A 40,826-nucleotide genomic window follows, 5' to 3' on the forward strand; every position below is an offset into this window, starting at 1 on the left:
TTAAGATTAAAAGCCTTTTTTTTTTCAAAGCTACAATTCAAAAAATACGTAGAACTACGTATTTCATATATCAATTATGAGCCATACCTTTATACTGCTATTAAATACTGATGTGGAATTGCCTCTTTATAAGGACATTCTACTTTAAAACAAATAAAATGGAAACGTCAAATCTACCTAAAAACCTTGAAATAATGCAGGATTCAAACACAAACAAGTTTTTCGTTTACGGAATTATTCTAATCGTTGTTATTGTTGTTTCTTTGAATATTGTGGTCTGTTTCTTTTAGGAATTAGTTCGAGAAATCAGAAACAAAAAGCGCGACTTCTATTAGAAGTCGCGCTTTTTTATTTCAAAATAGTTTCGTACTTCCTAAAGTTCTAAAGCCCTCTTAATGTCATTATCCATTAATAGTTCTGTTGGGTTTTCTAAAGCTTCTTTAACAGCAACCAAAAAACCTACTGATTCTTTACCATCAATAATTCTATGATCGTACGATAAAGCCACATACATAATAGGTCTGATTTCCACATGACCATCAATAGCAACTGGACGTTCCACTATATTGTGCATTCCTAAAATACCACTTTGAGGTGGATTGATGATAGGTGTTGAAAGCATACTTCCAAAAACACCACCATTTGTTATGGTAAATGTTCCGCCTGTCATTTCATCAACAGTAATTTGTCCATCTCTAGCACGCATCGCCAAACGTTTTACCTCATTTTCAACACCTCTAAAACTTAAGTTTTCGGCATTTCGAATAACCGGAACCATTAAACCTTTTGGTCCTGAAACAGCGATGGAAACATCTACAAAATCGAAAGTCATCATTTCTTTTCCATCAATCATAGAATTTACGGCTGGATACATTTTTAATGCACGAACCACTGCTAAAGTAAAGAAGGACATAAACCCTAAACTAACACCATGTTTGTTTTTAAAGGTTTCTTTGTATTCATTACGCAATGTAAATATAGGTGACATATCTACTTCGTTAAACGTAGTAAGCATGGCAGTTGTATTCTTGACTTCCACCAAACGTTCTGCAACCTTACGCCTTAACATAGACATTTTTGTATTGGTACTTGAACGATTTCCTCCTGTTGGTGTACCCATAGAAGGTACTGCATTTACAGCATCCTCTTTAGTTACGCGACCATCTTTTCCAGTTCCTGAAATTTGTGATGCGTCCATATCTTTTTCTGCCAAAATCTTTTTAGCTGCAGGACTTGCAAGACCAGACGCATATGATTTTTTAGCAGGATTTGGAGCTTTATCATGATTAGATTTCTTCTTATCTGAATCCAAATCTTTAACTAATTCTTTGGTTTCTTCTTTTGTAGCGCCACCTTCATCGCCACCACCTTTATAGGATTCTGGCGCACCCTCTTCTGATCCTCCTGGCTTTTCAGCATCTGTATCAATTAAGCAAACCACAGCTCCAACGGCAACAGCGTCACCTTCTTCAGCTTTTAGGGTTATGGTTCCACTAGCTTCTGCTGGAAGTTCCAAAGTTGCTTTGTCACTATCCACTTCTGCAATAGCTTGGTCTTTTTTCTACGTAATCACCATCAGCAACTAACCATGTTGCAATTTCTACTTCTGTAATAGATTCTCCTGGCGAAGGAACTTTCATTTCTAAAATCATCGTGATACTGTTTTAGTTTTTAATATGTTGTTAATGTTGATTGTTTTTTGTTTTGTCAAATACGAAGTCTATAACTTCTTTATGACGTTTTTTAGAACGTACCGAACTACCAGCTGCTGGCGCTCCATACGGTCTTCGTGATGCCGCTCTAAATGTTTTCACTTCATCTAAATGCATAAGCATATGGCTGTAAGCTCCCATGTTTCTTGGTTCTTCTTGAGCCCAAACAATTTCTTCGGCATTTTTATACTTTTTAATTACAGCTCTAATTGCGTCTGTAGGCAAAGGGAATAATTGTTCAATTCGCACCAATGCAACATCTTTACGATTTAAATTTTCGCGTTCTTCTTGTAAATCATAATAGAATTTACCCGTTACAAACACTAGTGATTTAACATCAGCTGTTTTGATTTCAGAATCATCAATTAACTCTTGGAATCCACCGTTCGCAAATTCGTCAACGGTTGAAACTACTTTCGGGTTTCGTAATAAACTTTTAGGTGTAAATATAATTAACGGTTTGCGGTAATTGGCTTTTACTTGTCTGCGTAAAATATGAAACATATTGGCAGGCGTTGTACAGTCAGCAACAAACATATTATCCTTGGCACATAATTGTAAATAACGCTCCATACGTGCCGATGAATGTTCAGCTCCTTGCCCTTCATAACCATGTGGTAATAACATGACCAATCCGTTTTGTAACTTCCATTTATCTTCGGCTGCTGAAATATACTGATCCAACATAATTTGCGCACCATTACTAAAGTCACCAAATTGTGCTTCCCAAATCGTTAATGTTTTTGGACTCGCCATGGCATAACCATAATCAAAACCTACCACACCATATTCAGATAATAATGAGTTATAAATGAAGAATTTACCTTGATCATCACTTAATTGATTGTGAAGAATAATTTCCTCTTCACTATCTTCTACTTTTACAACTGCATGTCTGTGTGAAAACGTACCACGCTCGACATCTTGACCGGAAATTCGAACATCGTTTCCGTCTAGTAATAAGGTTCCGTATGCTAAATGTTCACCCATTGCCCAATCCAGTTTATCTTCATCAAACATGTTTTGTCTGGATTCGATTAAACGTTCAATTTTACGAATGAATTTTTTATTCTTTGGAAGGTTTGAAATAACCTTTGTTACTTTTTCTAAATCCGATTTACTACAGGTTGTATCAACCGGTTTCATCATTTTATCCTCTTCAACTGAAACGTAATTTTCCCATTCATTTTGCATGAATGGTGTGATTTCAGTTTTATCTTCTTTTCTAGAATCTTCTAAATTTTCTTCTAGCTTATTTTTGTAATCTTCTTCTAATTTTTGAACATATGCATCATCAATAATCCCTTCAGATATGAGTTTTTCGGCATAAATATCTCTTGGGTTTTGATGTTTCGAAATCGCTTTATATAATTTTGGTTGTGTAAAACGCGGCTCATCACCTTCGTTATGTCCGTATTTTCTATAACCTAATAAATCAATAAATACATCGCGTTTAAACTTCATTCTAAAATGTAACGCGAATAACATAGCATGAACGACGGCTTCAGCATCATCAGCATTTACATGCAATACGGGCGAAAGCGTTACTTTTGCAATATCTGTACAATAGGTACTTGAACGTGCATCTAAATAATTGGTTGTAAATCCTATTTGATTATTGACCACTATATGAATGGTTCCATTGGTTTTATAACCATCTAATTGCGCCATCTGAACAATTTCATAAACGACGCCTTGAGCTGCAATAGCTGCATCACCATGAACAACTATAGGTAATACTTGTGATGGATTATCAGGATATTTATCATCCTGTTTAGCGCGTACAATTCCTTCTACGACGGCACCTACGGTCTCTAAATGCGATGGATTTGGCGCTATATTTAAATTTATTTTTTGCCATTTTCAGTTACACGATCACTAGTCCAGCCTAAATGGTATTTCACGTCACCATCAAAAACTTCTTGTTCGTAATCTTTACCATCAAATTCGCTAAAAATATCTTTTGCCGATTTTCCAAAAATATTTGTCAACGTACTTAAACGACCACGATGAGCCATCCCCATAACAAATTCCTTAACATCATATTCTGACGCTTTTTCAATTAAAGCATCTAAAGCAGGAATTAATGATTCACCACCTTCCAAAGAAAAACGTTTTTGACCTACATATTTGGTGTGTAAAAAGGTTTCAAATGAAACCGCTTCATTTAGCTTTTTAAGAATATGTTTTTTCTCATCTGATGAGAAATTAGGCTGATTATCATTAATATTCAGTTTTTCCTGAATCCATTTAATTTCTTCAGGTTTTCTGATGTACATATACTCTACACCTATAGAGTGACAATATATTTTTTCTAAATGCGCGATAATATCACGTAATGTCTGCGAACCTAAACCTAATGTATTTCCTGCACTGAAAGTAGTATCCAAATCAGATTCAGATAGGCCAAAATTTTCAATTGCTAACGTTGGACTGTATGTTCTTCTATCACGAACAGGATTCGTTTTAGTGAACAAATGACCTCTGGTACGGTAGCCATCTATTAATTGTACGACTTGGAACTCTTTTGTTACATTTTCAGAAACATGTTCGCAAGATTCAAATGTTTCCACATTACTATCTGACAAACCACTGTTTTCACTTCCAAAATCGTAACCTTGAAAAAAGGCTCTCCAACTTGGTTCAACGGAATCTGGGTTTTGTAAGTATTGGTCGTATAAATCAGCAAAATATGCTGTGTGCGCTGCGTTTAAAAAAGAATATTTATCCATAAATGAATTAAAACTGAATCGTTCAGACTAAATTTACACAAAAGTACAACTTTTAGTAAAATTAGATATGGTTTTCTTACATTTATAACATGTAATTAACTAAAATTTTGAAAATGAAAGAGGATTCAATATTTGCAAAATCAAATAGTATATTAATAGGTTTATTCTTGCTAATTATAACTAGTGTTTCCGCGCAAAATACAACCAATGATTTTTGGAGTCACGTGCGTTTTGGAGGAACTGTTGGTTTAAGTTTTTCTGGTGATTATTTTAGTGGCACCTTAGCGCCAAGTGCTATTTATCGATTTAATCCACAATTTGGGATGGGTGTTTCACTGAATGGTACGTATGCCAGTAGAAAAGATTTTTATAAATCTACTATTTTAGGCGGTAGCGTTATAGGGCTTTTTAATCCTATTCCCCAATTGCAACTTTCCGCTGAATTTGAGGAATTAAATGTCAGCCGAAAATGGGAAAACAGACTCTTAATTCCAGATGAAAACTATTGGTATCCTGCACTATTTGTAGGTGCTGGTTACACAATTAGCACTGGACGCGTTTCCACAGCTATTGGTATAAGATATGATGTACTTTATGATAGAGATAAGAGTATCTATGGCACGTCTTGGATGCCATTTTTTAGAGTTTATTTTTAGGCAAAACATTGATCAATACTTATTCTTAAACCACACTTTCTGCCACTCACGTTGTAATACTAAAAAAGCCACTTGCTCTGCCATGATAATCGTATCGGAACCATCTAATTCGCGGACTTTAATTTCGGACACATCAATTATATAGAGTAGATTTAAATAGTCCATAAATCTTTCTTGAATTAATTTATAAACCGTTTCATGAAGCATAAATTTTAAACTGGTTGGTAAAACATCCACATCAAATTCCAAGTCTACATTGGCTAAAGCTAAATCTTTGTTCAGTTGAAGGATTAGTTTTTTATAGAGTTTCAACTGATTGGCTTCATCAATTAAATCCGAAAAAGTAGTTGGTAATTGCATTACACATTTCTATTCATTAATTGTTCACCAAACGTTTTTAAGTAATGTTTTTTTTATCTTCAGAAATTTGTAGTTTCTCCAAAACCACAAATGCTTTATTGGTATACTCTTCAATTACCTGTTTAGTTGCTAATTTAGAACCAGAGGTAACAAAAATATCTTTTATGGTTTCAATTTTATGGGTTTGGTCTGATGGTTTTAAACTATATAAATGTACTAATTGCTGTTTATCATCATCACTTGAAAATTCTAAAGCCTTTAAATACAAATAGGTTTTTTTGTTTTCAATGATATCACCACCAACTTGTTTTCCAAAAGTTTCAGGATTGCCAAAGGCATCTAAATAATCATCTTGTAATTGAAATGCAATACCTAAATTTTTTCCAAATTCATAGATATTGGTTTTATCTTCCTCTGAAGCATTGGCAACAATTGCTCCCATTTCCATAGCAGCACCAACTAAAACGGCTGTTTTATATTCAATCATTTTTAAATATTCAGAAATCGAAACATCGTCTCGACTTTCAAAATCCACATCGTATTGCTGCCCTTCACAAACCTGTAAAGCGGTTTTACTAAATAACCTTGCTAATGCTTGAAAAGTTGTTGGTTCATAATTCTCAAACAATTGATACGCCATAATTAACATGGCATCACCCGATAAAATTCCGGTATTCACATCCCATTTTTCATGAACAGTTTCCTGACCTCTGCGCAAAGGTGCATCGTCCATAATATCATCATGCACTAATGAAAAATTATGAAAAACCTCAATACTTAAAGCAGCATTTAACGCTTTGGTGTAATCACACTCAAAAATTTCAGCGGCCATTAAAGTTAAAACAGGACGTAAACGCTTGCCTCCTAGTTGCAAAATATAGTTAATAGGATCGTATAATGACTTCGGTTCCTTAACCTGAACAAATTCATTTAGGTATTCTACAAAGGCTTGCTGATAAAAAGGTGTGTTTTGCATGCCGCAAAAATAAGGCAATTCAATTAATAATTACAACAACCTTTCTCAATATTAAAAAAAGGTTAATACTTCGGAAACTTTTTAGGTTTTTAAAGTTTCCTTTGGTACATTTGCAGCTATTATGAAAGATAAAATACTAAAAAGCGCAGCAGATATGTTCATAACCTATGGGTTTAAGAGCGTAACTATGGACGATATTGCTAACGAAATTGGTGTTTCAAAGAAAACCATTTATCAGCATTTTGATAATAAAACCAAGCTAGTTGAAGCTACAACCATGCAACTATTTGAAGTAATTAGACATGGTATTGATTGTATTTGTGCTTTAGACAAAAACCCTATTGAAGAGCTGTACGACATTAAGAGTTTTGTTATGCAGCATTTGAAAGATGAAAAATCATCACCACAGTATCAGCTTCAAAAATATTATCCTAAAATAGCTGCCACCTTAAAAACGAAACAATTTGACGTGATGCAGGATTGTGTTAAAGAAAATCTGGAAAAAGGCGTTAAAAACAACCTATTCCGATCTGATATTAATATTGATTTTATTTCAAGAATATATTTCAATAGCATGATATCATTAAAGGATCAAGATTTATTTCCACTTAACAATTTTTCTATGAACATGCTCATGGAAAATTATTTAGAATATCACTTAAGAGGTATATGCACACCTCAAGGTTTAAATGTATTAATTAAATTATTAAAAACAAATCAATTAATTAACGAATGAAAAACAAGTTAATTTTATTAGTATTTTTAGCAACATATAGTTTGTTTTCGCAAGAAAACATTCAACAATTCACCTTACAAGAAGCCATTGATTATGCTTTAATAAATAATCGAAACGCAAAAAATGCCGTCAGAGATATTGAAGCTGCTGAAAAGCAAAAATGGGAAACGACTGCTACTGGTTTACCACAAATTAATGGTGTAGTAGATTACACAAATTGGATAAAACAGCAAGTATCTTTATTACCAGCTGAAATTGCAGGTGGCACTCCAGGCACATTTGTTCCTGTTACATTTAGCCCAAAACAAAGTTTAAATGCTACTGCAACTTTAAATCAATTATTATTTGATGGTTCTTATTTAGTAGGCTTGCAATCCGCTAAAGTGTTTCTAGAAATTACCCAAAACGCAAAAATTAAAACCGATTTAGAAGTTAGAAACGCTGTAATCAATGCTTATGGCAATGTACTTTTAGCTGAAGAAAATTTAGACATCGTTAACAAAAATATTGATGTGCTTCAAAAGAACCTCAACGAAACAACTAAAATTTATGAAAACGGTTTAGCCGAAGAAGAAAGTGTTGAGCAACTTCAAATAACATTAACCGGTTTAGAAAACTATTTGAATAATGTAGAGCGCTCAAAAAATATTGCCTACCAATTATTCAATATTACGTTGGGAATTGATTTAAATAAAACCATTTCATTAACCGATAATTTAGAAATATTGACACTTCAAAATATTTCATTAGAGATTTTGGAAGCGGATGATAATGTGGAAAATAGTATCGATTATCAAATTGCTAAAAACCAAGAACAATCTAAAGAATTGCTGCTAAAATTAGAAAAAAGTACATTTTTACCAACTTTAAGTGGTTTTATAAATGGTGGATATAGTGGCTTTGGTGAAACTTTCGGTTTTGTAAATAATAATCAAGAATGGTATGGTTCTTCACTCTTTGGCGTCAGTATGAACATACCCATTTTTAGTTCAGGCATGCGAAGTGCAAAAACACAACGCGCTCAAATAGATCTAGAAATTGCTAAAGAAGAGCTAACGGAAACGGAACAACAATTAAAATTTCAAATTTCGGCAGCTAAGAGCGATTATCAATTTGCTATTGAAGAATATGAAAATAAACGTCAAAATTTAAATTTAGCAGAACGCATCGAACAAAAAAATCAAACTAAATTCTTTGAAGGTATTGCTTCTAGTTTCGATTTAAGACAAGCACAAACACAATTATACACAGCACAACAGGAATATTTACAGTCCATGTTTAATGTTATTACCAGAAAATCAGAATTAGAAACCATACTCAACACCGTAAACTATTAAGTCAATCAATCATTTTAGAATCATGAAAAATATAAAAATACTTATTATACTCGCCGTAATCATTTCGTCTTGTGGTAATGAAAAAGAGAAATCGCTTGATGCTGTTTTAGAATCAAACAATTTATCTGAATTAAAAGAAAGACGCAGCGAAATTGATGCCAAGCAGCAAGAATTAAATGACCAGATGGGTTTACTTAATGAAAAAATTGCCAAACTGGACACCATTAAAAAGGTGCCTTTAATCACCACGTTTAAAGCGAAACAGGAAGTTTTTAATCACCAATTAGAAATACAAGGTAACGTTACTACCAAAAATTTATTGGTGATTACTCCAGAATTCAATGGTATTTTAACCAAGGTTTATGTTAAGGAAGGTGAGGCCGTAAAAAAAGGACAATTACTGGCTAAAATTGATGATGGCGGATTAAGTCAGCAGTTAGCACAATTAGAAATTCAATCCAATTTAGCTAAAACGACGTTTGAACGCCAAAAACGTTTATGGGATCAGAATATTGGAAGTGAAATTCAATACTTACAAGCCAAATCGTCTTATGAATCGCAAGCAGAAGCCGTAAATCAATTGAACCAACAAATTGCCAAAACAAATGTTAGAGCACCATTTTCTGGAACCATAGACGATGTCATTACTGAACAAGGAAGTGTTGTTATGGCTGGACAAAGCCAACTCATGCGAATTGTAAATCTAGAGGATATGTATATTGAAACGGATATACCAGAAAGCTACATTGGCAATGTTACCAAAGGGAAAAATGTAACAGTTGAATTTCCAATTTTAGGTAAAACTATTGATACCAAAATTCGTCAAGCTGGCGATTTTATAAATCCAGCCAACCGAACGTTTAAAGTAGAAGTTAGCGTACCTAATACCGAAAAAAATATCAAGCCTAATTTAACTGCGCGACTTAAAATTAACGATTATACAAACGAAAACGCCTTACTAATTCCACAAAGTATTATTTCAGAAAATGCGGATGGCGAACAATATATATACGTTATTTCTAATAAAAATAGTCAAGGTGAAGGCGATGCCAAACGAATTATAATTAAAACTGGAAGAACACAAGGTGATGTAATTGAAGTTTTAGAAGGTATTGAAGATGGTGCCGAAATTGTTAGAGAAGGCGCCAGAAGCGTGAAAGATGGACAAACTGTGAAAGTAGTGGACATGCCATCCGAAAAAACCAACGAATAAAAAGAAACTAATGACTAAAAAGAAAAAACAAGTCGATAAGGAATTTGGTTTATCATCATGGGCAATCAATAACAAGACCACCATGTATGTTCTGATTCTGGTTATATTTTATTTAGGTGTAGCCGCATTTTTTGACATGCCTCGTGAAAATTTTCCAGAAGTAAACGAAACTAAAATTTATGTTAGTTCTATTTATCCAGGAAATACAGCTGAAGATATTGAGAAACTCATCACAGATCCACTTGAAGATGAACTGAAAACGGTTAGTAATGTCGTGGAAATTACCTCCACATCACAGGAAGATTTTTCTATGATTATTGTGGAATTTGATGAGAACCTAACTGTAGAGCAAGCCAAGCAAAAGGTAAAAGATGAAATAGACACTAAAACAGCTGGCGAAGATTGGCCAATGTCCAATGGTGCGAAAGTAAAACCAGATGTTTTTGAATTGAGCATGTCTGAAGAAATGCCCATTCTAAACATTAATATCTCTGGTGATTATCCGGTTGAAAAACTGAAAGAATATGGCGAATATCTTCAGGATGAAATAGAAGATTTACTCGAAATTAAAAAAAGTGGATATTCGTGGCGCTCAAGATAAAGAAGTAGAAGTTGCCGTTGATATTTTTAAAATGATGGCTGCTGATGTGACATTTAATGACATTATTGGCGCTATTAATAATGGAAACATGACCATGTCTGCTGGAAATTTAAAAGCGAGTGGTCAACGTAGAACAATTCGTATTTTAGGTGAAATTGAATCGCCTGACGAACTGGAAAATTTCGTTGTAAAAGCTGAAAAAGGCAAAGCTATTTATTTAAAAGATGTGGCAACAGTTACCTTTCACGAAGAAGATAAAACAACCTTCGCTAGAGAATTTGGTGAGCCTGTTGTGATGCTGGATGTTAAAAAACGTGCTGGTAAAAACATGGTTGCTGCTGCAGAACAAATTAAAGTGATTGTTCAAAATGCTATCGATAATAAATTTCCACAGGATTTACAAGTGACTATTGCCAACGATCAATCGCCTGTAACTATTGGTCAAGTAGATGATTTGGTGAACAACATTATTTTTGGTGTGATTCTGGTCGTTATGGTTTTAATGTTCTTTTTAGGTTTCAAAAATGCCATTTTTGTCGGTTTTGCCATACCAATGTCCATGTTTATGTCGCTTATGATATTAAATCTTTTAGGACAGAGTTTAAATACCATGGTGCTTTTCGGCCTTATTATGGGTCTAGGAATGCTCGTAGATAACGGAATTGTGGTCGTTGAAAACGTGTATCGTTTGATGGACGAAGAAGGTATGAGCCGCATTGAAGCCGCTAAAAAAGGTATTGGCGAAATTGCATTTCCTATTATTATATCAACAGCTACAACCGTTGCGGCATTTATTCCACTAGGTTTATGGCCAGGAATTATGGGACAATTTATGATGATTCTACCTATAACACTTTCGGTGGTATTGGGTTCTTCTTTATTTGTTGCAATTTTCTTTAATTCGGTTTTAGTATCGCAATTTATGAGTACCGAAGATAAGGATATGCCTTTGAAAAAAATTATCCGTAATACCGCAATTATGGCTGGTATTGGATTGTTAATAGTCATTTTTGGTGGAGACTATCGTGCATTAGGAACCTTAATGATTTTTACAGCCATTATGCAATGGGCTTACCGCATATTTTTGCGTAAATGGGCAAATAATTTCCAAACAAAAACGTTGGTAAGATTAGAACGCTGGTATGAAAACAAACTACGTTGGGCTTTATCTGGTTGGCGTTCTTACGGATTGGCAATTGGTACATTTGTGCTTTTAATATTATCATTTGTAACTTTCGGGATTTCATTATCAACCGAACGTACCAAAGTAGAATTTTTCCCAGATAACAAACCCAATCAGATTATTGTCTATATAGAATATCCACAGGGAACCGCTATTGAAAAAACCGATGCTATTACGCGTGAAATTGAGAAACGTGTTTATAAAGTAGTAAATGACGAACAATATCGTGATGGCGACTATAATTATATGGTAGAAAGTGCCGTTTCGCAAGTTGGTGAAGGCGCTGGAAATCCGCAAACTGACAGTGGCTCATCGGCAGAAATGCCACACAAAGCCAAGATTACGGCTTCTATGCGCGAATATAAATACCGTCGTGGTGAAGATAGTGAGTTGCTTCGTCAAAAAGTTCAAGAAGCTTTAGTTGGCATTTATCCAGGTGTTTTGATTTCCGTTGAAAAAGATGCCAATGGACCACCTGCAGGATCACCAATTAATATTGAAATTGAAGGTGATGATTATGACGAGCTGATTAATACAGCTGAAAATATGCGTGAATTTATCAATACCAAAAATATTCAAGGTATTGACGAATTGAAAATTGATGTGAATAAGGACAAGCCTTCCATGCGTGTTATTATTGATAGAGAAAAAGCAGGAGAATTAGGCGTAAGTGCAGCGCAAGTTGGTCAGCAATTACGAAATTCTATTTTCGGAACTAAAGCTGGAATCTATAAAGAAGATGGCGACGATTTTGATATTTACGTTCGTTTTAATGAAGAAAATCGATACAACACAAGTGCGTTGTTTAATCAAAACATCACGTTCCGAGACAATACAGGTCAACTGAAAAGTATACCAGTTTCTGCGGTTACCAAACATGAAAACAATTCTAGTTTTAGTGCCATTAAACACAAGGCTACGAAACGTGTGGTAACGGTATATTCAGCTTTATCTCCTGGATTTACAGATGCTCAAGCTATTGTAACACAGATTCAAAATGAAATGAAGAGTTACAAAAATTTACCTAGTAATATTCATATTGATTATACAGGTCAAATTGAAGAACAGAATAAACAAATGGTCTTTTTAATGGGTGCTTTTTTTACAGGATTAGGGCTCATCTTCTTTATTTTAATATTTCAATTTAACTCCATTTCTAAACCAACTATTATCATGCTCGCCATATTTTTGAGTCTTATTGGTGTGTTTGGTGGTATGGTTATTACTGGAAGTGCTTTTGTAATTATGATGACCATGGTTGGTATTATTTCACTGGCAGGAATTGTAGTTAATAATGGTGTAGTGTTACTAGATTATGCCCAATTATTAATAGATAGAAAAAAACATGACCTGAATTTAGAGGATAATGAATACTTGAGTAAAGAGGATTTATTTGAAAGTATCGTTCGAGCAGGAAAAGCGCGTTTACGTCCTGTATTACTAACAGCCATAACCACTATTCTGGGTTTAGTGCCTTTAGCCATTGGGTTAAACATAAACTTCTTTACCTTATTTGGAGAATTAGATCCAAATATTTATATGGGTGGCGATAACGTGGTATTTTGGGGACCTTTAGCCTGGACGGTTATTTATGGTTTACTAATAGCAACCTTCTTAACACTAATTGTTGTTCCTATATTATTCTATTTATCCATGCAATTAAAAATGTGGATTCGTGAAAAATCGACAACATAACAATAGCATTTAGTGCCAATTCTTATATCCCTTAAATAAAAGATTGGCTAATAGCGGGAAGCCTCAACAAATGTTGAGGCTTTTTTTATTTGATAATCCGTTAACTTCCTTAAATTTGCAACCGCATATAGCTATGCCTTATAAAAATAACATATCATGTACAGAAGTCACAATTGTGGTGAATTACGAGCATCACACATCAATACCGAAGTAACCCTTTCTGGTTGGGTACAAAAATCACGCGACAAAGGTTTTATTGTTTGGGTAGATTTACGCGACCGTTACGGCATTACTCAATTGGTTTTTGATGAAGAACGTACGCCTAAAGCCATGATGGAAAAGGCACAAAAATTAGGTCGTGAATTTGTGATTCAGGTAACTGGAACCGTTATTGAACGTGCTTCTAAAAATGCCAATATTCCAACAGGAGATATTGAAATTTTGGTGTCCAAAATGAATATATTAAACGAATCACTTTTACCGCCTTTTACTATTGAAGATAAAACCGATGGTGGCGAAGATATTCGTATGAAATATCGCTACTTAGATATTCGAAGAATCCGGTAAAAAATAGCTTGATTTTTCGTCATAAAGTCACACAAGAAGTTAGAAACTACTTATCAAAAGAAGGTTTTATTGAAGTTGAAACACCTTACTTAATTAAATCGACTCCTGAAGGTGCTCGCGATTTTGTGGTGCCTTCTCGTATGAATGAAGGTCAGTTTTATGCGCTTCCTCAAAGTCCACAAACTTTCAAGCAATTGCTTATGGTTGGTGGTATGGATAAGTATTTTCAAATTGTAAAATGCTTCCGTGATGAAGATTTACGTGCAGACAGACAACCAGAATTCACACAAATTGACTGCGAAATGGCATTTGTGGAACAAGAAGATATTTTAAATGCTTTTGAAGGTTTAACCAGACATCTTTTAAAAGAAGTGAATGGTGTTGAAATTTCAGAATTCCCACGCATGCTCTATGATGATGCCATGCGTTTATACGGAAATGATAAACCCGATATTCGTTTCGGAATGGAATTTGGCGAGCTTAACGATGTAGCACAACACAAAGATTTTGGCGTATTTAATGATGCCGAATTAGTCGTTGGCATTGCCGTTCCTGGAGGAAATTCATATACAAGAAAAGAAATTGACAAGCTAATTGATTGGGTAAAACGTCCGCAAGTTGGCGCTTTAGGCATGATTTATAGCCGTTGTAATGATGATGGTTCTTACAAATCATCGGTCGACAAATTTTTCGATCAAGACGACTTAGCCAAATGGGCAGAAAAAACAGGTGCCAAAGCTGGCGACTTAGTTTGTGTGCTTTCTGGCCCTAAAAATAAAGTTCGTGCACAATTAAGTGCCTTACGTATGGAATTAGCAGAGCAGTTAGGTTTGCGTAAACCAAACGAATTTGCACCACTTTGGGTTATGGATTTTCCATTATTGGAATGGGATGAAGAAACCGAACGCTTCCATGCCATGCACCATCCATTTACATCGCCAAAGCCAGGACAATTGGAATTGTTAGAAACCAATCCTGCGGATGTGAAGGCCAATGCTTACGATTTGGTGTTGAATGGTAACGAAATTGGTGGTGGTTCTATTCGTATTCACGATAAAAAAACACAGGCTTTAATGTTCGATTATTTAGGCTTTTCTAAAGAAGAAGCTAAAGCACAATTCGGATTTTTAATGGATGCTTTTCAATATGGAGCGCCTCCACATGGTGGTTTAGCTTTTGGTTTGGATAGATTGGTAGCCATTTTAGGTGGACAAGAAACCATTCGTGATTTTATTGCCTTCCCAAAAAACAATTCAGGACGTGACGTTATGATTGACGCACCTGCTCCACTAGATAATAAGCAATTGGAAGAGTTAAGTTTAAAACTCAACTTAAAAGCATAAAAACTTATAATGTGTCCCGATAGTTTATCGGGACATTTTTTTTAGTAGTTTTAACTTATGAATTGGAAACGGATTTTTAAAATTTTTCTATACATCGTTTTGGGCTTCGCAATTGTCCTTTTTGCCTTATACGGTTACGCCTATTATATGTTTAACTACAAGTTTGTGCCTCAAGAAAAATACACGCAAGACGTTGAATATATAGATCCCGAAACTGCTTTGTTAAGCGAAGGTTTTGAAGTTTGTAATGAAAATTATATTCTTCAGTATTATAATCCGGAACGTGCAACATACAGCAAAGGTAAAAATGGGTTACGAAAATTTATTCTTTCAAATTACAAAAGCAAAAACTATACAGATTCGGGTTATTTAAACATCCGATTTGTTATTAATTGTAAAGGTGAAGCTGGACGTTATGTGATTCATGAAAACGACTTGGATTTAAAACCAAAAGCTTTTGATAAAGATTTAGTTGATCAGTTATTTCAACTAACAACAGAACTTAAAACGTGGAATCCAAATTATGTACATGACGACTTTAGAGATTCCTACATGTATATATCTTATAGAATAGAAAATGGCGAGATTACTGAAATTATCCCTTAGCATCTGTTTGATCCTTTGTGTTTTCTCATGCCAAAACAAGCGAGAAAAGGCTGAAGCATCGTACAAGTTTGGCGTTTCCAATTTTGGACAAGGTTCAGCTGGAAGCATCAACGGTATTGCACGTGCTATTGAAATAGATTCTACTTATGAACAAGCAGTTTATGAATTATCTGTTGGTTATTTAAAACGCGGTATGCCACATATGTGGAAAGAACAATATGATAAAGCCGTTCTTCTAGATTCGGTTACGCGTGTTCCTTGGCGTGGCTATTTATATTTATGGTTTTACAGAGATTATAAAAAAGCCATCACCGATTTTGATGCATCTGATACCTTAACCCCTAATTTTACTGATCAGCCACAAGGTCATAGCGTTGATTATTGGCGAGGTGTTGCCTATTTAGGTTTGAATGATTATGATAATTCTATTTCATATTTTGATACCTATATTAATCAAGAAATAGACGAATCGGGTGAAGATTGGGTGGAACTTACTGCTTTTTTATACAGAGGTATTGCCTATTACGAATCTGGCAATTACGAAAAAGCATTTTATAATTTTGAAAAACGATTAGAGCACGGAAGAAATATAAGTGCTGATGCCAAATATTACATGGCTATTATAGCCAAAGAGCAAGGGCAAATAGAATTAGCCGAAGAATTAATAAATGCAGCAATTGAAGATTTCAAACAAGGTTATTTTAATAATAGACCATATGTAGAAACCTTACGTCAAATTTATTTAGAAGATTTGTTAATTATAAAATCCGACTTAACACTATAAATGAATTTAAAAACGATAATAAAGCACATCATGCTTTGGAGGTACAAACATATCTCCCAAAAAAACTTTGTTTTATTATTGAGCGTTTTTGTCGGTTTATCTACAGGTATTGCTGCTTTAACGCTTAAAAACATCACCTATTCCATTCAACTATTTCTAGAAAAAGGAATCGTTTTTTCTGAAAATCAATTATACTTTATTTTACCTTTTATAGGTTTGCTCTTTGTTTATTTATTGAGGAAATATGTATTTAAAAAAGGCATGACACCAACCGTTCCACCATTTATTAAGCGTGCTGTTCCATCTCTATTATATTCTTTGCTGCGTCAAAAAGGATTGTTATCATACAAGTTAATTTATCATCCCATAGTTTTGGCTCCATTAACTGTTGGTTTTGGTGGATCTGTTGGATTATTAGGGCCAGCCATTACGTCTGGTTCGGCAATTAGTTCTAACATGAGCCGATTGTTGCATATTGATAAAAAAACAAGAACACTATTGATTGCATGTGCCACCTCTGCGGCTATTGCGTCCATGTTTAAATCGCCTATTGCTGCTATCGTGTTTGCTGTAGAAGTGTTCAGTTTAGATCTCACATTTGCCTCGTTATTACCCTTGTTAATCGCTTCTATTTCTTCTGTATTAACGTCCTACTTTTTCTTGGGTGATGAATTATTATTTGATTTTGCTGTTACAGATAAATTTACAATTAGAGATACAGCTTTTTATATTATTCTAGGATTGGGAACAGGAATTGCCTCCATTTATTTCACTAAAATCTACTTTGCAGTATATGCCTTCTTTGATCGGTTTAAAACAAAATTCTCTAAACTCCTTGTTGGTGGTTTTGCTATTGGTGCCATGCTATATTTTATTCCACCACTTTATGGTGAGGGATTAAGTTTTACAAAAGATTTATTTGATGGTAATTACTTACATGCTTTAGGATCTACTTTATTTGATAATTATCTGGATAATATTTGGGTCGTTATTGTTTTGCTAATTGGCTTCACCATTTTCAAAGCTATTGCCATGACAACCACCTTTGCTGCTGGTGGTGTTGGTGGTGTTATTGTACCAACTATGGTAATGGGAAGTGCTTTAGGTAATGTGGTGGCTAAAATAATTAATAATATTGGTCTAGGCCATCAAGTTTCTGAATCTAACTTTACACTGGTTGGTATGGCTGGACTTATTGCAGGTGTTATTCATGCACCTTTAACGGCTATATTTCTAATTGCTGAAATTACGGGAGGTTACATATTATTCTTACCCTTAATGATCACGGTTGCAATTTCTTATATGATAACTAAAAATTATATGGAACATACCATATATACGAAAGAATTAGCTGAAAGAGGCGACTTATTAACGCAAGATAAAGATCAGAATGTGCTGACATCTATGGATATAGATAGTGTTATTGAGCAAAATTTTATAGCCTTGCATCCAGATATGTCTTTAGGCACTATGCTTCATGAAGGCGTATCAAAATCAAATAGAAATTTATTTCCTGTTATTAATGAAGAGCAAATTCTTGTTGGTATCATTTTATTAGATGATATTCGGAATATTATGTTTGATCAATCCTTATACAACTCAACCTCTGTAGAAACATTCATGCATTTACCACCTGGACATATAAATTATGAGAAAGATAGCATGAGAACAGTTATGAAAAAATTTCAAGACACGAACGCTTGGAATCTGCCAGTAATTAAAAATGGAAAGTATTATGGATTTGTTTCTAAATCGAAACTATTAACTGCTTACCGACGCAAACTAATAAATATCACACATTAATTATGAAATATCTTATTTTACTATTTCTGATTACATCTTTAACTGCTATTATATGCGGATTAACACTTGATTTGGATTATGCGCCAAAACTTGTAGGAAGTGGTGTTCTCGGGTTATTTTTTATTGTTTTTCCGTTATTTTCTTGGTATCGCTGGAAAGACAAAAAAATGAGTGATTATTTACTCAATAAAGAAAATTTAGACAAAATGCGTGAAAGTCAAAAACGCAACAAACTTTAGTTTAAGTTTCTTCTTTCTATAAAAAAAACGTTTTAAAAGGGTTGCTGCTTCTTCGGCTAACACACCTCCTTTTACCATGGTTTTAGGATGTAGTTTGGTTTGCAAGTTTATACAACCACGTTCTTCATCACGCGCACCATAGACTATGTTACTTATCTGACTCCAATACAAGGCTCCACCACACATTTGGCAAGGTTCTAGAGTAACATACATAGTACAATCATGTAAATATTTTCCGCCTAAAAAATTGGCCGCAGCCGTTATGGCTTGCATTTCTGCATGAGCCGTAACATCATTTAACATCTCTGTTAGATTATGACCTCTTGCTATAACTTTATTATCTATTACTACAACAGCACCAACGGGAATTTCGCCTTTATCAAAAGCTATTTCAGCTTCTATTAAGGCTTTTTTCATAAAATACGAATCGTCAAAAATGTTTATCATAATAGCAAAAATAAAAAAGGCAACTAAATTAATAGTTGCCTTTTAAAAATATCATTCAAAAAATATTAATTTTTAATAATCTTATGGTTGGCATCTATGTTCTGCCCTTTCATATTTAGGATATAAATACCTGATTGTAACTTATTCATATTAATTTCAACCGTACCAAATAAATCAACTTGTTTGTTGTAAACCTGTCTTCCATTAAGATCGGTAATAGTCATTGTTACTTGTCCAAAACTCTTATTCGTTTTAATAAACAGGTTATTATTAGTTGGGTTTGGATACACTTTATAATCGCTTTGCTTAAACTCATCTACACTTAAACTTGTACAGTTTTGCAAGCTTGGGTCTGTGTCTAAAGGCATACTAAAATCTTCAACCTGATCGGTTCTGCTAAATTTACTTCCGCCAGATGCATTTAAACCTAAACCTCTATTAGCAAAAACTTCCCAAATCATACATTGATCTTCACCACCAGTAGTTGCCATGTCTGCAGCTAAAAGCGCATCACGACCGTCTATAAAATCTGGACCACATGGTTGTATTTTAAGACCATCAATAACCAATTGCATCACTTTGTTATTTCCACCAGTTCCATTATAAATGTCTTCATCAAAGCCATATTTGGTTACATAAGCATCTGTTAAATCATATAACATAGTTGCCCATATAAAACCTATTCCGTGTGGTTGAGATACTTGCGCTGTATTATTGGTGTCTGCGTAAGTAAAATCATTTACTGAAAAATCAGTCGCGTATTTGGCATTTCTAATTCCTATACCATCTACACCTTGTCCTGCAGCATATGTTACCATACCACGTCCTGCAGCATAATCTTCCGTACCTTGTAAGGTTATCATTAAGGCAAACCAATCAGACCAGCCTTCACCCATTTGCGTTTCATTTTGTAAACAACCGGCTAAATTAGCACCACCAGTTAAGCGATTAGAAATACCATGTCCATATTCATGAGCAACAATCATATTATCTAAACTTCCGTCTAACATAAAAGGGCTTGGCCCTTGAAGTGTTACATTAACAGTTTCACTTTGCATAGCAGCAATTAAAAGTTCGCCATCGGCAAAATTCATAAATACGGAAGGAATTGTAAATGGTGGATTAACTTCACCAGCCATGTTTACATAAGGTACATATGCAGGATCATTCGTTGGATTATTATGATTTATAACAATTACAGCAACAGCTCCTGCGTCTTGAGCGTTTTGTATTTTATCTACGAAAGGACAGTTACCTCTTCTAATTACAGCAATTTTACCTGCCACACTTGCAATAGCATTACAACCTTCTGTTGGTAATGATGTACTATCATTTACTAATTGTAAATCAGCGGTAACAGGTACTTGACCAATTCCTAAAATATTGTTTGGTGCTGCTGTTGCAGGATTAACAGCTGTATATGTGCCAGCTACTGACGTATTATTTACAGTAACCAAATCTTGCAAGCCTCCTCCAACTGGTGACCATAGAAACATTCTCATGCTTGGGCTAGCTCCATCTGCAGGTGTTCCAAAAAAAGCATTGTTTATAGATGTACCAACACCATTTCCATCTTGACCATCAGCACGAACATAATCATTACCTGCACCTCCATTTCCGTAGTTATTAGCTTGAAAATTACCACTTGCTTCATCAAAACCATATTTATACCAAATATCGTGCATGACATTATTTACATAAAATAAGTTTGTTATGGAAGCATCTTGATAGCCTTCTGGTTCTTGATTGAAATCTAATGGGAAATCAAAGTTTAAAGACGTGGTTCCATTTGGAGAGTATCCAAAACCATCATTACCGTTTCTATCTTCCATGGCCCAAACATTATTACCACGCGTAGTATTAAAGTCCGCACCTGCCGAACCGTTGGTGTCATGCCATCCAAAAGGTGAGGCATCGTTATCTGCAGGTTCCTGCAACACAGTTCTACTACCATGATTAGGGCTTTCAACTGGAAGCGCATATACACTATATTGCGATCCATCTGCTACCAAAGCAGCATCTTTAAAAAGTGTAAAATTAGATTCCTTAGGAGCCATTTGATCTGAAACATGACCATGATTTGCATGTTCTGAATCGCCAAAATTACAAGCTATAATCCAATCACTTTGATCAATTATTTCACCTGAAATAGCGTCTACTCGAACGCTATACCAATTATTCCCGTTCATTGTATGAACGCTTAAATCCCAGGAAAGGGATAAATTTCCAGCTTCATCTTTAAAATAAACTAATTTAACAGGAATAGTTGTTTGAGAAATATTTCCATTAGAAAAGATATAGTCATTATTATTTTTTTCAAGTAAATCTAAATTTTGAATCGCTCCTAAATTTAAAATTGAAGCAACACGTTGAATTGCCTGCTGCGCTGATAATTGTGGTAAGGCTGTATTGACTCTTTCATTAATATTTCCAGTAAAACCATTAGCATAATAAAAAACAGCATTGCCTTTTATGGCCACACTAGATACAGCATTAAAAATTGAAATACCTTGGTATCTTTGATTCAGGTAAACATGCGTAATTTTAGTGCTTTTAGAAAACACTTCGTTATTAACGGATAACTCAGAAATATCACTGACTGTTAAACCGTATTTTTCTTTATTTTGATTAAGGTAATCTTGAATTACAGAAGCGTAATTAGAATCCACCAAATTACTTTGGGCGTAAAGCATGTTGGCAAAAACCAAGACTGCTAAAAAAAGTAAATGTTTTGCGTAGTTATTTTTCATTTCTTTTAATTAAAAATTAGAGAATTTAGTATAATGCATCAAATATAAGGAAGTTAGCATGAGAATTTAGAATAATTATATATTTAAATCAAGTTATTATAAAAGTACAAGCTATTTTGATAGCTTTACATCATATTCTACATAGATGAATTTAAATATTCTTAACGCAATAAACACGCCTTTAGATTTACGCAAACTAAATCAAAATCAACTTCCAGATTTAGCTTTAGAGCTGCGTCAATTTATTATCAATATGGTCGCCACTAAAGAAGGTCATTTAGGTGCTAGTTTAGGTGTTGTGGAACTAACCATTGCGCTTCATTATGCATTTAATACGCCTGATGATTTATTAATTTGGGATGTTGGCCATCAAGCATATGTGCATAAAATATTGACTAATAGGAAAGCTGATTTTCATACCAACCGGCAATTAGACGGTATTAGTGGGTTTCCAAAACGCTCTGAAAGCACGTTTGATACGTTTGGAACTGGACATTCCTCAACTTCCATTTCAGCTGCTTTAGGTATGGCTATTGCTTCACAAATTAAAGGAGATTTTGATAAACACCATATTGCGGTAATTGGTGACGCATCCATAGCCAGTGGAATGGCTTTTGAAGGATTAAATCATGCTGGCGTAACTAATGCTAATTTATTAGTTATTTTAAATGATAATGCTATTGGAATTGACCCAAGTGTTGGTGCTTTAAAACAATATTTAACCAGTGTAAAAACGGGTACCCAAAACCAAGATAATATTTTTGAAGCCTTAAATTTTGATTACTCTGGACCCATTGATGGGCATGATGTTTTTAAAATAATTACCGAATTAGAACGATTGAAAACCGTTAAAGGCCCAAAATTCCTTCATGTAATTACTACTAAAGGAAAAGGTTTGAAACAAGCCGAAGAAAATCAAGTGGTGTATCATGCTCCTGGAAAATTTGATGCCATAACAGGTGATATTCCACCAAAAACGTCCGCTTTACAACCACCGAAATATCAGGATGTATTTGGTATTACATTGCTTGAATTAGCTAAAAAGAACAAAAATTGTTGGCATTACGCCAGCTATGCCAACTGGAAGTTCCTTAAAATACATGATGGATGTATTTCCTGATCGTGCGTTTGATGTTGGAATTGCCGAACAACATGCTGTAACCCTTGCTGCTGGAATGGCGACTCAAGGTTTAATTCCTTTTTGCAATATTTACTCCACCTTTTTACAACGTGCTTACGACCAAATTATACATGATGTCGCTTTGCAGAATTTACCTGTTATTTTCTGTTTGGATCGTTCCGGTTTAGTTGGTGAAGATGGCGCCACACATCATGGTGTTTTTGATATGGCTTATTTACGTTGCATTCCAAACATGATAATTGCAGCACCAAGAAATGAAATTACTTTAAGAAATCTAATTTTCACAGCACAACTGGGTAAATTAAAAAACCCGTTAGCTATCAGGTACCCAAGAGGTCGTGGAACTATTATAGATTGGCAAGTTCCCTTAAAAGAAATAATACTTGGTAAAGGTGAAAAATTGAAGCACGGCGAAAATATTGCCGTTTTGAGTATTGGCAGCACAGCCAAAAATGTAACAGAAGCTATAAGTGATTTGCCCATTTCGCATTACGATATGGCATTTATTAAACCTCTTGATGAGCCATTATTACATACTATTTTTGAGAGCCATAAAATTGTTATAACGATTGAAAACGGAACTATTGTAGGAGGTTTTGGAAGTGCTATTGCAGAATTTAAAGCACAATTTGAATACAATAATACGTTGCAAATTTTAGGTGTTCCTGATCAATTTATTGAACAAGGTACCATAGAAGAACTTGAAGAAATAACAAACATGAGCCCTAAAAAAATTAGAGACTTTGTTGTGGCAATAATGAATTCATAGCTTACGACTCTTCTGCGTAAAATTGTGTAGCGTTGAAATCCGAATCGTTTGAATTGGACAGCTCGCTAATAACAAGCAAACTAGCAAAGGTTACAAAAAATATAACGATAGCTCCTAGTATATTTTTTTTCATTTTAGTTAGGTTCAATTAGCATTTGAGAACTAAATGTAAAACATATATCGTTAATACGCAAGTAAATTCGATTAAACACTAAATTTGAAAGTTTTATCTTACTAAAAAGACATTCCTTTTATTTTCTTGTAAATTAAAATTGCACGACTATCAGATAAAGATGCCACGTAATTACAGACATTTAATAAGCGTTTATAGATTAAATCTTCTTGAATATTGATGCTTCCTGATAGGGTATTTAATATCAGGTTATCATAATTTGAAGCATTGCCATTATACGCATTATTTACGGCAGACACATAAGTTTCCAATAAGGTGTTTATAACCCGATAACCCATAATTTCCTTTTCCACGACCTCTTTAGATTGATACACATTTTTCACACTAATGTTAATAATATCAGTAATCTGTGCTTCATATTTACTTTTATCTAATAATGCAATTTTAAAATCGTCATTCAAAATAGCTTCTTCGTTTTCAATAAAAACAGAAACGGCTTCATTAATTAAAGTGTTAATGGCCAAAGCTCTTAAATAGCTAATCCGATCTTGAGTGGTAGATAATTGATGATATTTTTTAGTTTGGATACTATCTCGCACCAAATTAATTAAATACTCCAAAGCAAACTCCTCTTGAATCAACCCTAAATTAATACCATCTTCAAAATCTATAATCGTATAGCAAATATCATCAGCGGCTTCTACTAAAAATGTTAAAGGATGTCTAGCATAACTAATGTTATCATCGGATCCTCTGGAAATTAAACCTAACTCTTTTGCCACATCGTCAAAAGCTGTTTTGTCTCCTTGAAAAAAGCCATATTTTTTATCAGCTATATGCATCGTTGGTTTTTTAGGTAAGGATTCTTTCGGATATTTAGCAAAGGCACCTAAAGTAGAATAACTTAAACGCAAGCCTCCTTCACGACCTATTCGACTTTCGGTTAAAATTTTAAACCCATTGGCATTACCTTCAAAATCACATAAATCTTGATATTCTTTATCGGTCAATTCACTTTTGAAAACCTGTCCTGATCCCGATTTAAAAAATTCGCCAATGGCTTTTTCTCCTGAATGTCCAAAAGGCGGATTTCCAATATCATGCGCCAATGCAGCGGCTGCAACGATAGCACCAAAATCATTTGGTTGATAGCCATGAATATTTTGTAAATGCGGATATTTTTCAATTAACTGCTTGCCAACTAATCTACCCAACGTTCTTCCTACAACACTTACTTCCAAACTATGGGTTAATCGTGTGTGAACAAAATCTGTTTGAGATAAGGGAATAACCTGGGTTTTATCTTGTAAGCTTCTAAATTCTGATGAAAAAATAATCCGATCATAATCTACTTCAAACCCTAAACGGGTTTCATCTTGCTCTTTTCGTAAACGCTTATTGGTATCGCCAAAGCGCTTTAATGATAATAATTGTTCCCAGTTCATGCTGCTAATATATTGAGTTGCAAGATACCATTTTTTCAATGTTAAGAAACTGTTTCCAAATCAGATTCAATATTAAATCTCGTAACATTGAGGTAATGGTTTTATGACATAGGTTTAATGCCCACTTAACCTTGAGATTACACATCTGTAGTTTCTTTGCGGCAAGAAAATTTGTAATAATTATATGAAATATTTACTTCTTAACCTGTTATTATTTACAACCCTAATATCGTATTCTCAAAATACAGGTTCATTAGCTGGAAAAATCACGGATCAGGAATATAATGATGAGCCACTACCCTTTGCAAATGTTATTATAAAAGGCACTGCAAAAGGAACCACAACCGATATGGATGGTTTATATATTATAGATAATCTGGAGCCAGGTAATTATATTATTGTATTTAGTTTTGTTGGCTACCAAACACAAGAAATTGAAGCTAAAATAGTTGCCGGTAAGATTACTGAAATTAATTTACCAATGGCTGCTAGTGCTGCTTCATTAGATGAAGTTGTCATCACCACAACTGCTAAACGCGAAAGTGAAGTAGCCTTATTACTTGAACAGAAAAAAGCGGTTGAAATCAAACAAAGTATTGGTGCTGAAGAATTATCACGAAAAGGTGTAAGTAATGCGGCTGGTGCTGTTGCTAAAATATCTGGTGTTTCAAAACAAGAAGGGTCTAGCAACGTTTATGTTCGTGGATTAGGAGATCGGTATTTAAATACCACTATGAACGGCTTATCATTGCCATCCAGTGATGTGAATAAAAAGAATATAGATTTAGATTTATTCTCATCAGATATCATTGAAAACGTATCCATTAGTAAGGCTTATGCAGCTGGTTTTTATGGTGATTTCTCTGCAGGAAATGTCAATATCAACTCAAAGGATTATAAAGGGAATGGGTTTTTAGATGTGTTTACAGGTAGCGGTTTCAACACCAATGCCATTAACAAAGAATTTGTAAGAAGTGAAGGAACAGGTTATTTCGGATACTATGGTCGTTATGATCATAATCCGTTTGCTGTTGTTTTATCTCATGGTTTCGACCCTGTTTCTGCTGGAACACCTATTAATGTGAGTTATGGTGCGTCTACTGGAAAATCTTTCAATTTTAAAAACGGTTCGCGATTAAGCATTTTTACTACAGGCTCTTTTGAAAACGGTTATGAATACCGTCAAGGTACCACCAGAGATTATACGTTAGTAGAGAAAAAAGCATTTGTTGATAGTGCCGAAGAATACGAATATAGCACCACAACAACTGCTATGGCAAATGTAAATTATAAAATAGACGATGCCAATACCATTAAATACAATTCGGTTTTTATTAATAATTCATCCGATGTGGTTGGCTATTTTGGAACAAATGGTAACGGAAGAAACCGAGATGCCATTCAAAATACCGACGAAGGTTTTTACCAAATGAATGTACAATTTGACCAAACAAAAATGTTCGTCAATCAATTATTGGGAAATCATAAATCGGGGAAAATTGAAGTGGATTGGGGATTTGGTTATAACTATGTAAACGCGGATCAACCAGACCGTAAACGAATCAGTTTAGAAAATTACCATCTTGCTTTTGATAATGACCCAAGCTCTAATCCTATATTTTATAGTAATGTAGATTTTGATAATCAGCGTTATTTTCAAAGTATTACCGATGATGAATACAACGGAAACTTAAATTTCGCCTATCAAGCAACAGATAATATAAAATTAAATATTGGTTATAACGGAAAAAGCAAAACACGTAATTTTGATAACATCCGATACGGTTATGATATTATTCAGGGTAATTTCCCTGTTACAGATGTAAATAATTTTAATAATATCTTTTCGTTAGATAATCTCCAAATTAATGAAAACACAGGTGGTCTTTATGAAATAAAAGTTATTAAACCAGTTCCGGGTTATACAAACACAAATAGACCTGGATTACCAGAAAACACGTATCAAGGTAAAATTGATATTTATGCTGGTTATATGAATGCTGAAATTACTGCTGGCGACAAATGGTTGTTTGTACCTGGTGTTCGTTTAGAATCCATTGAGCAAAATATTGCTTTTGATGTTATTAATTTAGGCTTACGTGGCAAGGATGATATTACATCTAAAAACAACTTATTCCTTCCAAGTTTAAATGTTAAATATAGCTTGGATGAAGATCAAAACTTAAGACTTTCTGCAAGTCAAACGGCTTCACTTCCAGAATTCAAAGAAGTAGCACCATTTGTTTACGAAGATATTTCAGTACGTGTAGGTGGAAATCCAGATTTACTTGAAAAAGGCTATTCTAAAATTTTCAATTTCGATTTAAAATATGAATGGTTTTTTAGTAAAAGTGAAATTTTATCGCTTGGAGCCTTCACAAAAATCATCAAAGACCCTATCAATCTAGTAGTTGGTGCTGATGCAACTGGAACACAACGGTATTTTAGAACTGGTGATAAAGCTAACGTTTACGGAATTGAATTGGAAGTCAGAAAAAATCTTATTACAAATGAAAATGACAACTCGGATTTATCAGTTGGCTTAAATGCCACCTACATGCACACAACTCAAGACTTGCATGAACGTATTGATGGCGATTTTTACGACGTAAGTTTCAACAGAACAAAAGACGAACTTCAAGGTGCTTCACCTTTCCTGTTGAATGCTGATATCAGCTACTCTCCAACATTTAAAAACTACAAACCAGTTGCCAATTTAGTATTCTCATATTTCTCTGATAGAATTGACGCTTTAGGTTCAGGACAATTAGGAAACGTGATTGAAAAAGGTGTTCCAACACTGGATTTTATTTGGAAAAACACCATTAACAACAAGTTTGAAATCAACTTAAGTGTTATGAATTTACTAAATCCAACCGTTAAATATGTTCGTGAAACTACTTTGGGAGACATTGTTGTGAATTCAGCAAATGGTAAAGGCGTTTCAGATTACAAACGTGGTATGGACATCGGATTACAACTTAAATACTCATTTTAACAATCATTTTAAATAATAGAAATTAATTAAACTAAAACACAATGAAAAATAATTTAATTTTAGGATTAGCAATCGTATCCATGCTCTTCTCATGTTCATCAGATGACACTGCGGATATTATCATTAATGATAACAGTAGTGTTGTTAACAACAATGGTGGTGGTAATACAGATGATTCTTGCATCGTTATTCCAGCTGCCGAATATACATCTGATTTGGAATTAGATGCTAACAAATGCTACATCATTAATGGACCTGTAATTATGGCATCAGGTGCAAACTTGATAATTAATGAAGGTGTCACTATTTATGCTGAAGCCACTGGAGCTGACGTTTATATTGCCATCTCTCAAGGTGCCAAAATAATTGCAACTGGTACGGCAAATAGCCCAATTGTAATGACATCAAACGCCAATTCACCAGCAGCTGGAGATTGGGGAGGATTAATTATTTTAGGTAAAGCACCAATTAATTCAGTTACAGGTAGCGGTACTTCAACTTCTGAAATCGCAAGTTTGCCTTATGGTGGGAATCTAGCAGATGATTCATCTGGAACAATTCGTTACGTACGTGTTGAATATTCAGGTGGTGCTGCTGATGGTCAATCTGAAAATAATGGATTTTCTTTTTATGGTGTAGGTAATGAAACGGTTGTTGAATACATACAAGCTTTTGAAGGAAAAGATGATGGTATTGAATTTTTTGGAGGAACTGTAAATGTGAGTTTTGTTTCAGTTATCAATGCACAAGATGATTCCATTGACTGGACAGAAGGTTACACAGGAACTATTACAAATGCCTATGTTCAACATGGAACTGACCATGATAAGGGTATTGAAGCTGATGGTTATAATACAGACTTTAGTAATGAAGGTGGTTATTACTCAAAACCGACAGTTACAAATTTAACAATTATTGGTTTAGGTACTTCAACGGATCCTGATAGCGAAGCAGTTCGTTTAAGAGCTGGTACTCAAGGTATTTTCACCAACGTACTAATTCAAGGTTATGGTGAAGGATTCGACTTGGATGGTGATTTAGGTGATAATCCCACAGGAAACGGTGTTGTTAGTAACGATTTAAAAGTTACTGATGTTACCTTTACAGATGTAACACTTTCTATGAAAAATGATACAGAAATCATGTTTACAATAGATGATTTTATTTCCGGAACTGGAAACGGAACAGGAACTGACTATGCTTCTTGGGGAGCAAATTGGACTGTGCAATAAAGTTGCATAAATTATAATTTTTAAAAATTAGTCAAAAAAAAAGAGCATCCAACGGATGCTCTTTTTTTCTTTTATAACGTTTTAATCACGCTGTGCTAAACTGGACTTATTCCATTCATTAACACTTGCAATAGCATTGTTACTATAATCTACTTCTTTTAAAGTTTCACTAGACCAGTAAAACCATTTGCCGACTTTCTTTCCATTATTATAATTCGCAGAAACAATTTTCTCACCTGCTGTATTAAAACTCAACCAAGTTCCTTGAAGTTTCCCATCTAAAGTATATGAGCCTGTTTGGCTTACAACTCCATTGTCATGATAGTAGGTAACATCAATAACATTCGTGTCATTGTTCAGTTTTAAATCTCTCTCTTGTTGTGCAAAAGAGACCACAGTAATTAAAAAGGTGAAAATAAATACAAGGTTCTTCATAATTATGGGTTTTTAAATTTTCAATAGCTAAATATAATAATTTATTAACTGTAAATCAACAATTAGGTAACGTTAATTTAACATTGAAACCGTATAATGTTGATTTAGTGATGATTACAAAAATATCGATAAAAAATAAATACTTAATAATTCCTTAATATTGTCATTACAGTAAAGACATATATATTATCCATATTTGTGATGTCTTAAGACAAAACAATTAGTAATTTCATATAATCTATTAGTTTTTGTCGACTATATTATTATGAATTCTAGCGGCTGCTTTTGGCCAAAGCAGCCTTTTTTTATTTATATACTAATAATATTGAGGAAACATTAATTTAACATTAGAGTTGGTTATTTGCAGCGACAAAAACTAATACTCTAATTATGAAATATAAAAGTACGCTTTGTGTCGTATTATTATTTTTAAGTGTAATTAATTTGACAATTGCTCAAGAAATTGCTTCTCCAAAATTTGGAAAAGGAATTTTTAACCTCGTTGGAAAAGATAGTTCTTGGACCATGAAAGTTGGTGCAAGAATGCAATTCCTCGCCTTAGCTACTTGGGAAAATAATAATGGAAACCTTACCGATCCTTACTCCAATTTTTTAGTTAGAAGAGCGCGATTAAAATTTGACGGCTACGCTTTAACGCCTAAATTAGAATACAAACTTGAAATTGGGCTTTCAAACAGAGATATATCAGGCGCGTCAGAATTTACTAGCAATGCTCCAAGATATATTTTGGATGCGGTTATTAAGTGGAATTTTCATGAGAACTTCTCGTTATGGTTTGGGCAAACTAAATTGCCAGGAAACCGTGAACGCGTTATATCTTCAGCAAACTTGCAGTTCGTAGATCGCTCTATCTTAAATGCAGGATTCAATATTGATAGAGATTTAGGAATACAACTTAGACATCATATGAATGTATCCGATGAATTCGTAATTAGGGAAATTGTTTCTATTTCTCAAGGCGAAGGCCGAAATGTGACGAGTGGTAATATTGGAGGCCATCAATACACAGGTCGTTTAGAATTTTTACCCCTTGGTAATTTCAGTGGAAAAGAAGACTATATAGGAAGTGATTTAAAACGGACAGAAAGCCCTAAACTAGCATTAGGAATATCCTATGACTTTAACAATAATGCAGTAAGAACGAGAAGTAATAGCGGAAGCTACATGGTTACAGACACTGGATTCCACGAAACCAACATTACCACATTGTTTGTAGATGCCATGTTTAAATACCAAGGTTTTTCGTTTATGGGTGAATTTGCAAACAGAGATGCAGATGATCCAATAGCAATGAATAGTGATGACACGCCAACTGGAGATGTTGTAGATATAGGAAACGCTATAAACCTACAAGCCGGTTACCTTTTTAAGGCTAATTGGGAATTAGCTGGTCGTTATTCTAATGTTAGCTTAGACAAAAATATTACTGGTAAAAACAAAGTAGATGAATACACATTAGGTGTTTCAAAATACATTGTTGGTCATAAATTAAAAGTTCAATCTGATGTTACCTATGTAGATATTGAAAGTGCCAATGGCACATTAGCATATAGATTACAATTTGAAATACATTTTTAAACTGAATAAATATAACATTAAGGTAACATCTCTATCGTTTACACTTTAGATATTTGCAAATTATTTTAAAACAAATTATGGATAATATATACTTATTAATGATTATTGCCCTAGCCGTTTTAGCAGTCGCTGATTTGGTGGTAGGCGTGAGTAATGATGCTGTGAATTTCTTGAATTCAGCCATCGGATCTAAAGCCATTTCTTTCAGAACAATTATGATTGTTGCGAGTGTTGGTGTAGCGGTAGGAGCCGTTTTTTCAAGTGGTATGATGGAGGTTGCTAGAAAAGGTATTTTCAATCCACACGAATTTATGTTTAATGAAATCATGATCATCTTTATGGCTGTGATGATTACGGACATCCTGCTTTTAGACTTTTTCAATTCCGTTGGAATGCCAACATCAACAACGGTATCTATTGTTTTTGAATTATTAGGAGCTTCTGTGGCCATTTCATTAATTAAAATTGGTCATGATGGTGGAACTTTTAGTGATCTTGTAAATTATATCAACACCTCCAAAGCAGCCGAAATTATATTCGGAATCCTGCTTTCGGTGGTCGTCGCATTCTCAATTGGTGCCATTGTTCAATGGGTTGCACGATTATTATTATCTAATAATTTTGAGAAAAAAGCAAAATGGGTTGGTGCCTTATTTGGCGGAATTGCCTTAACCTCACTCACCTATTTCATATTTATTAAGGGTTTAAAAGGTATGGCATTTGGCAATACAGAATTTTCTTTTTTAAATGGTGAAAGCATAAACGGCTTGCTTGCAGACCAAGTTGGGCTTGTTGTATTGATAAGTTTAGTTTTCTGGACCTTGTTATCCCTTCTATTAATGACGGTTTTTAAAGTAAACATTTATAAACTTATTATTCTAGTTGGAACGTTTGCATTAGCATTAGCTTTTGCTGGTAATGATTTGGTAAACTTTATTGGAGTACCAATTGCTGGGTGGCTTTCATATACTACTTGGGCAGCTTCAGGAGTTCCAGCTGAAGCATTTAGCATGGGGTTTTTAGCTGATAAAGTTGCGACTCCAACCTATTTATTAGTTGGAGCAGGTTTAATAATGGTGGCAACCTTATGGTTTTCAAGTAAAGCGAAAGCAGTTGTTAAAACCTCATTAGATTTATCCAGTCAAGGTGAAACTAAAGAACGTTTTCAACCTAACTTTTTATCAAGAGGGTTTGTACGATTTGCTGTTTTAGCGTCTCAAATGTCGTCTTATGTTTTACCAACATCGTGGCAAGCAAAAATTGATAAGCAATTTGAAGTCCCAGTTTTAAAACTTAAAAAAGATAAAACATATGAGTTACCTGCATTCGATTTAGTTCGTGCAGCTGTGAACCTTATGGTTGCAGCAGTATTAATTTCTATTGCAACCTCTATGAAATTGCCACTCTCTACAACTTACGTAACATTTATGGTTGCCATGGGTACCTCATTAGCGGATCGTGCTTGGGGAGCAGAAAGTGCTGTGTATCGTGTAGCTGGTGTTTTAAACGTGATTGGTGGTTGGTTCTTTACAGCTTTCATAGCCTTTGTAGCAGCTGCAATCATTGCTTACTTATTAAATTGGAACGTTACCATCATGGTTCCTGTTCTATTATTATTAGCAACTATTTTATTAGTAAGAAACTATATTTCTCACAATAAGAAAACGAAAGAAATAAAAGCAGAAGATAGCTTAACACGTGCTGAAAGCAGCTCTATTCAAGGTGTAATTCATGAAAGCACCAAAAATATTGCTAATGTTATCAAACGTGGAAATCGTATTTATACCAATGCGATTAATGGTTTAGCAAAACAAGATTTATCACTTCTTAAAAAGAATAAGAAACAAGTTGTTAAACTCTCTGATGAGATTGATGAGTTACGAGATAATATCTTCTACTTTATTAAGAATTTAGACGAATCTAGTGTTGCTGCTAGTAACTTTTACATCAATGTTTTAGGCTATTTGCAAGATATTACACAGTCCTTGGAATATATCTCGAAAATTAGTCACAAGCACGTGAATAACAACCATAAGAAACTGAAATTTAGTCAAATTAAAGAGCTGAAGGAAGTGGACGAACGTTTTGAGCGTTTATTTGCAAATACCAAAGCCGCTTTCGATACAGGTTCATTTGAGGATATTGGGATTATTATCGGTAGAAAGAAGGAAATTATGGATATGGTAACGCATAAAATCCAGAGACAAGTGGAACGTACTAGAACGGAAGAATCTAGTCCGAAAAACACGACGTTGTATTTCAGTGTATTATTAGAGACTAAAGATTTATTAAATGCCACTATGAATCTTTTAGAAGAATACCATAATGCACATGATAGTTCAGTGGAACCTGCAAAGGTTTCGGAATCTGACGATTAATATATAGTTAAGTTTTTTATAGAAAAAAGCATCTCGAAGGAGATGCTTTTTTTATTTTGAATTTATGATCCTATATCTCATTCCATTACGTAATTAAAATCTACCAGAACTAACATAAGCATTTTTCACATACTGCTTTACCCTTTGCTTTTTAAATCAAAGTTTGGGCTATACAATTCGTAATCAAAGTTTAAGTGTTTTTGTAAAAACGCAACGATTAATTCAGCATTTTTCAATTTTTTCAATCCGATTAGTTCCGTCTTTTCAGTATGCGACTTATCCAATAAGTAAGCATAAAATTTATAAAAGCTATCAACTCCTTGGGGAGAAACCAATCCGACTGTCGGCATTCCATTCGCTCTTTTTAATTTTAGGATTGAAACAATACGCTTATTTTCTATGTCAATATTTTGTTTATAAATCAAAAAACCAAAAACAAAATATGCTTTGTACAGTTCATTATCACGAATTAATAATCCTAATTTAGAAATCACCAAGGATATTGTTCCAATTATAAAAACTGTTAGAAATAGAAGAAGTAAGAGTTCGTTTAAATCTCTAAATAAATTGTTTTTGATTAGAAAGAATATAGAAATTCCAATTCCTAAAATTATTGAAACATGTACTTTCTGGATGAGATTTAAATTATACTCGGTGATTATTTTTTTATCCATTTTCTTCAATAGTGGGAATTCGTATTCAGTCCAAAATCAAATTATCGATACAGGTTTCAACCATTATAGTTGGTTGAAACCTAATCGAATTGACGAATTTTATTGAAATTTATAACGCGTTACGTCATTTAAAATTAAGAACCACACATCAAGCAATCATCACCTTCTGCTTCTTTTGCTTGGGCAATAAGTGCTTTCATTTCATCAGCAGACATGGGTTCCACTTCTTCAGCTGTTTGCTTTTGGGCAAATTTAGCGGCTGTTTTTGCTGCTTGCTGTTTTTGTTGTTCAACCATTGAATCCTTCTCAACAACTTCTACAATTTCAGCTACTGGTTCTTCTTTTTTCTTGGAATCTAGCGTAAACTTAATAGCGTCTACAGCACTCTTCGTTCTTAAATAATACATGCCTGTTTTTAAGCCGCTTTTCCATGCGTAGAAATGCATGGATGTTAACTTCGCCATGGTTGCACCTTCCATAAACAAGTTTAAGGATTGCGATTGATCAATAAAATAACCTCTATGACGCGACATATCAATAATGTCTTTCATGCTTAATTCCCAAACGGTTTTGTAAAGCTCTTTAATATCTTGTGGAATGCCATCAATATCTTGAACAGAACCATTGGCTCTCATGATATCTTGTTTTAAACTTTCGTTCCAAAGACCAAGTTCTACTAAATCTTCTAATAAATGTTTGTTCACCACAATAAACTCACCTGACAATACACGACGTGTATAAATATTGGAGGTGTACGGTTCAAAACATTCATTATTCCCTAAAATTTGCGATGTACTGGCTGTTGGCATTGGAGCCACTAATAAGGAGTTACGAACACCATGTTCCTTAACTTCTGTTCGCAGTTTTTCCCAATCCCAACGACCACTTAATTCGGTATCATTAATTCCCCAAAGGTTGTGTTGAAATTCCCCTTGGCTAATAGGCGATCCTTGATACGTTTGGTAAGGACCATCTGCCATGGCTTCTTCCATACTTGCTGTAACAGCAGCAAAATAGAGCGTTTCAAAAATTTCTTGGTTTAATTTTTTGGCTTCATCACTCGTAAATGGTAAACGTAATTTTATAAACGTATCTGCTAAACCTTGAACTCCAAGGCCAACTGGCCTGTGACGGAAATTGGAATTTTCAGCTTCTTTTACTGGATAGTAATTTCTATCAATAACGCGGTTTAAGTTTTTGGTAACGCGTTTGGTAATTTTAAATAATTCTTTATGATCAAACTCGCCATTCTTAATAAACATCGGTAATGCAATAGATGCTAAATTACAAACGGCAACCTCATCTGGAGAGGTATATTCCATAATTTCCGTACATAAATTAGACGAACGAATAGTTCCTAAATTCTTCTGATTGGATTTACGGTTGGCTGCATCTTTGTACAGCATGTAAGGCGTACCAGTTTCAATTTGCGATTCTAATATTTTTTCCCAAAGTTCACGAGCTTTAATGGTTTTTCTACCTTTTCCTGCGGCTTCATATTTTAAATATAGCGCTTCAAATTCTTCGCTATGAACTTCATCCATTCCAGGACATTCATTCGGGCACATTAAAGTCCATTTTCCGTCTTCTTGAACACGTTCCATAAATAAATCGGATATCCACATGGCATAAAACAAATCACGTGCGCGCATTTCTTCTTTCCCGTGATTTTTCTTTAAATCTAGAAAATCGAAAATATCAGCATGCCAGGTTTCAATATACATAGCGAAACTTCCTTTACGTTTTCCGCCACCTTGATCCACATAACGAGCAGTATCATTGAATACTTTTAACATAGGAACAATTCCATTGGATGTTCCGTTGGTTCCAGAAATATAACTCCCAGTTGCGCGAATATTGTGAATAGCCAAACCAATTCCTCCAGCCGACTGTGAAATTTTAGCTGTTTGCTTCAACGTATCATAAATTCCATCAATACTATCATCTTTCATGGTTAATAAAAAACAAGACGACATTTGAGGTTTTGGTGTACCGGAATTAAAAAGTGTTGGTGTGGCGTGTGTAAAATATTTTTTAGACATCAACTCATAGGTTTCTAAAGCCGCATCCAAATCGTTTAAATGAATACCGATTGAAACACGCATTAACATATGTTGTGGTCTTTCAGCAATTTTGCCATTTAGCTTCAATAAATAAGAACGCTCAAGGGTTTTGAATCCGAAATAATCATAACCGAAATCGCGATTATAGATAATAGTTGAATCTAATTTATCCTTATTATCCATTATAACTTGATACACCTCATCAGATAATAAAGGTGCATCTTTACCAGTTCTTGGATTCACGTAGGTATACAAATCATGCATAACCTCACTAAAGGTTTTCTTGGTGTTTTTATGTAGGTTGGATACTGAAATTCGCGCTGCTAAACGTGCATAATCAGGATGAGCCGTTGTCATGGTTGCAGCAATTTCTGCAGCTAAATTATCAAGCTCACTAGTGGTTACACCATCGTAAAGTCCTTCTATAACTCGCATAGCAACTTTTAAAGGATCTACCAATTCGTTTAAACCATAGCACAGTTTTCTAACTCTAGCTGTGATTTTATCGAACATCATGAGTTCTTTTCTGCCATCTCTTTTTATTACATACATAATTTACACGTTTTTTGTTTTCCTGATACACCTTCAGAAAAATGGATTAAATAACTAAAAGGGTTGTTTAAATTTCTATAAAAATTTAAACTTTAATTTTATATAAACGTATAATAGGAAAGTGTTAGGATGAACATCCCATTGATTTTGCTATTAACGATTATTTTAGGGTTTTTTATTTAAAAATCAGCATCAAAACTGAACTTATCTTTCTCTTCTTCTTTGTTTAGCACACCTGCTTTTTGGTATTCTGACACGCGCTTTTCAAAGAAATTTGTTTTTCCTTGTAATGAAATCATATCCATAAAATCAAAAGGATTGGCTGTGTTGTATTCTTTTTCACAATCCAATTCACTTAAAAGTCTATCGGTTACAAACTCTAAATATTGCGACATCAATTTGGCGTTCATACCAATTAAACTGGCTGGCAAGGACTCTGTAATAAACTCACGTTCAATATCTAGTGCGTCAATTAAAATTTCGCGAATACGCGCTTTAGGCACTTTATTTACAAGATGTTTATTGTGTAAATGCACAGCAAAATCACAATGCACACCTTCATCACGAGAAATAAGTTCGTTTGAAAATGTTAAACCTGGCATTAATCCACGTTTTTTCAACCAGAAAATAGAGCAAAATGCACCTGAAAAGAAAATACCTTCAACAGCTGCAAACGCAATTAAGCGTTCACCAAAACTTGGTGATTCAATCCATTTTAAAGCCCAATCTGCTTTTTTCTTAATAGCCGGAAAATTATCTAAAGCATTAAAAAGTTGATCCTTTTCAACATCATCTTTAACATAAGTATCTATTAATAGTGAATAAGTTTCACTATGAATATTTTCCATCATAATTTGAAATCCGTAGAAAAACTTGGCTTCGCTATACTGCACTTCATTGATGAAGTTTTCTGCTAAATTTTCATTTACAATACCATCACTAGCAGCAAAAAACGCTAAAATGTGTTTAATAAAATAACGTTCATCATCATTCAATTTACTTTTCCAATCTGTAAGATCTTGATGTAAATCAATTTCTTCAGCAGTCCAAAAACTGGCTTCCGATTTTTTGTACCATTCCCAAATATCATTGTGTTGAATAGGAAAAATAACAAAACGATCTTTGTTTTCTTGAAGAATGGGTTCAATTTGATGAGACATTATAAGTGGTTTTTAAGGTGAATAATTTGAGATGTACTGTGACTAACAAAGATTGAAAATTGTATCTGTAATTGAAAGGTAATGTTATAAACATTGTCAACAAGTTTTTAACAAACCAGTATTCACGCAGTCCTTCAAACTATTTTGAACAAAACAACCTTAAGTGTTGATTAATAGTATTTTAACCATCTGTTGACTATGAAATTCATGTAAGAAATAACCTATTAAACCTATCCTAACAACGGGTGATTGCTATAAAAATAGAAGTTACAAAATGAAGACATTTTCGAATAAAAAAAAGAGCGAATAACTTCGCTCTTTATATAACTAACTAAATAATGTGAATAAAACCAAAAAGCCAGATAAATCCAGCTTTTTGTTGATTATTAGCATATACCCTTTAATAAATGCTTAATCGTATAATAATTTAATAGCAATGCTAATATCAGATATTTTCAAGGAATTTACCTACACTTTTGTATGGTTGGTAATAAATTATGTGTATTCGGTAAAAAATGAATGCACAAAAAACGGTACTCTAATCACTTTAATTCCTAAACAAATTACCCGTCATTTATACCATAAAAAAGTTCTTAATTATTATATTTGAAACTATGATACGAGCAGTAATTGTAGACGACGAGCAAAAAGCGATAGAGAGTTTATCTTGGGAGCTAACAAACTTTAGCGACGAAGTAGAAATAATAGCCACTTTTACCAAGCCAGAGGAAGCCATAGATTATTTAAACTCAAACAAACCCGATTGTGTGTTTTTAGATATTAATATGCCAACTATGGATGGGTTCCAGTTTTTAGATAAATTATCGGAAAAAGATTTTTCCGTAGTTATTACAACCGCTTACAATGAATATGCCTTAAAGGCTTTAAAGCATGAAGCCATTGATTACCTTTTAAAACCAGTGGATTCAGATGATTTAAAAGAAACCTTAAAACGGATAAAAAAACATAATTCTTCGGCTTTTCCAGTAGCGAAAATTGAAGAGATTCTTATAAACTTCAACAAAAATTTTAATCAGAAGAAAATTACTTTAAATACAGATGGAAAGTTAATATTTCTAGAAACGGACAATATTATATACATTGAATCAGACGGTAATTACAGCACATTTGTAATGGCAGACCATCAGAAGATTTTAGTAACTAAAAAGCTCAAAGAGGTGAATGCTCTTTTGCCTGAAAATTACTTTTTCCGAATTCATAATTCCTACATAATAAACCTCAATAAAATAAAGGAATTTATAAAAAACGACGGTTATGTCGTCATGCAAACTAATGAAAAAATTCCAGTTGCCAGACAACGTAAATCCGATTTTCTAGATAAAGTTTAAGCGTATATGAAAACTAATAATTACGGTAAACTTTTTAGAAGTTGCTTATTCCTATATTTACTTTTAGGCTTAACAAATTCCAGTTCAGCGCAAGAACAAGATTTAAAAGCTTTCTATAAAACAGTAGATAGCGTTCTAAATAAAAAGCCTGCAAGACACGCTACTTTAGATTCCATTTTTTACAACGTAAAATTGGACACGATTAAGCTTTCTTACTTGGTTCATAAAAGTCACAAAAACAACTATTTTGATGGTGAATGTTATGCACTAAATACTTTGGGCAGCTATTTTAGAAACACCTCGGATTATGACCAAGCTATAACCATATACACCAAAGCTCTTTCTGCTGCTAGACAAGGTAAAAACCTTGAAATGGAAGTTATAAGCTTAAATATGTTGGGCGTTGTTTACAGACGTATGGATGCTATTCGGTCTGGTTTGGATTACCATAAACAAGCACTAGATTTGGCCGAAAATGCTCCAGAACTGACACTAGAATTAAAGCGTAGTATTGCCGTTTCTCAAAATAGTATGGGAAATATTTATTTAGCTTTAAAGCAATATGATTTAGCACTAGCACAGTTTTACAAATCTTTAGCGGTTGAAGAAGAACTGAATAATAAACTAGGTTTAGCCATCAATAATCACAATATTGGATATGCTAAAGAAAAAACGGGTTTATACGATGAAGCATTAGAATATTATAACAAATCATTACAATATAACTATGAAATTGAATCGGAAATAGGTATTGTAATTTGTTTCAATAGCATAGGCAAAGTTTACATCTATCAGAATAAATTCAGCGAAGCAAATGCTATAATTAAAGATGCTTTACAACGTGCATTAAAAGAGAATGATCAGTTTTATATTGCTATTTCATATGTAAACTATGGTTTATCTGAGTTAAAGCTTAACAATTTAGAAGCTGCCAAAACCAATTTAAATAAAGGATTAGAAATTGCCAAAGCGTATAATTTCAAATCCTATGAAATTGAAGCCTATAAATACTTATCCGAAATTTATGAACTGTCTGGTCAGTATGATGCTGCATTAAACACATATCGAGAACATGTTTTGTTGGATGAATCCTTAACCAATGAGCGCAATATTCAGTATGTAAATGATTTGATTATTAAATATGATACGGAGAAAAAA

24 protein-coding genes and 5 pseudogenes are annotated in these 40,826 nt (G+C 33.9%); 17 read left to right on the forward strand and 12 right to left on the reverse strand.

The window, feature by feature from the left end; all coding sequences use genetic code 11:
• Window positions 1-373: 373 nt before the first annotated feature.
• The 3 genes and pseudogenes from odhB to GK51_RS01890 form a co-directional block, all read right to left on the reverse strand.
• Window positions 374-1,537, reverse strand: coding sequence for a 2-oxoglutarate dehydrogenase complex dihydrolipoyllysine-residue succinyltransferase (odhB, locus tag GK51_RS01885; protein WP_394332071.1), 1,164 nt, complete (start codon window positions 1,535-1,537; stop codon window positions 374-376).
• On the reverse strand, window positions 1,530-1,652 hold the full coding sequence (locus GK51_RS02625) for a biotin/lipoyl-containing protein (RefSeq protein ID WP_394332072.1): 123 nt from the start codon (window positions 1,650-1,652) through the stop codon (window positions 1,530-1,532). The genes odhB and GK51_RS02625 overlap by 8 nt, the downstream gene beginning before the upstream one ends.
• A 30-nt stretch (window positions 1,653-1,682) precedes the next feature.
• Window positions 1,683-4,444: pseudogene (locus tag GK51_RS01890) on the reverse strand (2-oxoglutarate dehydrogenase E1 component).
• 113 nt (window positions 4,445-4,557) lie between these two features.
• Here GK51_RS01890 and GK51_RS01895 point away from each other — a divergent pair.
• The gene (locus tag GK51_RS01895) at window positions 4,558-5,100 is read left to right on the forward strand and encodes a hypothetical protein (protein ID WP_048331393.1); all 543 of its coding nucleotides are present in this window, start codon (window positions 4,558-4,560) and stop codon (window positions 5,098-5,100) included.
• 12 nt (window positions 5,101-5,112) lie between these two features.
• Here GK51_RS01895 and GK51_RS01900 read toward each other — a convergent pair whose 3' ends face one another.
• The gene (locus GK51_RS01900) at window positions 5,113-5,460 is read right to left on the reverse strand and encodes a hypothetical protein (protein WP_048331395.1); all 348 of its coding nucleotides are present in this window, start codon (window positions 5,458-5,460) and stop codon (window positions 5,113-5,115) included.
• A pseudogene (locus GK51_RS01905) lies at window positions 5,460-6,436 on the reverse strand (polyprenyl synthetase family protein). The gene GK51_RS01900 and the pseudogene GK51_RS01905 overlap by 1 nt, the downstream one beginning before the upstream one ends.
• Window positions 6,437-6,557: 121 nt before the next feature.
• Here GK51_RS01905 and GK51_RS01910 point away from each other — a divergent pair.
• The 9 genes and pseudogenes from GK51_RS01910 to GK51_RS01950 all read left to right on the forward strand — a co-directional run bounded on the left by GK51_RS01910 (window position 6,558) and on the right by GK51_RS01950 (window position 18,543).
• A complete protein-coding gene (locus GK51_RS01910; protein ID WP_048331397.1) occupies window positions 6,558-7,172 on the forward strand; it encodes a TetR/AcrR family transcriptional regulator in 615 nt (204 codons plus the stop codon).
• The gene (locus tag GK51_RS01915; protein WP_048331399.1) at window positions 7,169-8,509 is read left to right on the forward strand and encodes a TolC family protein; all 1,341 of its coding nucleotides are present in this window, start codon (window positions 7,169-7,171) and stop codon (window positions 8,507-8,509) included. Before GK51_RS01910 ends, GK51_RS01915 begins: the two co-directional genes overlap by 4 nt.
• Window positions 8,510-8,531: 22 nt before the next feature.
• Complete coding sequence (locus tag GK51_RS01920; protein ID WP_048331400.1) at window positions 8,532-9,722, forward strand: efflux RND transporter periplasmic adaptor subunit; 1,191 nt, start codon at window positions 8,532-8,534, stop codon at window positions 9,720-9,722.
• 10 nt (window positions 9,723-9,732) lie between these two features.
• Window positions 9,733-13,201 (forward strand): annotated as a pseudogene (locus GK51_RS01925) (efflux RND transporter permease subunit).
• Window positions 13,202-13,357: 156 nt separating this feature from the next.
• Window positions 13,358-15,111 (forward strand): annotated as a pseudogene (gene aspS, locus GK51_RS01930) (aspartate--tRNA ligase).
• A gap of 147 nt (window positions 15,112-15,258) precedes the next feature.
• Window positions 15,259-15,717 (forward strand): hypothetical protein, encoded by a 459-nt coding sequence (locus GK51_RS01935; RefSeq protein WP_048331402.1) that lies wholly within the window; start codon window positions 15,259-15,261, stop codon window positions 15,715-15,717.
• The gene (locus tag GK51_RS01940) at window positions 15,689-16,501 is read left to right on the forward strand and encodes a tetratricopeptide repeat protein (protein WP_048331404.1); all 813 of its coding nucleotides are present in this window, start codon (window positions 15,689-15,691) and stop codon (window positions 16,499-16,501) included. Before GK51_RS01935 ends, GK51_RS01940 begins: the two co-directional genes overlap by 29 nt.
• A complete protein-coding gene (locus GK51_RS01945; protein ID WP_048331406.1) occupies window positions 16,502-18,304 on the forward strand; it encodes a chloride channel protein in 1,803 nt (600 codons plus the stop codon).
• Between the two features lie 2 nt (window positions 18,305-18,306).
• A complete protein-coding gene (locus GK51_RS01950; RefSeq protein ID WP_048331408.1) occupies window positions 18,307-18,543 on the forward strand; it encodes a hypothetical protein in 237 nt (78 codons plus the stop codon).
• Here GK51_RS01950 and GK51_RS01955 read toward each other — a convergent pair.
• Both GK51_RS01955 and GK51_RS01960 read right to left on the reverse strand, forming a co-directional pair.
• Window positions 18,502-18,990 carry a nucleoside deaminase gene (locus tag GK51_RS01955; RefSeq protein WP_048331409.1) on the reverse strand — a complete coding sequence of 163 codons (489 nt, stop codon included), beginning with the start codon at window positions 18,988-18,990 and terminating at the stop codon, window positions 18,502-18,504. The two genes, GK51_RS01950 and GK51_RS01955, sit on opposite strands and share 42 nt — an antisense overlap.
• Before the next feature lie 65 nt (window positions 18,991-19,055).
• Window positions 19,056-21,740 carry a T9SS-dependent M36 family metallopeptidase gene (locus tag GK51_RS01960; protein WP_048331411.1) on the reverse strand — a complete coding sequence of 895 codons (2,685 nt, stop codon included), beginning with the start codon at window positions 21,738-21,740 and terminating at the stop codon, window positions 19,056-19,058.
• A gap of 145 nt (window positions 21,741-21,885) precedes the next feature.
• On the opposite strand from GK51_RS01960, the pseudogene GK51_RS01965 reads away from it, so the two are divergent.
• A pseudogene (locus tag GK51_RS01965) lies at window positions 21,886-23,650 on the forward strand (1-deoxy-D-xylulose-5-phosphate synthase).
• Window positions 23,651-23,884: 234 nt separating this feature from the next.
• On the opposite strand, the gene GK51_RS01970 reads toward GK51_RS01965, so the two are convergent.
• Window positions 23,885-25,228 carry a deoxyguanosinetriphosphate triphosphohydrolase gene (locus GK51_RS01970; protein ID WP_048331414.1) on the reverse strand — a complete coding sequence of 448 codons (1,344 nt, stop codon included), beginning with the start codon at window positions 25,226-25,228 and terminating at the stop codon, window positions 23,885-23,887.
• Window positions 25,229-25,412: 184 nt separating this feature from the next.
• On the opposite strand from GK51_RS01970, the gene GK51_RS01975 reads away from it, so the two are divergent.
• Both GK51_RS01975 and GK51_RS01980 read left to right on the forward strand, forming a co-directional pair.
• On the forward strand, window positions 25,413-28,226 hold the full coding sequence (locus GK51_RS01975; RefSeq protein ID WP_048331415.1) for a TonB-dependent receptor: 2,814 nt from the start codon (window positions 25,413-25,415) through the stop codon (window positions 28,224-28,226).
• 41 nt (window positions 28,227-28,267) lie between these two features.
• On the forward strand, window positions 28,268-29,458 hold the full coding sequence (locus GK51_RS01980) for a hypothetical protein (protein WP_048331417.1): 1,191 nt from the start codon (window positions 28,268-28,270) through the stop codon (window positions 29,456-29,458).
• Between the two features lie 81 nt (window positions 29,459-29,539).
• On the opposite strand, the gene GK51_RS01985 is transcribed toward GK51_RS01980, so the two are convergent.
• Window positions 29,540-29,893: a toxin-antitoxin system YwqK family antitoxin gene (locus GK51_RS01985; RefSeq protein WP_048331419.1), complete on the reverse strand. Its 354-nt coding sequence runs from the start codon at window positions 29,891-29,893 to the stop codon at window positions 29,540-29,542.
• 390 nt (window positions 29,894-30,283) lie between these two features.
• Between GK51_RS01985 and GK51_RS01990 the strand changes: the two genes are divergently transcribed.
• Both GK51_RS01990 and GK51_RS01995 read left to right on the forward strand, forming a co-directional pair.
• Entirely contained in the window at window positions 30,284-31,492 is a 1,209-nt protein-coding gene (locus GK51_RS01990; RefSeq protein WP_048331420.1) for a porin, read from the forward strand.
• A gap of 77 nt (window positions 31,493-31,569) precedes the next feature.
• Window positions 31,570-33,870 (forward strand): inorganic phosphate transporter, encoded by a 2,301-nt coding sequence (locus GK51_RS01995; RefSeq protein ID WP_048331432.1) that lies wholly within the window; start codon window positions 31,570-31,572, stop codon window positions 33,868-33,870.
• 137 nt (window positions 33,871-34,007) lie between these two features.
• Here GK51_RS01995 and GK51_RS02000 read toward each other — a convergent pair whose 3' ends face one another.
• From GK51_RS02000 to GK51_RS02010, 3 genes are all read right to left on the reverse strand, one after another.
• Window positions 34,008-34,544: a hypothetical protein gene (locus GK51_RS02000; RefSeq protein WP_048331422.1), complete on the reverse strand. Its 537-nt coding sequence runs from the start codon at window positions 34,542-34,544 to the stop codon at window positions 34,008-34,010.
• Window positions 34,545-34,678: 134 nt separating this feature from the next.
• Window positions 34,679-37,159: a ribonucleoside-diphosphate reductase subunit alpha gene (locus GK51_RS02005; protein ID WP_048331424.1), complete on the reverse strand. Its 2,481-nt coding sequence runs from the start codon at window positions 37,157-37,159 to the stop codon at window positions 34,679-34,681.
• Window positions 37,160-37,338: 179 nt separating this feature from the next.
• The gene (locus GK51_RS02010) at window positions 37,339-38,319 is read right to left on the reverse strand and encodes a ribonucleotide-diphosphate reductase subunit beta (RefSeq protein ID WP_048331426.1); all 981 of its coding nucleotides are present in this window, start codon (window positions 38,317-38,319) and stop codon (window positions 37,339-37,341) included.
• A 614-nt stretch (window positions 38,320-38,933) separates the two neighbouring features.
• On the opposite strand from GK51_RS02010, the gene GK51_RS02015 reads away from it, so the two are divergent.
• Together GK51_RS02015 and GK51_RS02020 are read left to right on the forward strand one after the other, a co-directional pair.
• The gene (locus GK51_RS02015; RefSeq protein ID WP_048331428.1) at window positions 38,934-39,668 is read left to right on the forward strand and encodes a LytR/AlgR family response regulator transcription factor; all 735 of its coding nucleotides are present in this window, start codon (window positions 38,934-38,936) and stop codon (window positions 39,666-39,668) included.
• 6 nt (window positions 39,669-39,674) lie between these two features.
• A partial coding sequence (locus tag GK51_RS02020; RefSeq protein WP_048331430.1) for a tetratricopeptide repeat protein occupies window positions 39,675-40,826 on the forward strand: 1,152 nt, incomplete at its 3' end.

Source organism: Bizionia psychrotolerans (assembly GCF_001039595.1).

Coding starts and splice junctions, on each gene's coding strand:
- GK51_RS02625 (WP_394332072.1), bottom strand. CDS start 1,652: ATGATTTTAGAAATGAAAGTTCCTTCGCCAGGAGAATCTATTACAGAA.
- GK51_RS01895 (WP_048331393.1), top strand. CDS start 4,558: ATGAAAGAGGATTCAATATTTGCAAAATCAAATAGTATATTAATAGGT.
- GK51_RS01900 (WP_048331395.1), bottom strand. CDS start 5,460: ATGCAATTACCAACTACTTTTTCGGATTTAATTGATGAAGCCAATCAG.
- GK51_RS01910 (WP_048331397.1), top strand. CDS start 6,558: ATGAAAGATAAAATACTAAAAAGCGCAGCAGATATGTTCATAACCTAT.
- GK51_RS01915 (WP_048331399.1), top strand. CDS start 7,169: ATGAAAAACAAGTTAATTTTATTAGTATTTTTAGCAACATATAGTTTG.
- GK51_RS01920 (WP_048331400.1), top strand. CDS start 8,532: ATGAAAAATATAAAAATACTTATTATACTCGCCGTAATCATTTCGTCT.
- GK51_RS01935 (WP_048331402.1), top strand. CDS start 15,259: ATGTTTAACTACAAGTTTGTGCCTCAAGAAAAATACACGCAAGACGTT.
- GK51_RS01940 (WP_048331404.1), top strand. CDS start 15,689: ATGGCGAGATTACTGAAATTATCCCTTAGCATCTGTTTGATCCTTTGT.
- GK51_RS01945 (WP_048331406.1), top strand. CDS start 16,502: ATGAATTTAAAAACGATAATAAAGCACATCATGCTTTGGAGGTACAAA.
- GK51_RS01950 (WP_048331408.1), top strand. CDS start 18,307: ATGAAATATCTTATTTTACTATTTCTGATTACATCTTTAACTGCTATT.
- GK51_RS01955 (WP_048331409.1), bottom strand. CDS start 18,990: ATGATAAACATTTTTGACGATTCGTATTTTATGAAAAAAGCCTTAATA.
- GK51_RS01960 (WP_048331411.1), bottom strand. CDS start 21,740: ATGAAAAATAACTACGCAAAACATTTACTTTTTTTAGCAGTCTTGGTT.
- GK51_RS01970 (WP_048331414.1), bottom strand. CDS start 25,228: ATGAACTGGGAACAATTATTATCATTAAAGCGCTTTGGCGATACCAAT.
- GK51_RS01975 (WP_048331415.1), top strand. CDS start 25,413: ATGAAATATTTACTTCTTAACCTGTTATTATTTACAACCCTAATATCG.
- GK51_RS01980 (WP_048331417.1), top strand. CDS start 28,268: ATGAAAAATAATTTAATTTTAGGATTAGCAATCGTATCCATGCTCTTC.
- GK51_RS01985 (WP_048331419.1), bottom strand. CDS start 29,893: ATGAAGAACCTTGTATTTATTTTCACCTTTTTAATTACTGTGGTCTCT.
- GK51_RS01990 (WP_048331420.1), top strand. CDS start 30,284: ATGAAATATAAAAGTACGCTTTGTGTCGTATTATTATTTTTAAGTGTA.
- GK51_RS01995 (WP_048331432.1), top strand. CDS start 31,570: ATGGATAATATATACTTATTAATGATTATTGCCCTAGCCGTTTTAGCA.
- GK51_RS02000 (WP_048331422.1), bottom strand. CDS start 34,544: ATGGATAAAAAAATAATCACCGAGTATAATTTAAATCTCATCCAGAAA.
- GK51_RS02005 (WP_048331424.1), bottom strand. CDS start 37,159: ATGTATGTAATAAAAAGAGATGGCAGAAAAGAACTCATGATGTTCGAT.
- GK51_RS02010 (WP_048331426.1), bottom strand. CDS start 38,319: ATGTCTCATCAAATTGAACCCATTCTTCAAGAAAACAAAGATCGTTTT.
- GK51_RS02015 (WP_048331428.1), top strand. CDS start 38,934: ATGATACGAGCAGTAATTGTAGACGACGAGCAAAAAGCGATAGAGAGT.